Genomic DNA, 57,671 nt, shown 5'->3' on the forward strand with positions numbered 1-57,671 from the left:
GCCACAAAAACTGCCGCGGCAGATCCCAGAAAGATCAACACTATCCTTTTGTTTTTCCTAACCGATTCTATGTTCATGATCAGTAGATGTACACTTTGGATCCCGCGCTCATGGTTTTGTAAACTTCTTCCAGGTCTTCATCGCCCATCCTGACACATCCGTGTGTGACAGGTTTCCCAAGCAGCCGCTGGTAAAGAGTTCCGTGGACCATATATCCGTTTCCCAGGTCGAGTTTATATTCCCCAAGTGCATATGCGTCATAGCGGGAGGGATGGTTTACCGGCGGTATGGGCAGTCCTTCTTCTATATAAGCCCAGTCAGGTTTCGTCCAGACGGGAGAAGTTTGTTTGTTCAGTACTTTTCTGACCCCTCTTGGCGTCTTGAATATCCATTTCTGGTTTTCTCCAGCTTCCAGTTTAACGTATTTTCCCGTTGAGCAGAGACCCTGGCGGATCAGCTTTTTCTTCAGGTACAGGGCGAATTCGTTCTCATTGGTATTGATAGTAAGGTAGGCAGCCGCGGGGGTGTATTTATCCATCTGTTTTTGGAGCTTACTGATCGAATTTTCAATCGATTTGGTCGCTTTTTCCAGGTCAGTCACAGTTGAGTCAGCAACAATGATTTCTTCAGTTCCGGATTTCATGGCCCTGAGCGATGCATTCTGAACACTGGGTAACAGGTAGTAGACAAAGGCCCAGAGAAAGATAAGCAAAGCAAGAACTTCAATGGTCCCGGTCAAAAAGCTCAAAGCCACCCGCGTTGGGTTACGGTGCCAGAATCCTGATTTACCCGAACCGTAGGATGCAGATTCATTTCCGGAAGTTGGCTTATCTGGTGATATATGCTGGCTTGCCGTGTGCGGGTTCATATTAAATTATCCTGATGGGTTCAAGTACTGATTATTCAAATGCATCATCCCTTCCAACAAGGGAGCCGATAATGGTAACGGGAGTACCTTCACTGACAGCGTTGAAGATAATGTCCATGTCTTTGTTGGTCAGGGCAATGCATCCATCCGTCCAGTTAGCTCCCCTGCCTCCGCCGCCATGTATTTCGATCAGACCACCAATCTGGGCTGAACGCGATATCCTTCCTTCCCTGACATCTCTTGAGAAACGTTGTCTATCCTCCCCATTGGGATAATTTAAAAGCAAAGCCTTGTAATATTTGGTTTGATGGTTTGATTTCTTCTTGGTGACCGTATAAAAACCTTCCGGAGTGGCTTTATCCCCTTTGTAACGCTTTGTGCCGATCCAGTTCCTTCCCATTTCTGCGTTGAAGGTATATTTCAAGGCTCCATTTTTATAGACATAACATTTGCCTGAAAACTTATCCACCAGGATGGCGGCAGAATGATTTTTCCTGGACAGGTCAATGGTCTGGTCGGCCCATTTCACCCAGGCGTTATAGTTGCTGAAATAATTGGCCACCAGGTTATTCGTGTACGACATGGCTTTGTGGATCAGGTCTTTCGCCTGGGTAAGCTTTTCGAGGCTGATCAGGTAATTGGCCTGTTCGTAATTCACCTCACTTTCAGCCAGAAGCAGCTTGCCTTTTTCGTATTTCTTTGACATGTCATCCCCGATAGGAAGGCGGTCGAAGATCACTTTGAAATCACGCACCTCCTGCCGGAGTTTATCAATGTCGGTTCGCAGGGTTTTTTTCAGATTTTGGGATTTTTCCACGGCGTGGTCGCCCGCCAGCTTGGCATTGGTTTCAGCCAGGATGGCGCAAGAACGACACGGATCAAAGTTACGTTTGAGGAAGAATTCCTGGTTCTGGAACTTCCACAGGAGGAGGGCTGAATCGTACAGGCGCTCGGCGCGTTTGAACTGTTCGGGGTCATAAATATGTGCATTGACCGACCGGGCAGCGGACACGGCCTGCCTGGCTTTGCTTATTTGTTCCACAGGAGGGTCAGGCGCAAGTTGAACCAGAAGGAAGGTTACGGCTACACCCAGGGCAATGAGGGTAAGAAAGGTTGACATTATTCTTATGATCCTGCGTTTGCTCCGTTTCATGGCTGGTTAAAATGATGGGCAAAAGTAAAAAAAAAATAAGGCTGTTCAACCGGTGTTGAACAGCCTATATGAACAAAGTTTGTTTGATAACTCAGGCTTAGAATTTTATTCTGGCTTTGGTCAGGACGTCCTTGATTTCAAGGTTTTTCGCCTCAACCTGCTGCTTGATGGCATTGACCTTATTTAGTGCACCCATAAAGTCACCATTGGCAAGCATCGTGGCAACTTCCGTGATGGCGCCGTCAACCACGCCAAGTTCTGCCTTAATGGCTTCAACAGCTTCTCTTTCGTTTTTGCCCATGGGCAGTTTGGCTGCAAGGGTGTTGTTTTCGAGCTGCATGGCAGTGATCGTAGCCAGAGTAGCTTCAGCTTCAGCTTTCACTTCAGCCTTTTTCGTTTCAGTATTGGATTTAATGGTAGCGGCCATCGTCGGGATAGTCGCCAGCAGGGTCTTTACATTTTTGTAGCTCTTGAAGAGTTTACCCTTTTGAGCTTCCACTCTTTCCAATGCCACTCTCAATGAATCATTGATGGCAGTGAATTCTCCCGGCAGATAGATATCAGCCTGGGCACCTCTTACTTCTTCAATGGCAGCCTTGGCCGCATCGATCTCGGCCTGGGGCACCTTGGCACAACCAGCAAAAATCAGCATCATGCTGACAGCTGCGATAACAAATAACAGATTTTTTTTCATGATTTGTCCTCCGAAAATTGGTTTTTAATGATTGATCGTTTGTTAGTTTTTTATTAATTGAAAAATACTCCCTATAATTATGATAGAATTCGGAATAATGGATCTTTGGTTGATTCTTCCCTGACTATGTAATGGCGAAAACGGATAAATGTCTGGAAGTGTTTGAATTCATGGACGATGTCAGAAAATGATTTTCCAAGAAGAAATTGACCATGCAAAGGTAATTAAATATTTCTCTGTTCCAAATACTTTCATTAATTTTTATAAAGAATTTATAAATATATATAAGATATTGATGTGATTGTTGTAGAGGATGGTCAAAACTCTGAAATAAAGATGATTGCAAACTTGTCTGAATGTACTAAGACGGTTCTCCAGAGAAGAGAGAAAACCGGGAGTCGGGATGGTGAGATTTGAACTCACGGCCTCCACGTCCCGAACGTGGCGCGCTAACCGGACTGCGCTACATCCCGAATTGATTTGAACTCAATCAGCAGAACAATGGGTTGATCCAAATGAACGATTGAAAATTCAAACACGTTTTCAGACGGCCTCAATCCCATCCTGATCGTAACGATTTTATTGCTGGAATTGAACAAACACGTACATGAAAACGGCCACAAAAGTAGTGTTTTTTCATCAAAAACAAAATAACGACCTTGATTTAAATGCAGCACGAAATACGATTGCAAATTTTCATAGCGGTTGTCGCGAGGGTAGTTGAGAAGAGGAAGGAACACAGGAATCGGTAAGTCAATGAATGCCATTGTTAAAAATGTTCATTTTCAGGCGTTTCGGTGAAAATTCTGTGAAATTCCAATTTTTTAAAGAAAGAATGATTGAAAACGTTATTTTTGACCGCTTTAAAAAAGGATGATTTTACATGATGCAACATTTTATTCATCATCTGCTCAGATTCAGTTGTCTGTTTGCGGTGGTTAGTTCCTGCAGCTGGCTGGATCCATCGGATCCTGTGGATGATTTATTTTCAAATCCGCCTGACACGTCCAATTTACTTCCACTTCCCACTTCCACTACCGCTGCCTACAGGCAGGAACTCATTCGGAAGGAACAGTATTTGGCTGACGGGAAACAGCGCCAAACCGGGAATGTTGCTACCCCAAAAGATGGTGATGATTTTCGGTTTCAGAACCTGGATGGTATTCGTTGGGAAAATGCGCAGGTTCGCCGTGGTGATTTCCGGGGTGTCAGTTTCCGGACTGCTTTGGCAGATGGTAGTATCTTCACTGGTTCAGACTTCCGGTTAGCCGATTTGCGCTGGTCTTCTTTTGATGAGAGCCGGATGGATCATTGTGACCTGTCCCAGTCCGTGCTTTTTCGAACATCTGTCAATGATGCCTGTCTGGATTCTGCTGATTTCAGGGGGGCCAACATGTTTGGTGTCAAAGGCCACCGTTCTTCGTTCATCAATGCTGATTTTTCGAATGCGCTGATGAAAGAATCTGAGCTTATGGATTCCAATTTTTCGCATAGTAAAGCGATCAAAGTCAAATTTATCATTACCGTTTTTTCCGGTTCCCGATTCGATTCAGCCGATTACAGTTATTCTGATTTTACCGGGGCAGGTCTGGAAACCTGCAGTTTTGTCCATGCGCGCTTGCACGAGGTTTCGTTTAAAGGGGCCCACCTGCAGGAAGCGGATTTTTCAGGGGCGGATCTGCTGGGTGCTGATTTTTATGCTGCTGAACTGGCAGAAACAAATTTTGCAGGTGCTAAAAATATTCCGGCGGATCTGTTGCCTTTCATCAATGAAGAAGGCCTGGCAACAGGGATTGTATTTTCCAAAAACGGAGGGCATTGAGCCCGTCAAACAGTAAAATTGCCTTTCGGTTCAAAATCGCCCGAATGAATCACGCATCAGTGGTGTTGCAGGCATTCTTCCAGGTAAGGATGATGCCTGGGTACCAGGGGAGCTTTGGACAGCGATCTGCCAACGAGATAGGTAAACAATCCGGCAAAACCAACATACATACCCACTTCGATCCATCCAATCTCAAGTTTTCCGTAGGTTCCGACGATAACCTGCTGGTACAGGTCGATCCATTGTCCAAGGATGATGATCACACAAATAGCCAGCAGCGTATTTTTATGTGAAACCAGGTAATTGGAAAGCAGAAGTGCAAACGGGACAGCCCAGTTGATGATCAGTTCAAGGTAAAAAAATGCCTGGAATTCACCCTTTGTTCTGGGAAGATAATACACGGTCTCTTCCGGGATATTGGCATACCATATCAGCATGTACTGGCAGAACCACAGATAAGCCCAAATGGTGCTGAGGATGAAAATATACTTGGAGAAGTCACTCAAATGAGCTCGCGTCAGGAAGGGGAAATAACCGGATTTATTTAAAATGATGATGATCAGTACGATCACCGCAGTCCCATGGTAGAAAGCCATGGCGAAATTGCGGAAAGCAAAGATCGTACTGTACCAATGGACGTCGATCGACATGATCCAGTCAAATGTAGCCAGACTGAAAGTCACCGCTAATACAAAAATATATACTTTGGAGTAGAACTCACTTTTCTGGAAGCTGGCCCGTCCTCCCTCCTGATCTTCACGCAGGGATAATCGCTTCAGGAGCCGGGTGAGCAGTATCCAGACGACGAAATAAATGACAGACCGTAATACAAAGAAAGGAATGTTCAGATAGGGTGCTTTATGTGCAATGACAGGGTCGTGGCTGGCTGCCTGGTCATGCGCCCAGTGATATAAATCAGGCATGCCAACGATAAGGATCGGGAGCATTAAAACTGCGATGGCCGGGATAACGTTTCCGATGGCATGCGGAACCCGGATAAAACCGGAAGACCAACCTGTGTGGGTGATATATTGCAGTGCTGCAAAAAATGTTGCGCCGATGGCCAGTGACAGGAAATAATAATTGTTCATCAGGTAATTTGCCCATGTTTTCACCGGATTGACCAGGAATCCGGCGGCAAGGGTGATCAGTCCGATTCCCATCATGGCAAAGGTCAGATAAGTAAATCTTCTGGAAATATGCAGCTGGGTGTCTGTATAGGTCGTTTCCATAATTTATTTTCTCGTTTTATAGGTCGGTTATTCAGCCAATTTCCGCACATAGTGAATGATTTCCCAGCGATTCTTGGGTGTAATCTGTGCACCGTGCGCTCCCATGAGGCCCGATACGGATCCCGTGGTGATCACGTGATAGATTTCACCATCCTTTTTGCCCTGGACATAATCTTCCACGAGCGAGGTCGGTTGTGCAATGAATTTCCCGCTCTTGAAAAGTGTTCCGTCGCCTTTTCCCGCGGGCCCGTGACACAGGGCACAAAAGATTTCATAGTGTTCCTTACCGCTTGCAAGTGTTGCTTCATCTAGGGCAATGGGATTTTCGAGTTCCTCGCCGGCTCGTTTCTGATCATCGGCTGATTTCGCCTGGTAGGAGTAAGGCATGTGTCCCCTGGGTATAGTTCCTTCGACAGGACCCTGCATGGTAATGCTATCGGCGAAGATCGGATTGGCGGTGTAGAGATCATACGGTTCCGAATAATACATATCGGGCATGTAAGCATATCCCGGGTGGTTCCTGTCGTGTTTACAGGAGCTCATCAGCAGGCTCAGAAAGCCGATGAGGAGCAGCATATGGTTTAGACTATTCTTCTTCATAGGCATCAGGGTTAATCATGTTCTTCTGCAATATAACCTTCCGGCTCAGGTTTTTGAAAAATTTCTGATGCGCCGGTTTCCTTCAGGATATTCGTAATCCGAACCACATCCTCCGCTGAAAAATCAGAGAGCTTTTCAATTACAAGGGCGAATTTGTCGTCCGTTGTCCGCGGATCGATCATGGTCACTTTTTTACCAGGCCCTATTTTTTGTCGGATAAAGAACGTGGTAAAGGTGAAAAAAACGCCAAAAAAGATGGTTCCTACAAAAAGAATGATGACAAATGAGAGGGTGTTAAGGGGTTTCCCGCCAAACTTCAGCGGATAGCTGATCACCGATGACCAATATAAAAAAACATAAATCAAAATCAGCCCGACTGTGCTGTAAAGAAATGTCAGCAACGGCAGGCGGGTTTTCAGCCCCAGCACCCCCCAAAGTTCATGAATGGGGAAAGGCGAGAAGACATTCTTAATTTTGATCCCTTCATCCCTGATCCGTTTAGAAGCAGCCACCAGGATGTCGGGGTCATCATAAATGCCAATGATGTTAATTTTTCCCATGGTTTATAGCGTTAGTCTTGCTTGTTTCCTTCAAAATACCCTTGAGTTCGCTGACGGCCATCATCGGAATGTACCGGAAGAATATGAGCAGGCCCATAATGAAAATCCCCAGGGTTCCGACATAAAATAGTCGTTCGTAAATGGTAGCATGATATGGCATCCAGGCAGATGGCAGAAAATCCTTGGATAGGGACGTAACCACAATTACATAACGTTCAAACCACATCCCGATGTTGATGATGATTGATATGATGAAAACCAGCAGAAGTTTTTTCCTGATTTTCTTGAACCAGAAAAATTGCGGTACAATGGCATTGCAAATGAGCATTGCCCAGTAAGCAAACGTATAGTTTCCGGTGATCCTGTTTTTCATGAAGGTGAACATCTCATATTCTGTGCCGCTGTACCATGCGGTGAACAATTCGGTCAGGTAGGCCGTACCCATGATCAGGCTGATGAAGGTGAGGATCCGGGCGATGGCATCCAGATGGCTCTGGGTTACAAAGCTTTCATATTTGAATACTTTTCGGACGATGATCATGAGTGTCAGCACCATGGCAAATCCGGAAAATATGGCGCCAATCACGAAATAAGGCGGGAAGATGGTGGTATGCCAGCCTGGTACGACCGATGTGGCAAAGTCCATGGAAACGATGGAGTGAACCGAGATCACCAGGGGTGCGGTCAAGCCGCCAAGCAGGATGGCGGTTGTTTCAAAGCGCAACCAGCCGCGGGCCGAGCCGACCCATCCAAAACTCAAAAAACTGTAAATAGCCTTCTTGACTTTGGAAGTAGTCCGCTCACGGATGGAGGCAAAATCGGGTATCATTCCGATATACCAGAAAATTCCGGAAGCCATCAGATAGGTAGAAATGGCCACGACATCCCAGAACAGCGGGGAGTTGAAATTGACCCATAAGGGCCCCCGGGTGTTGGGATAAGGGAAAATAAAAAAAGCGTCCCACACCCGGCCCATGTGCAACAAGGGGAAAAGTGATGCACATATGACCGCAAAGACGGTCATGGCCTCTGCGGCACGGTTGATGGAAGTTCTCCATTTTTGCCTCAGGATCAGCAGAAAGATGGAAAAGGCCGTGCCCGCATGACCGATACCGATCCACCAGACAAAATTGATAATGTCCCACCCCCAGGCAACGTTGTTATTGAGCCCCCATATACCGATACCTTCCGAGACCAGCACATACAGGCTCCATAGGCCGGCGGCAACCATGATGGCTGAGATCACAATACCGAAGTACCACCATCCTGGAGGTTTGTCAGCCTCGAAGGGTTTCAGGATCTCCCGGGTGATCTGACCATAGTTCTTATTGCCTTCTATGAGTACACCTCTGACTTCTGTTTTATACATAACAAAATGGTATTATATCCTGCTTGAATCGGCTTAATGTGTCACCTCTCCATTAGCGTTTTGTTGTTGCTCCTCTGACCAGTACACAGGATAATCGATCGAATAATTCCGTTTTTTATCCATTGGATCCATGTTTCGCACCTTGGTAAGGTAACTTACCGAAGGCAGCGTGTGAAGTTGCTCCAGAAGCTGGTAAGCCCTGGGGTTTGTGATGACTTGGCTGATTTCACTGTTCGGATCGTTCATGTCGCCAAAAACGATGGCATCTGCCGGGCACGATTCCTGACAGGCCATCTTGATTTCCCCATCGCTGAGCGTCCTGTTTTCCAGTTTCGCCTCCAGTTTCTTTTCCTGAATCCGCTGAACACACATGGAACATTTTTCCACCACCCCTCTTGATCTCACCGTGACATCCGGATTTAATACAAGCTTTTCCTGGTCATTGCCCATATTGTAATTAAATCGTTTCCGTTTTGTGTATTCATACCAGTTAAACCTTCTGACGCGGTAAGGGCAGTTGTTCATACAGTAACGGGTGCCAATGCATCGGCTGTAGGCCATCTGGTTCAATCCTTCGTCGCTGTGGGGTGTGGCAGCCACGGGACATACATTCTCACAAGGAGCATTGTCGCAATGCTGGCACATCACCGGCATATGCGTGACTTCAGGATTATCCACCTCCTCTGAATAATACCGGTCGATCCTGATCCAATGCATGATCCTGCGGTTCCGAACTTCTTCCTTGCCAATAACGGCCACATTGTTTTCAACCTGACAGGCAATGACGCAGTTTCCGCAGCCAATGCATGCATTCAGATTGATCGCCATACCCCAGTGAAAACTGTTGAAAACCGGCAGCGAATAGAGGGTCTGGTTTTGCTGGGCAACACCCTGGTGCATTTCATTGCCTGATTTCGGGTTTTCTTTCCATTCCTCAAGGGTTGTTTCCCTGACGATGGCCCTCCCTTCCATGGTATGATGGGTCTGGGTGGTAGCCAGGGGATAGGTTTTTCCCTCCATTTTTTCGATGCTGACCGTAGCGCCAGCCAGCTGACAATATCCATCTTTAAAGGATAAGAGCGGATACGCGTTTTGTCCGACTCCATCAGCTACCCGCCCCGCACCTGTCCGGCCATATCCGATGGCTATGCCGATGGTGTCCTTGTGCTGACCGGGCTGCACCAGGACCGGAAGTTCGAGCAGCCCATTTACTTTAATGACATCTTCATTTTTTAGATGATGCCTGGCTGCGTAAGAAGTAGCCACACAGGCGTAATTGTCCCATACTGCCTTGGTGATGGGATCCGGAAGTTCCTGAAGCCAGGGATTATTGGCATGCTTGCCTGTCCCAAGGCTTATTTTCTCATAAAGCACCAGTTCCGTTCCTTCGGATGGGATGGCATTGACCGTACTGAAATCGGTGGGTGTGCAGACTGGTTGTGAGGCATCCTGCCTGGTTACTTCAAACACACCATCATGCACGCTTTGATTCCAGAAACTGATAAAATCCGCAAACCGGCTTTGTTTCGGAAATACGTTCTGTTCCCAGAAATTTTGCATGAAATGGTAGTAGTCAGTGTCAGTGCCTGCCCATCTCAGAAGACTTTCCTGTGCCTGCCGCGTGTCGAAAATTGTTTTTATCACGGGCTGGGTCAGACTGAAGGAATCCCTGATGGGTTCTGCATCATTCCAGGATTCCAGGTAATGGTTGTCCGGGCAGATGTACTGGCATAGCCGGGCTGACTCGTCGGGAGTGTCGCTGAAGGATACCGTCAGCGACACTTTTTTGAGCCCATTGATGAATTGCTGGGACAGGGGATAATCGTATACCGGATTGGCTCCAAGGAGGATCAGCCCATGAACGAGTCCTGAATTCATCGAACTGATCAATTCGGCCATCTTGTGATCGCTGCCCTGTTTGATCATGACCGGATGGGCCAGGTCAATCGTTGTACCATAGTTGCCCAGGATATCGTTCAGGCGATTGACGGCAGCCTGGATATAGAAATCATTGGTGCCCGATACGATAAGTGATTTACCCTTGTTCTCCAGCAGCTCTTTTGCCAATCCCGACAGATCCAGGGAACTTGCCGGAGATTGGATAGCAGGTAAACCCAATGCCAGGGAAACCTCCTTGAGCAGATTCAAGAGTACAGCCAGCTCTTCTGTTGGCTTGATGGGTATTCTGGTATCGGCATTGGAGCCTGTTAACGACAGGTATGATTCAAACTGGATATGTTTTGACAAAGAATTACCTTTGGTCAGCTTGCGTGTAGTGGCGTAATCCCTTGCATAGGTTACCGGGAGTATCCAGTTACCGAGAAAATCAGCGTTGAATCCAACGATCAGGTTGGCTTTGTCAAACCGGTAGGAGGGAATAGCCCGCAGGCCAAAATTGGCCTGGTTGGCATCGAGCATAGCGGCAGCTGATACCGTGTCATAGATAACCCATTCGGTGGTAGGGTAAACAGCCCTGAAATTTTCGATCACTTTTTTCGTGGAAGGGCTTATAATGGTTGTGCTGAGAATGACGATCTTTCCATTGCCGGAATGGATCTGTTGCAGGGCGGATTGAATTTCCCCGTCAACTGTCGCCCAATCTGCCGTTTGATGGTCCTTCACCGGTCCCCTCAGGCGTTGAAGGTCGTAGAGGCTAAGCACCGATGCCTGAACACGGGCGGAGGTTCCTCCCTTGGTGAGGGTGGAAAGCGAATTTCCTTCGATTTTGATAGGCCTTCCTTCACGGTTTTTTACCAGGATGCTGCAGTATTCATGTCCATCATAAAAAGTTGAAGCATAGTAGTTCGCAATGCCCGGGACAATTTCCTCGGGTTTATTGAGATACGGTATGGCCTTTCTGACCGGTGTTTCGCAGCTGCTGGCCATGGCAACGTAACTCGCCGTGAAGCCCAGCATCTTCAGAAAATCCCGCCTGCTGTGCTTGCCCGCCTTTTCCTCAGCATTTAATCCGTCGGCTGAAAATTCCGGACGACTGTGGCAAGATTTTTCCGAGCCCTGTTGCCCTGCGAGACGTTGATTTTCTTCTATACTTCTCCAGTATTTTTTCATATAGAGAGCTGTTGAATACCAGGTGATTAACTATTAATAATGACATCTTGCACAATTTGTTCCGCCCACATCATCCACACTGACAAACGTTTTGTCGTTTGTTTTGAGATCTTCATGGAGTTGCTTGTAGGCGGCATAAAATTCATTCTCCAGAAACTGCACTTGCTGGGTCCGGTGACATTCAATGCACCAACCCATACCCAGGTCATGAACCTGGCGTACCCGGTCCATTTTCTCCACCTCACCATGACACTCCGTACAGTCCATCTTCCCTGTTTTGAAATGCTGTGCATGGTTGAAGTAAACATGATCTGGCAGGTTATGCACCCGGATCCATTCGATGCTTTTCCCACTGGAAATCGACTGACTGATTTTTGCAATTTCAGCAGTGCCGCTGTAGGTTCCTTTTTGAATTACATTGTGGCAGTTCAGGCAAAGCTGTGGAGAAGGGAACCCGGCGCTTTTGCTGATCGTGGCTGTACTGTGGCAGTATTGGCAGTCGATCTGATTCTGTCCTGCATGGATGTAATGTGAAAAGGCTATGGGTTGGTCTGGCTCGTAATATTGCTGGCGGCCTAAGGCCTGTGCCTCTTTGACCGTAATTCCTGAAATGATAGTGAGGGTGATCAGTATGATTGAGATGTGAAAAAATTTTGCTTTGATGAATTTTAAAAATATCAGATCAACCAGGGAGAGAACCAGGAGAAGGAGGGAAACGAAAAAGGCAAGCCTGTAATAAGCCCACGGGTGATGAGATTCACTCATGAAAACATAAGGCTTGCCATCGATCTCAACCGGAGCGACAGGAGCTGCCGGGGCAGTGGCAACTACCGCCTGTGCAGGATCGTAATTCGCTATGTAATCTATCAACAGGTTGATTTGTTCGTCGGTGTAGGTGACCGGCGGCATGGTTACCTTGTTGTATTCCTCAAAAAGTTTGATTGCATATTCATCACCCGACTGGATCACCTCTTCTGAATTCCTGATAAAGCGGATCAGCCAGTCCCGGTCGCGCCGCTCGGTCACCTTGTATAAATCCGGACCGATTAGTTTCCCTTTTCCTATGCTGTGGCAAACCCCGCAAACCTGGAACATTTTGACCGGGTCGTCTTCCTGCGCATAGCTGTCCTTATTGAAAGGCAACGAAAAGCAAATGATCAACAGGAACGGAATCGTACACGAAAATTTATTGCTGACCTTGCGTAATAAGTGATGCATATTCATTCTTTCTTGATAATACGTTAAGCCATGTTGGGATCTAAATCTATCATATTCAGACCTTTGAATACTATAAAATGCCCTGCTTTCATCATCCTGGAAATGCCGGTTAAAAATAAAAAATATAATTAAAATGGATGGCGATATTTTTTTCAGTTTTGACCAAATGATGCAGGCCACCGCACTCAATGTGCGGATATATCTCAGAAAATCATCAGAAAAAAAATTCTACAACATGGTATTATTATCAATTAAATGTTTAATATTGTGATTTTTTTGAAGAGTTGGAATTTACCTGAAATCAATAGGTTGTTCCGGTCCTGATCAGCGTGGAATAGCCTGGATCTATTAATGTTACGTTAATTATGTTCCTCAATCAAACCACCCAGTATGCATTGCAGGTCTTAATTGCCATGTCACGGGACACTGCAAAGGTTTATACTGCCCAGGAATTGTACGGGCAGCTGCATGTTCCGTTGCGCTATTTACGAAGACTGTTGACGAATCTGACAAAAATGGGATACACAGAGAGTATGCGGGGAAGAAGTGGCGGATTCAAATTGAGCCAGGATTCAAAGAATAAAACACTTGCAGAGATCATTAACTCTTTTGAGCCGCTGGATCTGCACAATTCGTGTTTTTTTGGAATGGTAGATTGCGAACACCACCACGATGGCTACTGTATTTTGCATGACCCATGGCAGATTTACTGGAAGGAAATTATTTGGATCCTGCAAACCACTACGCTCAGACAGGTTTTCACCGCAAAAAAGTCATACAAAAAAATAGTTTTCCTGCATGAAAAAATAAAATAATACCTTTGTATAGCATATTTTAATTTTTTTTTACTTTTGTCGACAATGCTAACCTTTAAAATGAAAAATTATGAGTAATTTGTTTACAAGATTTTTTGTTTTGGCTATTGCCTGGCTACTCGTCGCCTGGTTGCCACAACCGGTGTCCGCACAGCAGACACTGCAAGAAGTCCAAAATATCCGGAGTCTGGATGACCAGGATGTGTTGGCAGCCGTTAAAACTTTCATGCCCAGAGGGGGCCGGGATGAATATTTTGCATTCCTAGGCACCGGTAATTCCGGGACAATGGTTGTTTACGGCATACCTTCCATGCGAATTTACAAGTATGTAGGGGTGTTTTCACCGGAACCCTGGCAAGGGTATGGTTTTGATGATGAAAGCTCCTTGATGCTGAAAAAAAATTCGCCTGATAATCTGATTTACTCTTACGGTGACATGCGTTATCCAGCCCTGGCTGAAACCAATGGGAAATTCAATGGGAAGTATCTGTTTTATTCCGATGGCGCCAATTCAAGAATAGCCATGCTTGGACTGGATGATTTTGAAACCAAGCAGGTTCTGGCACACCCGCTGTTCACAAGCACCTTTGGTGCGGTAGCGGTGACACAGAATACGGAATATATCATTCAGACCAGTCAATACCCTGCCCCATGGGACAATAAAGCCAACACGCTAGCCGATGCCAAATCAGGGATCACCTTCTGGAAGTTTTATGACCCGGTTGGAGAAACCGAAACGGGGCATCACATCGGAAGAATTATCAAGGAAGAGTCGTTTACCCTTGAGCTACCGCCATTTACGATGGATTATTTTGATGCCGGGCGTCTGGAAAGCCACGGACTTATTGTAGGCATTGCCAGGAAAGGGGATGCACATTACCTCTATGTGATTGATTTCACCAAGCTGACGGGCGCTGCCAAGGTTAGTGTTCACGAATCGGATGTGGTGACACTCGGCAAGGCTGTTGAGGCCAAAGCCATTGCCATGATCGATATTGGACAAAAAGTCTCCAAAGTCAAGGTTACCCCCGACGGCAAATACTTCATCACGGCTTCCGATGAGGCGTTTGTGTTCGATTTCGGGAAAGTAAAAAATGCCATGAGTGCCGGGTCATACAGTGGACAAACCGATGGGAGCATACCTTTGATCGACAAGAGTACCGTGCTGCATGGCTCTGTTCCCCTGGGGAAAGGTGCTCAGGATGTTATTTTTGAATACCGGAAGAATGTGGCTTACGCTTCATTCTATGATGATAAAAAAATTGTCAGGTGGAATTACACTTCGTTAAAGAAAGAAAGTGAATTACCCCTGACATTCAAACCATCCCATTTAATGATCCCTCAGGGTCTTTCAGCCGAACCGCATTCCAATTACCTGATAGCGGTCGATAAGGAAGGGATCTACGACAATTATCCAAGCGTAGGACCGGTGCGTCCCAGCTTCCAGCATCTCATCGATATTTCGGCGGATGATGAAATGGTGGATATTTATACGATGAGCATACCGCAGGCGAATATTTACGGATCTACTGCCGTTCTGCGTACAACCATCAAGCCGATCATACGGTATGAAACCGGAACCAATACAAGAACCGGTGAAATCAGTGAATATAAAACGGTTGCCGGGATGGAAAAAATTGAGAGAGAGGGTAACCGGGTTCATGTTTTTGGAACGTTGATCCGATCGCATATCGTACCTGAAATTGTTGAGGTCAATGAAGGGGATGTGGTTACATTCCATCTGACTAATCTCGAAAGGGCAGAGGATGAAACCCACGGTTTTACCATTGATACGTATGGAAAACACGGAAGCTTTGAGCCGGGAAAAACAGCTTCATTAACGTTTGTGGCTGACAGACCCGGTGTTTTCCCCTTTTACTGTACGGAATTCTGCTCTGCACTCCACCTTGAGATGGAAGGTATTTTCCTGGTCAGGCCCAAGAATTATAAGGGTCCTGAAGCCGGAGAAGAAGAGGTGCTTACCAAAGAGCAACTGGCAGAATTCAAGAAAAACTATGAGGATAAGATCAAAGTCATCAATGAAACCCAGGCTGTTATCAACAGTGTGGTGGATTGGCTTACGCAGAACAATTACCAGGATCACTCCTATGTCAAGGCCCTTGTTGAAGATGCTGTTGATCAGTTGAACCAGGCAGAACTGGCCAAAACAAACCATGAGCGGTATGCCAAGGAAGGTAAGTATAGGGACGCATTTTTATGGGCTGAACAATACTGGCAATATCAGGTCAAGGCAGCGGATGTTGGACTCCGTGCAAAGGAATTGCTTAGGATTACGCTCGAGGAACAACAGTAAATTGATTTAACGAATTTTAAAAATCAGGAAAAATGAAGAATATAAAAAAAGCCACATTGAATATCCCACTTTTCACCTTACTGATTGGATTCACCGCATTCCTTGTAAGCTGCGGAGGTGGGAAACAGGGAGCTGATTTGGAAATGGGGGCCCCTTTTGGTAAAGAATCGCTGAAAGATATCATTGAAAGAAGGGGACTGAACTCCGAAGACGTTCTTGCTGCTGCCAAAACTTACACGCCTGATAATATTGCTGACGAGTACGTGGCCCTGAACTCAGGCGGACAGGCCGGAAATATGCCTATGTACACGGTTCCCTCCATGCGTATGTTGAAATATGTACCCATTTGCACACGTCAGCCTGAAATTGGCTATGGGTACAGCATGGAAACAAAAAAACTGATGGAGAAAGGATTCATTGATGGCCAGGAAATTCTCTGGGGTGATACCCATCACCCCGGATATTCTGAAACCAATGGGGTGTATGATGGTAAATGGGCAACCGTCAATGATAAAGCCAATCCGAGGATTTTCATTGTAAGCCTGGAGGATTGGGAAGTGAAAGACGTACTTCAGAATCCTTTGTTCAGGAGCGACCATGGCGGAAATTTCTTTACACCAAACTCGGAATATATTCTGGAAGCCACACAGTATCCTGCTCCGTTCGACCGAAAGTACTACCCCCTGTCACAGGCCAATTTTGAAAAATACTGGCGCGGTGGACTAACGTACTGGAAATTTGACAATGAAACAGGTAAAGTCGATCTTGAGAATTCTTTCACCTTTGAATTTCCGCCATACACCCAGGATTTGTCAGATGCCGGTAAGTTAGCCAGCGATGGGTGGGGCTTTACCAATTCATTCTGTACCGAAATGTACTATGGCGGTATGGAAAGCGGCCGGCCTCCTTTTGAGGCAGGCTGCTCCAGCCGGGACGTTGACTATCTGCACGTGACCAACTGGAAAAAAGCCGAGCAGGTTTTAGCACAGGGTAAATATAAGGTCATCAATGGTCACAAAGTGATCCCGATTGAGGTATCCATTCAGGAAGGGCTGCTTTACCTTGTTCCTGAACCGAAATCCCCTCACGGAGTGGATGTGGATCCTACAGGAGATTATATCGTAGTGGCTGGTAAACTGGATTCCCATGCATGGGTCTACTCTTTTGAGAAAATAATGAAAGCCATCGATGAGAAGAACTTCGAAGGGTATGATAATTATGGCATTCCGATCATTTCTCTGGAATCAGCCCTGCATGGCAGTGTTGAAGTAGGTCTGGGCCCACTGCACAACCAGTACGATGATGAACTTGGTGTCATCTATACCTCCATTTACGTCGATTCCAGGATTACGAAATGGGACTATATCAATCTGAAGGTATTGGGATATGTACCTTCCCATTATAATATCGGTCACCTGGTATCCTCTCACGGAGATACGAGAGAGCCCACCGGTGATTACCTGATCGCATTGAACAAGCTTTCCATCGACAGGTTCAATCCGGTGGGGCCGCTTCATCCGCAAAATCACCAGCTTATCGATATCAGCGGTGATGAAATGAAGATCATTTACGATCTGCCGATACCTATGGGAGAGCCTCATTATACCATATTAATAAAGAAGGATATGTTTACTCCCATTGATACCTATCCTCCGGGTACCGATATTACGACCAATGCCAAATCTCAGTACTACACTGATATGGGAGCAGAAAAAGTGGTGGAACAGGGTGGTGAAGTCCATGTGTATGGAACCATTAGCAACAATTCGGTAACTCCATCCGATATTGAAGTGAACCAGGGACAAAAGGTCTATATCCATCTGACCAATCATGGCGCCAGTAAATTGGATCATTATGTGTATGAGATTGCTTCCTATGACCAGATGTATCGCTGGCGTCCCGGAGAAACGGCTACACTGGATTTTACGGCTGACAAAGCTGGTATGTATCCTTTGCTTTTGGACAAGATCCATCATCCGGATGAAATTCAGCTCATGGGATACCTGAAGGTCAATTTCAACGAAAAAGCTGAAAATGACAGGCTTCTGGCTTATGCTTCCCGTGTGCAGTGGGATATGAAGATGCAGTCCTTTAAGCCATCTTCCATTGAAATGAAGAATATGCTCACCGGCGAGATGGAATTCCTGAATCATGGTTGCAATGCATGTCACCGTTTTGGAGAAGAATACAACGGGCCGGATCTGCTCATGGTTGACAAGCGCAGGAACGATGAGTGGCTGAAATCATGGATCATGAATCCGGAAAAACACATGAAAGAAGTTGATATTGAAGCCATGCGGCAAAAATATAAGCTGGCCATGCCCAATCAGAATGTTTCAGCTGAAAATACGGATAAGATCATTCAGTATATGAAGCTCAAATCCGAAGCCTATATGAAAGGGATACAGACCCAATAATACAGGCTGGATAATCAGGGAATCGGAAGGGTGATGAATTCCGATTCCCTGTTTTATATGAATTTATTACTTTTACATCATTATAGGTATAACAATCATTCAATAAGAATTTTTATGAAAAAGATTTGCATTTTACTAGTGATGATCGTGGCGGGGCTTTCCCTGGTTAATTGCGGAGGTTCAGGTGGTGATAAGAAACCGAAAACGCTGACAGCAAATGTTGAAAACGGGAAACTTGTGTATGAAAAGGCTTGCATTGCCTGTCACATGACTGGTGTGGCAGGAGCAGCTGCGCTGACGGATAAACCCCGTTGGGAAGAGATGGCCGCAAAGGGTATGAGCGTGCTTCACCAAAGTGTCATCAACGGTGTTCCTAACGGTAACTACGGTGTGATGCTCCCCAGGGGTTCATGTACGGATTGTTCCGATCAGGATCTATATGACGGTATTGCGTATATGATGAAACAGGCTGGTGTAACAGCCAAATGACCGCAGACTTTTCTTTGAACTTTATCGCTATGAAAAAATATCAAATTTATGGTGGGCTGGCAATCATCTTTCTTGTTTTAACCTACTTCCTGCCCATCTGGTGGGTGGCCCTGCAAAGCCATCAATACCCAAAATCCATGTATCCGGATGGAATCCGCATTGAATTCAAGTATAATGGCGTCTACAATGGGTGTGAGGGACAGAAAGAACGGGAAGAACTGGCTTCAGGGCAAGCCGGAGCTGACTGCCTGGTGGAAATGAATGCCATTAATCATTTTATTGGTATGTACAGAATAACACAGGGAAGAAACAGGGACAAGTCGTTGACCTATCCGGTCTATTATGTGTTTGATACGAAAAAGGATGCCAGCGGAAACGAGATCATTGATCCGGCAACCGGGTCTGCCATCAAAATAAATGTCACACCAAAATTCCTCAAATTTCTTGATGGATTAATGATCTACTCGCCCTATCTTTTCGTTATCCTTGGATTATTGGGACTGGTGTTCGTTTTTACTCCCAAAAAAGTCAATTTATTCTTTGCCATTGTCCCTGCCTTATTGCCGTTTTACTTTTTAATAATGTACATCATCGGGTTGTACTGGTACGGTCACCATCTGGCTTTGCACGGTGGCGGAGCATTTGAGGGCATTAAGGAGTTCATGCCAACGGTCTTTGGGGAAGGTAAGGTGGCTCAGTTTACGACCATGTCCTATCCTTATGCCGGCTTTTTCATTGCTCTGGCGGTCTTTGTCCTGTTTATCCTGGCGATACTGGTAAAACGCAAAAGCCTGAGGACGTCCGGTTGACGCAGGGAAACTGCTCCGGGGCTGTCACCTGAAGCAGGATGGTAATTAAATATTTTTTATTGTGAAGCAAGCAAATCAGCATCATATAGGTTTATTACCAGGTAGAATCTATAAATATTTCCTCTACGGATTGGTTGTATGTTCAATGACAGCCTGGGTCCCCCTGAAATGTTTTTCACAAGGAAAAAAATTCGGATTATTATTACCGGTTGAGGAGCAGTTGCCCCAGACCAAACCCATACCTCTTCAACCGCTGCTCGATAAGGCTCTTCCCGGTGATACATTGATATTGGACAGGGCAATTTACATGGGACCTGTTCATATTACGACCGACAGGCTGGTCATTAATGGCCAGGGATTGGCCATCATAACGGGCATGGACCTGGAGTCGGTCATTCACCTTGAGTGTGATAGTACGAAAATCATGAACCTGACCATCACCAATTCTGGTGGTTCCCATGATCGAATAGACAGCGGGGTAAAAATATACGGGAATTACAATGTGATTGAAAATTGCCGTATCAAAGAATGCCTTTTTGGAGTGGATATCTTCAAATCTGATCACAACCTTGTCTTTCATTGTGAAATTTCTTCTTTGACCAGAAGGTCCAAAGCATTGAAAGGGGATGGTGTCCGTCTTTGGTGGGCAAAATACAACACGGTGATGGGCAATTACTGGCATGATGTCAGGGATATGGTCGTATGGTACTCGGAAGAAAACCTGTTCATGGATAACAAGGGGATTGGCAACCGGTACAGCATCCATTTCATGTACGCCCACAATAACCGCATACAGGGCAATGAGTTCTATGAGAACTCGGTCGGCGTATTTTTGATGTACAGTGAACGAACCATCATGATCGATAACCTGATCATGAATTCTCAGGGCGAAAGTGGAATGTGCCTTGGATTGAAGGAAACATCCTCAAACCAGATCCTTAATAATCGCTTTATCTATTCTGCCGAAGGAATTCATTTCGATGTGTCACCCTACGAAATTGACAAGATCAACACGATCTCCCAAAACGAGATCGCCTTTTGCCGTGCAGGGATGTTCTTTCATACTAATCAGGAAGGAAACCTGATCAAACAAAATTATTTCCATAACAACCTGGCCCAGGTTGTTGCTGAAGGCAAAACAGCCAGCATGAATATCTGGGAAAATAATTATTTTGATGATTATATGGGATTTGACCGTGATAAGGATAATATTGGCGATAATCCCTATGAGTTGTATACCTACGTTGAGCATTTGTGGGATTTCAATACGGATGTAAAGTTTTATTACGGAGCACCTATTCTGGCTGTTCTTGATTTTCTGGAACGCCTGGCACCGTTTTCAAAACCCAAATTTATTCTCAGAGACAAGAAACCAATGTTTAAATATCAGCCCAGCGAGGTAAGTTATTGAAAATTAAGCAGGAATGAGGCGATTAATAGGCATATTCTTACTGGTATATTATATGGTATTTTTTGTTATACCGTATCATCCGGTCATTTTTGCCTCCTTTTCCCGGCAGTTGAACGGGAATGACAGGAATTTTACTGAAAAGGAATTTATTTCAGAAGAAATGCACCTGCCATACAATGTTGATCTTTGCTATCTAAAAGCCATTGTGGAACGAACCAGGGACATGAAAGATGCTCCTTCGCCAAGATTACCTTCTCCTTCCATCGACACTTCAAACATGATCTTTCTCTCCCCGGAAACATTATTCCTGAAGTCCATGGATTATTCCTTCAGTTTAAATAATAAGCTGTACCTTCAACCCGTTTACGAGATTTTTCCTGAAATCACCGGCCCCCCTCCCAAATTCATTTCCTGATCGATAAAGAAAGTCTGTTTTTTTAACATTTCGGATAAGGAGGATAGCAGAGCCCTAAGAAGATTTTTCTGACGATCAGGCATCATGCTGATTGCCTGTCATCATAAGAACAAAACAGCGGCCTGCCATATTCTCATACCAGATTCAGTTCCGTGTTCCAAAAAACAGTTTCAATCCAATGGTAATGTGTTTAGGTTGAATTTCTAACAAATGATCGATATGAAATACAAAAATATTCTTCTTTTAGTCCTTTTTATGACCTCTGCTGTCTACTGTGTTGAAGCGCAACAGGATACCATCTACATGGATGAAATCATCATTGTAGGGAAGCAGCCGAATAATCTTTTAAGGTCGCAAATCATAGCAGAATCCTGGAAATTAAAAAACATTCATGATGTTGGCGAGATTTTCAATGCACAACCTGGATTCGGGGTCATCAAGCGAGGTAATTACGCCATGGAACCCGTTTTGAGAGGTTATAAAGAGGACCAGGTCAATACGCAGTTCAATACCGGAGCCACCAGTTCCAATGCTTGCCCTAACCGGATGGATCCAGCCATCAGCCAGATCGCTCCGGAAGAGATTGAAAAAATAGAAGTCATAAAGGGTCCTTATTCCGTAAGGTACGGTCAATCTTTTGGAGGAACTGTCAATATTATTTCCAATAAAGCAGAAAATTCCGATCAATTCAAGATAAAAGGCTCGGCGAAAGGCGGATTCATTTCCAATGGTACCAGCGGATATGGTGAGCTCAACCTGTTGATGACCGACAGGAAATATTTTGTTTTGCTGAACGCCAATTATAAAGATTTTGGGAATTATAAAAGCGGCGACGGAAAGGAGATCCCTTCTTCCTTCAGGCGGTTCGGGTATTCTGCCAGATTTTTATATAACCTCACGGAGAATCAGCATGTACAGATTACCTGGAGGCAGGGATATGCAAAGGATATCCTGCATGCCGGATTGCCAATGGATGCCGATAAGGACAACTCGAGCATGCTTTCCATCGATTATCAGGGCCTGAATCTTTCACCCACGCTGCTTTCCTTCAAAGCCAAGTTGTTTGGATCCTATGTGGACCACGAGATGTCAAACGACCTTCGCCCGAATTATAAAGCTATTCATGCCCGTACACCTGTAACTGCGACCGTTTACGGTGGAAGGGCAGAACTGGGTTTACAGCTAACCTCAAAGGATATTGCCTATATTGGTGCTGACTACAAGCATGTCAATAAGGACGGCAAACGAACCCGGGAGGTTTACGTGAATGTTTGCACAGGAGCGCACTTCGATCCGCCAAAAGTATTTCAGGATTATGTGTGGCAGGATTCAGGATTAGATGATTTAGGCATTTTCCTGGAAAATCGCAGTCAGATCTCCCCCAGACTTTTATGGATCATTGGCATACGTCTTGACCTGGTGGCCTATGCCATCCATGATCCGGCACCTGATTTTCAGGAATATTATCCCGACGGTATTGACCCGGATACCAGGCTTACGACGGCTTTGAATACATCTTTGAACTGGCAGGTCACTCAACATTCCGACCTGGAGTGGGCTGTCGGAAGAGGCGTGCATTCTCCGGAACTGCATCAGTTATTCATTGATCATATGAGCATTGGAAAGGATGCTTATGAATATGTTGGTAATCCGAACCTCAAGTCAGAAATAAACTATCAGACCGATCTTAAATTTACACAACGTTTTGGAATCGGTTCGGCCTTTGGTAATGTTTTCTACTCCTACCTGAACGATTATATTACCGCCAAAGTGGATACGACCCTGGAGAAAAAGTTTATTCCGTGCCAGCCGCCCACCCATGCAAAAAGATATGAAAACATTGATAAAGCTTTTATGGTTGGCTTTGAGGCCGGGTTTGACATCCGGTTCCTTAAAAATTTTATTTATATCCTGAACGGAAGCTATACCTATGCTCAAAATGTAAGCTGGGATGAGCCCCTTTCAGAAATTCCGCCATTCAGGATCATGACTTCACTGGGTTACCGGTTGGAAAAACTTGAGGCTTTGCTCAGCGCTCACATTGTAAGTGCCCAGAACAGGGTTGCTGAATCTTTCAATGAAAGCACAACACCAGGCTACGCCACATTCGATGTATCTGTTGATTACAAACCGCTAAAGTTTCTGGAAATCTTTGGTTCGGTGACCAATATTTTTGATAAAAATTATGCTGATCACCTCAGCAGAGCTTATGTCAATATGGATGAGGAAAGTTTGTATTATGAACCGGGAAGAAGCTTTAATGTGGGAATTAAGGTCAGTTTTTAGTGTTAATTCGACAAAATGGTATTAATTTTAGTCCGACTTTAATTCTTGATCTATGAGTCCAAAAAAACTTGATCTTAACAGGCGTGATTTTTTAAAAGCCGGTGCTACGGCAGTTGTGTCGCTGGCAGCGATCACGGCAGGAGTCACCTATGTAAAAAAGGTTGTCGGAAAGGATATCCGCTCCCAGGAATTTCTCAGGCCACCAGGAGCTGTTGCGGAGAGTGATTTTATCTATGGGTGCATTAAATGCGGACTTTGCGTTCAGATATGTCCGGTTCAAGCCATAACCCTGGCCGGGATAAGCAGGGGATTATCCTACGGCACACCCTACCTGGATGTCAGGCAGCAGGCCTGTGATTTTTCCTGCGATTCGTTGCAGTGTGTTGAGACCTGTCCTACAGGAGTTTTGGATTTTAAGCAATTTAAGGCGGCAGGGGAAAAGGCCATCATTGCGTTTGAAGAAGAACAGGGGGCTCATCACGGGAGAAATCCTTTCAGGGTTCAGATCAGTGCGATGAAGGAGTCGGTAAAGATGGGCAAAGCCAGGTTAAATCCTCAGACCTGCCTCGCAGCGCTTGGACAGGGATTTACAGGAACCCCGCGGGGTGAAGATTTCAGGGGAGTCAACCGCACCCCCGCGCGCGGGGGGCAGGGTAGAGGTTACCCCCTGAGCCACGACGAAGAATATGACAGCATCCAGGGTGAAGGCGATGAAGGCCATCTTCATGAAGGTCACCTTGATGAAGGCCACGGCAGAGGAGAGGGAAGGGGTTCTGGTGAAGGCTATGGCAGGGGTCAGGGCAGAGGTGAGGGGCGCGGCCAGGGCAGAGGCTATGGCGAAGGTCAGGGCAGAGGCGAGGGCAGAGGCTACGGCGAAGGTCAGGGCAGAGGCGAGGGCAGAAGCTATGGCGAAGGTCAGGGCAGAGGCGAGGGTAGAGGCTACGGCGAAGGTCAGGGCAGAGGCCGGGATGAAAATGCTGACAGTCTTACTGAAGATAACCCCGGCAGACACCTGGATACGGAGCACACAGATCAGGGAGAAGGACCCGGCAGGGGATATAATGATGACCGTTACGGTCAGGAGTCGGAAGAATCATACCAAACAAAGGCTTCTCCTGTGCGGGAAAAATATTATGAAAGGCAACTTTGTGATTTGTGTGTGACAGAATGCCCGATCGGGTGTAAAGCCATCGTTATGAACAAGCTAAAGGATGGCTCCGGAAACTCGGTCATCATGCCGGAGGTACTTGACGGATGCACCGGCTGCGGAGTATGTGTTATGGTTTGCCCAACGGCGGAACCCAGTATCATTGTTGAACCGATAAAAGAGCAAGCATATGTTTAATCCCCAATCAACCAAAGAACCATTACCGCCCAAACCGGTCGAAGCGATGCCTCATACCTTGGCGGGGATGACCTTCAATGAATGGCGACAGAAAAAACAAAAAAGTCATAAATGGCGAAACATCCGTTGGTCAGTGGTCATCGGATTGAGTGTGCTCTTTATCCTTTCATTTGCCCTCGACTTGTCGATACTGGAAGGTTCTCTCAGCGGCTCCAGGCTTTTGGGTTTTTATCTGATCGATCCATATAACTCCCTTCAAATGCTGGCAATCTCATCCACAACCGGTTACATAGTCCATCTGACGATGAATTTTTGGATTGGACTGGGCACCATCGTTCTTTTTTATGCGATCATGGGAGGCCGGACGTATTGTTCATGGGTTTGTCCATATCATCTTTTAGCCGAGTGGACTGATAAGATGCGTGATCTTCTGGTTCGGAAATATAAATGGAAAGACCATACTTTTCACAGGTCGATCAGGTATGTCTTCTGGATTGGTTTTATCCTGGTGGCTTTCTTTACCAAGAATCTTGTGTTTGAAGATGTAAATATGGTGGGGATCCTTTCCAGAACGATGATCTACGGCCCCGGATTGATCCTGTTGTGGGTACTGGGGGTCATTTTGTTCGAAGTGCTTTACAGCAAAAGATTCTGGTGCAGGTATGTCTGCCCGCTGGGAACGACCATGGGCATGATTGGTTCGGTTGCTCCGCTGTCCATCAAATTTGAGCACGATAAATGCGGATATTGCCGTGATTGCCAAACAGTTTGTCTCGTACCGCATGTTCTGTGGTTTGTACAGAGAGGCAAGGCCACACAGGCCGTCCACTATACCGGACAGGATTGCACCCGATGTGGATTGTGTGTGGACAGTTGCCCGGGAGGAGCACTGAGTTATTCATTTAAAGGAATTGATAAACTGACATGACAAATCAACAAGGAGCCCCCCTCATCTATGCAGAGGGACTGTCGAAAACTTTTAAGAACCAGGAAGTCATTCATAACCTTTCCATTTGCTTCCGGGAAGGGGAAAGAGTGAGCCTGAGCGGACCAAACGGAGCAGGAAAGACAACCCTGGTCCGCTGCATCCTGGGCCATTACATTTTTAGCGGCATACTGAAAGTACTGGACCAGGATCCCAGGAAAAACCACGAAATTCTGATGCGACAAATTGGATTCGTCCCTCAGATCCCCCCTCCACTCAAAATGACGATCAAGGAGATGCTGGATTTTTTCCCACGCCTCACGGGTGTTCCTGCGGAAAATTTTATGGAGATCAGTGAAAAAATGGGATTAAGCATCAGGGATAATCTTTCAAAATCATTTCTGAAACTATCCGGGGGGATGAAACAAAAACTATTAATTGCCTTTGCATTGGGGCGAATGCCCAAAATAATCCTCATGGATGAACCTGCCGCCAACCTGGACCCCCTGGCCAGGGAAGTGTTGTTTGATTATTTGAACAATTATAAAAGGGATTCCCTGATGATCATTATCAGTCATCGCATGAGTGACATATCAAAAATTGTGAACCGTGAGATTGAAATGGATTTGGGTAAAATATCGATGGATAAATTTTTGTAAACATTATAAAACCAATTATCATGAAACTAAACAAAATAAACGTGATCGCATGTATGATCCTGGCTTTGTCTGCATGTACTTCCGGACCTGACTATAGTCCAAGGGAAATCAACTGGGACAGAGATATTTGCATCAACTGCCTGATGGGACTGGCCGATCAGAAATATTCCGTCCAGGCGATAAACAGTGATGAAAAGGTTCTTTGGTTCGATGATCTTGGATGCTTGATCGAATACATGCGAAGTGAAGATTGGCCACGCTGGAAAGGTGAAGGCGACGTGAAGGTATGGATCGGCGATTGTGAAACGGGCGAGTGGATTGATGCCTTTGAGGCTTATTATCGTTTTGGCGATAAAACGCCCATGGGTTACGGCTATGGAGCACTGAAAGAACCAGGTGACAGCACCTATGATTACAAAACAACCGTGGAAAGAATAGACCAGGGCATCACCCGACGCGAAGAATTCCTGATGGGCAAACAAATGCTTCAGAAGAAATGATCCGCATCTCCGTACCGGTTGATTTACTCACTTAACATTATTTCTGATTCTATGCGTAAAACGATATGGATACTGACGATCCAGGAACTGAAACAAAGCATGAGGTCAAAATGGTTCTGGATCTATAGCCTGCTGTTCGGTGGTTTCGTGGCAGTTATGTTTGCATTGGGCATTACCGAATCACAGATCATTGGCTTTGTCGGCCTCAGCCGGCTCATTGTCACCTTTATGCAGGTTTGCATCGTCATCCTGCCAATCTATGTATTGATCACCACTGCCCGGTCGGTGGTGGGTGACAGGGAAACCCATGTGATGGAATATATTCTTTCACTGCCTATGTCATTCAGCAGTTATTTCTGGGCAAAATTGATCAGCCGATTCATCGAAGTATTTACACCCGTCTTCATCGCTCTTTTAGGCGCTACATTGTGGGGCCTCATCATAAAAATTGATGTCCCGTGGGATCTTTTTGCACTCTACAGCGGGTTACTGGCCGTAATGGTTTTCAGTTTCCTCGGAATAGCCATGTATGTTTCAACTTTTTCCAGCACACAGAACATGGCTGTCACTACCGCTTTTATTCTATGGCTGGTCTTGGTTGCTTTCTTAGACCTGATCCTGATGGGTGTGTTACTGAAGATGAAAGTTGAACCTGCCGTTGTGATCGGTTTAGGAATGCTGAATCCTCTACAGGTTTTCAGAACTGCGGCACTGGCTTTGTTTGATCCCCAACTGACCGTTATGGGGCCTGCTTCCTACTATATTCTTGATACGGTGAGCCGTTATGGTTTTATCCTTTTTGCGTTGTTGTATCCTCTGGCATTGGGCTTGATCTTTGCCTTCCTGGGCAATCGTTATTTTAAAAGGAAAGATCTGGTATAAGAGGAAAGAGCTGGTTTAAAGAATGACCAAGCAGTACACTGTGATGAATATCTATTTGATAATGAGTTTTTTGCTGTTATTTCTGAACCCTCCGGCTAATACGCTGGCGGAGGAACTACCCTTACCTACGGCAGAATCCATCAAGACCTATTCCGTTGAAACCGAATCAAGCAGATTATACTGGTATAGCGGATCCCACAAGGGTTATGTGCTGTTGAAAGATGGAATTATCAAAGTAAAAGATAATGAAATCCTCACCGGAAGATTTCGTATATTAATGGATAGTATTGTCGATACGGATATTGATTATGAATTGATGCGATTGACCCTCGAGAACATCCTCAGGTCAGAAGAATTTTTCAATACGCAGCATTATCCCTATGCCTTGTTCACGATCATCAATTCATTTAATTTTCAACCCGGAAAGCCCTACATAACCGGCTGTTTAAAAATAACCGACACCACTCACCTGGTTAGCTTTCATTGTGAACTTTTCTTGGAGGACGATCTGTTGCGCGCTGAATCTGAAATGTTTTCCATTGATCGGATAAAATGGGGGATAACCAGTATGTCAAAGGATTATGTCGCCAGTGAGAACAGCTACATCGTTCCTGAGGAGATAAAATTCAAGATCGTCCTGCAGGCACGCCAGTCATGACCTGCGGGGAATCCTGGGACCGCTCTTCCGGAAGACGTTGAATAACTTCCGTTCATTTTATTCAGATTATGGGCCTTTTATCTTTCGGTTGAGGGATTCAGACTTGAAACTGGAAATGAAGGTTCTGACTCATTCATTGCACTGCGTTCAACCCCGGATCGGGTGTGGGTGTGATTTTTTATGGACACAGAGATATAAAAAGTTATAGGATGAATCCCATGCTTTTTATATATTCACGCAAAATTTCCCATGGTCAAGACACTTATGGTTTCCGGCGACCGGGAAGCCGTTGCTGTGGTGACCCGGACTGTTGCGGATTATTGTCCCGATGTGACCTTTTTGGGTGTAGTGGATAGCATCCAGGCAGCCGTGCCGATGATCAACTCCGTCCAGCCAGATCTCCTGATCCTGGATACCAGGCTGATTGACGGCAGCGGTTTCGAATTGCTGAGGCGCTTTGAATCCCCGATGTTCAAGATCATTTTTCTTTCCCTCCATATCGAATACGCACTGAAGGCTTTCAAGGTCAGTGCAGTGGATTTTCTGCTGAAACCTCCCGACCCGGATGAGCTTGCCCAGGCGGTGAACAAAGCCTGCGACATGATCCGGCAGGAAGACAAGTTTCAACTCAATGTACTCGCTGAAAATCTCAGGGATCTGAACAAAAAGGAAAAGATTGTGCTGAAGACCTTCGATCACATTCATATTGTCAATCAGAACGAGATCATCCGGGTGGAGGCCGATCGGAACTTCTCCAATTTCCACATTGTTGACGGAAGGAAGATTGTCGTTACAACAGAGTAAAAGAGCTGATCAAAAAACTGGAAGAGATATCCGAGTCGTTTGATAACAGCCATGCCAAAGCCCAGTTGTTCCGGTTATCTACCTGGGCGTATTATAGGTTCAGGAAGGTGGATCTGACACTGGAGAATGCCAACGAGGGCGTCATGTATACTGGTAAAACCGGGCATTTTTCCATGCTGCTGGTGATCTGGTGCGCAAAATCACTGGCCCATTCAGTGAAAAATGAGATGCAAGAAGCGAAAAAAGCGCTTTCAGAGGCAGAAAAGCTCATCGCGGACCGGAAGATCATGACCGTTTACCATGTGCCCTATGTAATGGCTATGACGCAAATCGAACTGGCTGAGCTGAGATCCTGCATTGCATTGCATAAGCCAACCAGAGAAAAGTTCAGGGCAGCGCTTGGAGCAATCAATGATCTGATCCGGTTATCAAAGAAAATGAGAAGTGAATATGTGGAGGCCTATCGCCTGAAAGCACTGGTTTACAGGATGATGAAAAAACACCATAACGCCTTTAGGTATCTCACTCTTTCCATCGAAGCCGGACAGAAATACAATGCTGTCCTGGAACTTTCCCGGTCGTACTTTGAAGCCGGCAAATGCCTGCGCGAGTCCGGCACCACCAGGAGCAGTCTTCTGGGCCTGAGCAGCAGCGAGTATCTTTTAAAGGCCAGAACCCTTTTCGAGGAGCTGGACCTGCAGTGGGATATGCAGGAGTATGAGCGGTATATGGAAGGTTAGGTAGTCGGCAATCAGCAGTCAACAGTCAGCAGTCAGCGGTCACCCGGCAAAATAGTAAAGATAAGGAAGCAAGGCAGCTTCCCGCGCTTCAAAATCGGCTTTCGGCTATCGATCGGTTTGGGAAGGGCGACGGCGGGTAGTTCGTTCTTACCAATGAATTTAAAGTACGCGTGGCTTCGCAGAAACGGAATAAATTGCTGAGGATGTTTGAGAAACTGAGTGAATAACGATTCTTAACTCGAATCCCATCCTTGCCCGCAGGGGCATAAAGAATTATAGGCATTAAAAATATTTGTTTTTGTTTCTATAATGCACTATATTTGGTGCATAATAGAAATAAAATGAATTTCATTGAATTCAGAAACAGGTTTCTATCCCTGGCATGTTTTAACACGAACCAGCTGTATGCATCCTATCCTGAGTTTAACAGGAACAATCTGGTACACTGGGTAAAGCAGGGTTACATCATCCGGCTTCGGCAGGGTTATTATGCTTTCCCTGAATACCGGGAATCAACAGAATTTGCACTCTATTTTGCCAACTTAATATACAAACCCTCTTACATATCATTGCATTTCGCTTTGTCATTCTACGGAATTATTCCCGAGACCGTACCTGGGATAACAAGCGTGACAACGTTAAAGACAATAACATTCAGCAATGATTTCGGTGAATATTCATATAAAACCATCAAACCTGATATGATGTTCGGATATGATCTGAGGGAGATTGAAGGTGGCAGACGGATTATGTTCGCCACACCGGAAAAGGCATTAATAGACCTGCTCTACCTGTATTCATTTTATAATTCAGAACGTGACCTTGAAGAGCTCCGTCTCGATGAATCATATATGGAGGATGATCTTCATAGAGAAAGATTGGCCGAATTCTCTGACCGTATAGGAAGCAAAGCACTCAGCAATCGCGTTGATATGCTAAGAAAAGTATATAACCTTTAATAAGAACGATATGGTAGATCTGTACCTGATAAAGAATTATTTCCCGGAGCAGATAAGGAATAACGCACTCCTTGGCAAAAGTATGATGAAGGAATATATTCAATTGTCAATTCTCGACTACCTGTCCACAACACCATACATCCGAAAGCTTGTATTCATCGGTGGTACAAGCCTTCGCCTGGTAAAGGGAAGTGAACGGTTCTCAGAAGATCTGGATTTTGACTGTAAGGAGATAAGTAAAGAGGAGTTCATGCAGATGAGTGATGATGTCATGCATTTCCTCCAAAGAAACGGATATAAAGTAGAATCCAGGGATAAGAATGGTCCGAAACTGAAGGCCGTCAGAAGAAATATTTATTTTCCTTGTTTCCTTTTTGACATGGGGCTTTCAGGGCACAGAGATGAAAGGTTCCTTATAAAAATTGAAGCTCAGGATCAGGGAGTGAACTATACCCACGAAATAAAGAATATCAAAGGTTGTGGCTTTTACTTTCCATTTCCTGTACCTCCTGCTGCTGTACTTTGTGCAATGAAAGCGACAGCCCTTTTAGAAAGAGGAAAGGGGCGTGATTTCTACGACCTGATGTTTCTTCTGGGTCAAACAAAGCCTGATTATGAATTTCTTTCAAAGAGGATCGGTATTAAAAATGCAGCTGAGTTAAAGACTGAGGTTAAAAAGCGCCTTCAGATGACAGACCTGAAAGCCAAAACCAAAGATTTTGACCATCTGCTGTTCAATAAGGACAACAGCAAGCGTATCCTCAGATTTAAAGAATTTTTTGAAGAGAGTATTTTATAAGTAAGGCTGCTAACCGCCTCCCGCCTCCTGCCGATCCCGACTTTCGTCGGGACGTCGCTTCGCTCCGCTGCCGACTGGCTACCGGCTACTGGCTACCGGCTACTGGCTACCGGCTAATGCTTTCCGCATTCGTACACCCAACCCCGGCGTTCCTTCATCCAACCCCGGCGTTCGTACATTGGATTCATACCTGGCTTTGCAGGATTGTAACTTTAATCGGCAACCGGCAATCTATGAACTGCAACTTGTAGTTTGCAGCTTGTAGCTTGAAATCAATACTATCAAACCTAATACAAAGCACCATGAAAAAGACCGACAGAATCTGGCTTCTTTCATTGATTCTTATGATGGGAGCCGCCATGATGTTTACCATCTCCTGCAAAGAAGAAGAAGAAGAAGAATTGAACCCTCCCAAGGGCCTGAAAACCTCCGCGGTGACCGGGATCACCATTGAAACGGCATCCTGCGGAGGTGAAGTTACGGATGAAGGTGGCTCTGCAGTGACAGCCCGTGGCGTGTGCTGGAGTACCGTTCATCTCCCGTGTATTGGATGCAATACAACCGTCGACGGCGCCGGTACCGGCACCTTTAAAAGCAGCCTTACCGGGCTTGCGTCCAATACTAACTACTATGTCAGAACCTATGCCACCAACCTTGACGGTACCAGTTATGGCAACGAGGTGACGTTTAGGACAGAGGGGAAAACTCCCACAGGACTGACCACCTCTGCGGTGACCAGGATCACCGATGAAACGGCATCCTGTGGAGGTGCTGTTTCGGATGAAGGTGGCTTCGCGGTGACTGCACGTGGCGTGTGCTGGTGCACCGCCACCTCACCCTCCATCATGAACAGCAAGACCAGCGACGGCGCCGACACTGGCATCTTTGTAAGTAGTATTACAGGGCTGGCGGCAAACACCACCTATTACGTACGGACCTATGCCACCAACAGTGAGGGGACAAGTTATGGCAATGAGGTGACGTTTACGACACCACCCACTGTGACTGACATTGATGGCAATGTGTATCATACCGTCATCATCGGCGACCAGGTGTGGATGGCGGAAAATCTCAGGGTGACACATTACAGGGACGGGTCGTCAATCCACTACATTTCCAACGACGCTTACAGCAACCAGGAATGGATGCAATGCACCATCGGTGCTTACTGCATAGCAAAGACTGGAAAATACGGAGTGATCTATAATGCTTATGCCGCAATGGACGAGCGCAACCTTGCACCCGCGGGGTGGCATATCCCCAGTGATGCGGAATGGAAAATCCTGGAAGGTACAGTTGATAGCCAGTATCCTGTTGACGATCCTCAATGGGATAATTACGCTTATCGCGGTTTTGATGCAGGGGGTAACCTGAAGTCAACAACAAGTGACTGGAACCAACCTAATTCAGGCGCTACCGATAAATTCGGATTCTCAGCCCTTCCAGGAGGTTGGCGCTCATCCTGGGATAACGGGAAATTTATGGAAGAGTCCATAAGTGCCGTCTTTGCGACTTCGACACCATATGGTGCATCTGATGTGTGGGGCCGATCCATAAGATACGAGGAGAGTGGAATCTACCGTCCTTATGCCGCATTAGTAAGTGGAGTCTACGTCCGCTGCGTAAAGGATTGAGGTGCTCCTCGGTGGTTAGAAAAATTTGTATGCTATTTTTTTCGTAATTTGCGTGTCGTTTGAGTGATCATAAATCCATCGAATGAACGTAAAAACGAAACTCCTATCCGGTATATTACTGATAATCATTTTATTATCCTGTCAGCCAATGAAAGAGAAATCTGCCTCCCCCTCCATCCGGCTGGCTACCTACAATGCTGCCCTATTCAGGAATGAAGAAGGTGAACTTCAGCGGGCTCTGGCCGATACCACCGATCAGCAGGCGCGCTGCGTAGCCGAGATCATCCAGATCACCCGCCCGCAGATACTGGCCCTGCTGGAGTTTGACTACGATCCGCATGGAGTGGCACTTGGCCTGTTTCAAAAAAATTACCTTGGCATCAGCCAGCACGGCCGTGAACCCATTTCCTATCCCTATTTTTATGTAGCCCCGTCCAACACGGGAATCCCGACCCTGCTGGACCTGGACGGTGATACGCTGATCACCGGTCCCGGGGATGCTTTTGGCTATGGAAGGTTCCCCGGTCAGTATGCTTTTGCCATCCTTTCTGCTTTTCCGCTGGATACTGACGGTATCCGAACCTTCCAGCATTTTCTCTGGAAAGACATGCCCGGAGCTAACATACCCGTTGACCCGTCCACCGGGAAGAATTATTATTCACCGGATGCCTGGGAGATCTTCCGTCTTTCATCCAAAAACCACGTGGATGTGCCGGTGATCCTTCCGCAGGGAACCCTGCATCTGCTGGTGGCCCATCCCACCCCGCCTGCCTTTGACGGGAAGGAGGACCGGAACGGGAAACGCAACCACGATGAGATCCGGTTCTTTGCCGATTATGTCACACCCGGCCAGAGACAGGAATACATCTATGATGACAGGCGCATATTCGGAGGATTGCCCGGGCATACACCTTTTGTGATCATGGGCGACATGAATGCCGACCCTGCCGATGGCGACAGCTATAACCACGCGATCCGGCAATTACTGATGCACCCTTCCCTCCATCATCTGGCAGCCATGGAACAATTTGTTCCTTCCAGTAAGGGTAGCTATGAGAATGCACAGAAAAATCCACGCAAAAACCCGGATAATCTTGGAAACCCCTGGCATGATACCTCCGTATGGGGATTGCGTATCGATTATATCCTGCCCTCCTCCGGGATGAAGGTGCGGCAGAGTGGAGTTTTCTGGCCGGAGACAACGGACTCGCTGTATTACCTGGTGAAGGACCGGGTTTCGTCGGATCATTTTTTGGTGTGGATAGACGTTTCTTTATAAGAGGAGAAAGGAGAGAGGAGAGAGGAGAGAGAAGAGAGGAAGTGTGAAGTACGATTTTAGGAGAGATTGACTATATTTGTGGGAACTTTAAATCTTGATATATGAGGAAAAAGTTACCCGTTCTTTTATTCTTACTCTTAACAGGTTTATTTTCAACGGTTTCATGGGCGCAGTGTACTCCCGGTGATGCCACCACCTGCCCCGACCCTGAACAAAACGGACAGGTCTGTCCCGACAACCTGCCGGAAGCCGTTGCAGGACAGCTTTACAGCCAGGCTTTCACCATTCTTGCCCCTCCGGGTTATCCTTACAACGGTGATACGATCGTTCTGGATCACATTACCCTGGTGGAAGTAACAGGACTGCCGGAGGGTTTTACCTGGCTATCCAATGTGGAAACCAATGAATTCACGGTGGGAACCTATTATTGTGTCCTGCTCGAGGGAACCCCTGCGGTTGCTGGCGATCATCCCCTTCGCATCACGGTGGATGTTTATGCAAAGCTATTTCCGGCGTTTCCACCTATACGGGTGGCAACGGTCACCGATTCTACTTCCCTTCTGATCAGCGTGAAGTGGGACCCGAATTCCATTGATGAAACTGCCACAAAGGCCATGATCCTTCTTCCTCCTGAGCCCAATCCCTTTTCCGGCAGTACAAGGATCGGCGTCGGGATAAATGATCCGGGCGTGGTGAAACTGGAGGTCTATGACCTGGTAGGCCAGATCCGCTATTCGGAAAACCTGACCGCCATTCACGGGGCTAACTATTTCGATTTTGATGGCCGCCGGCTGGACCGTGGAATCTATATCCTGAAGGTATCCAATGGCGTTACTTCAATTGCATCGCGACTGATCAAAACAGATTAGGCGCCCTGTATGATCCGACATCTGTCACACCTCTTCCTGCTGCCGGTTTTTCTGGTGATCAACGGGCCGGGCTTCAGCCAGCAGGCCTTCATTAAAGGAAGGATAACCGATGCTGCCACAGGTGAATCCCTGGTCGGGGTGAATGTTGTTGCTGACAGTACCATGGGCGTATCCACCGGCATTGATGGTGAGTACCGTTTAGCCCTTGAAAGCGGGTTCCATCAATTGACCTTCAGTTATATCGGGTATCTTTCCGTGACCAGGGAAGTCCGCCTCCTAAAGGATGAAACTCTCACACTGGACATTCAGCTGGAGCCCCGTATCATTGAGCTGGGTACGGCAGTGGTTTCTGCCGGGAAATTCAAGCAGAGGCTTTCCGATGTCACAGTGTCCATGCAGGTCATCAAGCCGGATTACATTCAGCAGACCAATACGGTCAATATGGAGTCGGTCATCAGCCAGATGCCTGGTGTGGATGTCCTCGACGGACAGGCCAACATCCGGGGAGGAAGCGGTTACAGCTACGGTGCAGGCAGCAGGGTGATGGTGCTGCTGGATGACCTGCCCATGCTCACGGCGGATGTGAATGAGGTGAAATGGAGTTTTTTGCCTGTGGAGAACATTGGCAATGTTGAGATCTTAAAGGGAGCTTCTTCCTCGCTTTACGGATCCTCGGCCCTCAACGGGGTCATCAACCTTCATACGGCCCAGCCCGGAGAAGCACCATCCACAAGGCTTTCGGTTTTCAGCGGGCTCTATTGCAGGCCGTCGAACAAGGATATGGCGTGGTGGTGGGATTCCAATCCCATGTTTTCCGGTGCCAGTTTTGTCCATCTGCAGAGATTTGGTAATGTTGATTTCGTGGCGGGCGCCAATGCCTATGGTGACCAGGGGTACCGGCAGGAGGATTACGAAGAAAGGTTCCGGATCAATTTTGGGATCCGTCACCGCCCTGTACAGGTTGAGGGATTTTCATACGGGGTGAATGTCAATATGCAGGAATCACACTCCTCTGATTTCCTGATCTGGATGGATGCCGACTCGGGGGCATTCCTCCAGATGCCCGAGGCTGTTTCGCCTACCAGGGGATTCCGCGTCAATGTGGATCCCTATGCCAGCTACTTCGACACCAAAGGCAACAAGCACAGCCTGAGGACGAGGTTTTACAGGACCTACAACCGGTTCGACGGGGAGGATCAGGATAAGAACAATGGTTCTGATCTGTATTACGGGGAGTATCAGTTTCACCGGGAATTTATCAGGAAATGGTACTGGACCATTGGAACAGCAGGTTCGTATGCCAAAACTGACGCCGAATTATACGGAGATCACCACAGCTCAAATTTTGCGCTATTTTCGCAGTTGGATAAGAAATTCCTGGAACGGTTATCGGCCTCACTGGGAATACGGTGGGAACATTACACCCTTGACCGGACAGATGATGAATCCCAGCCGGTCATCCGCGCAGGCCTGAATTACCAGGCAGGAGCCTTTACCTATGTCCGGGCCTCATTCGGGCAGGGTTTCCGTTACCCGTCCATTGCTGAAAAATACACAGCCACCAGCCTGGGCTCGCTGAATATTTTCCCGAACCCTGACCTTCAGCCTGAAACCGGCTGGAGCACAGAGCTGGGCATCAGGCAGGGGCTTCAGGCTGGCAGCTGGCTGGGTTATCTGGATGCGGCCGCCTTCTGGATGGAGTACAGGGATATGATGGAGTTCACCTTTGGGGTTTATGTGCCGGATAGTGCGACCATTCCCACACTGGATGACCTTGGGTTCAAATCACTGAACATCGGGCAGGCACGCATTGCAGGGTTCGACGTGATGATCAGCGGATCAGGGAAGTTCTTGAAACAGCCCGTCCGTTTTTTTGCCGGTTATACGTACATGGATCCGGTTGACAAATCAGCCGATACCCTTGAAAACAATATCCTTAAGTACCGGTTTCGCCACGAAGTGAAAGGGGATGTGCAATGGGACTACAAGGCATTCTCTGCCGGTTTCAGCATGATTTACACCAGTCACATGGAACGGATTGATGAGGCTTTTGAGGAAAAAATCCTGGGCCGTGAAATTTTTAAGGGTTTGAAACAATACAGGCAGGAACATGACAAAGGATCTGTCATCTTCGATGCACGCTTTGCCTATCAGATCAATACCCATATTCGTGCGGCACTGCATCTCAAGAACCTGTTCAACCGGGAATCTATGGGCCGTCCCGGAGACATACAGCCCCCAAGAAACATAACACTGGAAGTTGCGGTCAGCCTGTAAGGGATGATCATCGCCCTGACAATCTCACGATCTTTTTTGTCACTACCTTATTCTCAAAAGATAAACGGATGGAATATACTCCTGGTTCAACCCCGCAAGACAACTGATCCAACCCATCCCAGGCAAAGGCTTGATAACCAGCCTGAAGTTTGGCGTTCACAAGCGTCTTCACGTTTTTTCCCTCCAGGTTCATGACATCGATCCGGACCTGTGAAGCTTTCTCCATGGTAAATCCAATGGTGACTACCTGACTGGAAGGATTCGGAAAAATGTGAAGATCCGGGAGATTCTCTGTTACCTCATTCATTCCGACTCCCCAGATATCGATCTGAAGATCGTCAATGTAGATGCCATCCCTTGGAATGGTGATGTCAGTTTGAATACGGAAGCGGAAGGTAACGCCAGGGTTGTCCAGGAATGGATCAACTGAAAATTCCTGGTATTGCCAGGCAGGCTGTTCACCTGTGAACTGAGCGAGTTCAGTCCAATCGGTACCGTTGGTGGTCACTTCAAGGAAAACAAAGTCACGGTTTGCCTCCAGGGAATGTTTTGCCCAGAAACCGATCGTGCCACCTGTGACGCCAGTCATGTTTATGCTCTGAAGGATCACTGATGTATTGATGTTGTTTGAATATAATCCTGCCGGGCTGTCGGTCAGCGAATGGGTGGCTGAGTGGAATTCACCCTCTTTCAGGCCCCAGGTACCTCCCAGGGTCCAGTAAGGTGCACTGGTTTCAAAATCATCCAGGAAAGGGGCGGTGATGGGAGGCATCGGAATCACGGTCACGGTGTTTGACGGCTCGGATTCTTCTCCGGTCTCTGAGTAGATAGCCGTGATGAAATAGGTATAGGCTGTGCCGTTTTCGACAGCCGTATCCGTAAAGGTCGTGCCGGTGATATTGACAAAAGGTGTTTGGGAATCGTTTTTATAGATATTATAGGAGGAAGCCTCCACGACTTCTGTCCAGGTAAGTGATACCGCTTGGTCGGAGGGTATGGCAATCAGGTCATTCGGGACTTTCTGCATATCGGCCATTGTCATCACCGATGCCAGGATCGATTGCGTAAACACTACCGACTGCTCCATATTGTTTACGCTGGGTCCGATCAGGTCGCTGGATGAATGGATGTAAGGGCTGTAATCCTGGCTGTCCTCAAACGGGAAGATTCCCATGATTCCGTGGTCGTTGAACGATGAATGGTCACTGTCGCCACCTAACAGCGAGCCATTGTAAACGTGAAAATCGGGCAGGTATAATTCACAGACATTGAAGTAAAACGTTTTCAGTTCCTGTGCCGATTCAGGGGCCATGACATCAGTATGCATCTCGTCACCGGGCTCCAGGTATCCGTTCATATCTTGGTTAAAGTATCCCAGGATATTCATTTCCTCCTCTTCAGCCATGGCGGCATAGGCCTCGCTGCCATACAATCCGTATTCTTCACCTGACCATGCACAGAAGATGATGGTGCGTTTAAAATCGTACTGGCTTAGCAGGCGTGCGATTTCGAGTACAGCTGCCGTTCCGGAGGCATTGTCATCGGCACCGGGTGCCTGACCTGACCACACACGAGAGTCGTAATGTCCACCCAGCATGACATATTCGGCGGGATAAGCCGTCCCGGTCAATGTGGCAATGACATTATCGCTTGCGGATCCTCCCGGCATGTAAAAATCCATCAGTTCGGTCTGAAGGTCGTAACTTTCAAATTTTGATCTGATCCAGTTCTGGGCCTGAACAGCCTGGGATGAAAACGCATTCCTGGTCCCGTAATCCTGTAAGTGCTGAATCGTGGCGAGAAGTGAATCCTGGTTCACCTGGCTGAGCAAATCGTTTATGAGAGGATCTGATTCCAGTCTTGATTGTTGAAAAGTGAACCTGGACTGAGGAAGTCTGACGGGGCGGTTGTTAATTCTGACCAGGCCGTTATGGATTGCAGGGAATAAATATTTTACATTTTGAGGCTGAACCTTTAAGATAAGGTGATCGGTGTCTTTATGCAAGACATCAGCAAAGGGCGATATTCCAGCCAAATAATTTTCTGCGTCCTCCTGCTTGAACCATGCCAGAAAGTATTCAGACGGATCTGACCAGGCACCCGGAGAAAGGGTCTCATAACTACAGGCAGGTGTCAGGTTTGCCGTGGCGATAATGAAGTGATCCGAGACATAATGGACCGTCAGGTTGGCATCCTTCAGATGTTGTTTCATTTCCGCCGCATCCTTGATCCGGATTTTGACAAGATCACCCGCAAGGAGTTGAAGCGTAAAGAAAAGGCATATAAGAAAAGGAATGGATTTTTTCATTTCCTGAAAAATTTTAGGTCACAAAAGTACGGTGATTTTATTTACGGGCGAGGAATTCCCTGAATCATTTACCTTAAGAACGTCCCCTCTTCGTATTCCCTGAATGCCTGCTGTACCTCTTCGCGGGTGTTCATCACGATGGGTCCACCCCAGGCGACCGGTTCGCGGATAGTCTTGCCCGGGACGAAAAGCAGATTCATAATTCGGGAACCGATTCAACGATAGGTACGGTAAACGTTCCGCTGATGATCTGATTACGTCGTTCGTCGATTTTCAGCAGAATCTCAGCGGAGAGACCTTTGAATGAGCCGTTGACCCTGTCGATCGAGGCCCCTCCCCGGGCCATGGTTGACCAGGGTCTGTAGTCTTCTGAGGTATACGTACCCCTCCGTATCTTGCCCAGGAGGTGGCCGACAGCGGGTGTCAGGTTCCATCTCAGGTTGGTGACGAAGACGAGCCGGAACTGTCCCTGTGGATCATCCATATTGCCAATGACGGGGATGTCATGTCGCGAGCAGGCTATCTCTGCCCCTTTCCGTTCGGCAAAGATTACGTCGGCGCCCTGCTGAATGAGTTGTTCCGCCGCCGAATCCGCCCCGGGAGGGTAATAGAACTCATCCGTGTAGGTGATCTCAAATTTCACTTGCCGGTTCATTTCCCTTGCTCCGGAAATGAATGCATTGTTCAGCCGGTTGACCTCCGGAATAGATTTTGCCGCTACGATCCCGATCCTGTTTTTTTGAGTGATGCTGCCGGCTGCCATCCCGGCAAGCCAGGCAGGCTCGTGGATGAGGTTGTCGAAGATGGACAGGTTTTTACCGTTAGGCCCCATGCCTGACCCAAAAAAGAACGGGGTATCCGGAAAATCATCCGCCACTTCCCTGACCACCTGTTCCGATCCGAAGGCATCACCCACGATCAGGTCATAACCTCCAGCACAATGCCTTCGGAGAATGGATTCAAAGTCGTCGTAACCCACATTTTGTGCAAAATCATAGCGGATACCTGATCTTTTCTGCGCATCCAGAAGGGCACGGTGAACAACGCCGGTCCATGGTTCTTCAACCGACAAGGGGAAAATGGCGAACACCTTCAGGATTGTGTCGTTTCTATCACTGGTTTCCTGCCGGTCGTTTTTTGGCGCCTGGTTGCAGCCAGACAGTAAGAGGATTGCTGTGAGCAGCTGAATGATGAGCTGAAAGAAGTGTTTCATAAGACAATATTAAAAAATCCAAATTCCAGGATCCCCTCCCGCCTCCTGCCGACCGCTGATCCTGATCTTGCTGCGCTCATCAGGACAGGCCGCCTACTGCCTTGCAATTTCGCAAATAAACTTCAAAAATCAAAAATCAGCACTCCTTTGTTCGTAAATCCTTTTAAGAGCTGGTTCAGGGGTCAAGGTTAAGAAGCCAGTTTGGTTGAAAGGTCAGGTTTAGTGTACATAACCCTCATCTTAACCTCTGGACCAAACCGGCCTCTTCACCCTAACCCCTGAACAAAAAACAATTTGCTTTTCCCTCCACAATTCACTATATTTGTTTCGTTTTCAGTAACTTCAATTATTAACCTAAATCAAACAATCCCATGAAAACGCTGCTTAAGCTGTTACTGTTGGCCATGATGGCCATCATTACGACGTCGGTCTTCGCCCAGGAATGGACGAAGGAACAAAAGGAAGTCTGGCAGGTGGTGGAGAACAGTTGGATGAAATGGAAAGCCGGTGATCCTGAAGGTATGGTTGCAGCACTGCATCCAAAGTTCCAGGGGTGGGATTCCGAATCTCCCTTGCCCATGAACAAGGATGCCGTAGTGCAATGGTTCAGGTCGATGAAAGAAAAATCAACACAAGACGGATACTGGATCAATCCTGCGCGGATCGCCGTCACGGAAAACGCAGCCGTTGTCCATTATTATTATCAGTATTCTGTGACTTACACGACGGGGGATCAGAAGAAGCAGCATAAGGGGCAGGGAAAGTATACAGAATTTTATGTGAAGGAAGGAGGCAAGTGGCTTTGCCTGGGAGATGTGTCGGTGGAGGATGAGGAGGATGATGAATAGCCATCAACGATTAGCGAAGTAGAAGTAGAGGTGGAAGGAGAGGGAGATTGGCGAGAGGAAGGATGAGATAAGAAATACGGTGTAGCCGTTAAAGTATGGTAGTGCCATAGGCACGACAGTAAGAGCGTATTATTGATCCTTGATCAGTGAATCCATTTCCGTAATGCGTTGCTGGATTCGTGCAGCATCTGTCGAACGTATATCAAGGAATTTCCTGTAGTAATCCCGGGCCGTCTTATAATCTCCCAGTCCCCGGCAGGTTTCGCCAAGCCGAAAAAGGGCATTCAGTGATTTTGGATACAGGCTTAGCTGATACGTAAAAACATCCATAGCTTCCTGCGTTTTGCCCCTCTGAATTAATTCATCCCCTTCAAATGTAAGCATGTGTTCAGGGGGATCAACCGCAAAGCCATAGGCTGCCGAGCGCTCGTGGTAGTAATCAAGAATATCCTGAAGCGAGTCCGCCTGGAATTCATCAGGCAGGTTATACCCCGGGAAAAGGTCTCTCAGGGCAGTCCTGAAGGGTAAAGGAGGGATGAAATAACCGGAGGGCTCCTGGATATCCAGAACAAATCGAAAACCTTCCGTTGTTTTCACCCCGGGCAGTTGTGTAAATCGTTCCATATATTCCAGTTCCTCAGGCCGATCATCCTTTTCACATGCCACATAGAGAAGATGCTTTAATGTGCCTGCGGTTCTGAAAAATTCCTCTGCCAGGGGATATAGTTTTTCTGCGTTCTCCGGGTTCATGAACGGATTCTGCGCTATTGTGGCATCGAAAAGGTGTGGTCTGTTTATCAGCGAATACAGACTGAAGACCGCTGATGCCTGGGGTGCGGCCAGGATCCTGAATTCTTTGGTCCTGTAATTACTATCTGTAAAGGGAATCAACTCCTCCTCAAGAAACCGCAGGAAATCACCGGCTTTGCCTCCCTCAGGAGCCCACCGGGTTGGATACGGAAGAAGATCACGATACCTGTTCGTATTGGCTACCCCAACGATGATGACAGGAGGGATCTCACCAGTTTCTCCCAGTTTCTCAGTAATACTGACAGCATCTGTAAAGTAGTTATAAAGATCCACATACAGAAGAATCAAAAACGGGTAGGCCAGCCCGGTATCTTCATACTCTTTGGGAAGATGGACCCATAACAGGCGATCTTCGTTGAGGATATTAGAATGGATGGTCCTGTAGGTTCCCAGGGTAATTGACTCGCCATTTATTTGGGCTGGTTCCAGATCGCTTCGGAGTTTGTTCCGGTCGATGTCCGTCACCCAGATGTCAAAGCTGCCCGACCGGGTACTGGTGAAGGCCATTTTCGTTCCGTCGGGCGACCAGGTGGCAAAACCCTCCTGAGCAGGATCGGAGGTCAACTGGCGGATGGGGAACCGGTCCTGTCCGGCTAAACCTGCAGAACAGAAGAGAATGACGATGATGAGGAGGATGATGTTTTTCATGATAGTATGTGATAATCGGTTAAACCCGCTTAAATATAATCAATATTTCGCTATATTTGTTTCGTTATCAATATCTTCTATTATTAATCAATAAAAACAGGACCATGAAGAAACTCGTTAAACCAACACTGGTGGCCGTTATGACCCTTATGGCAACTCACATTTTTGTCCAGGAATGGATAAAAAACACAGCTGGAAGTCTGGCAGGTGGTGGAAGACGGATGGAAGAAATGGAAGGCCGGGGACATTGAGGGTGAAATCGCCATTTTTCATCCCAGATACCACGGATTGACTTCAAAATTCAAAACTCAACACTCCTCTGTTCGTCATTCATCACTTCCATTCTGCATTCTATCATAATACCACTGGACAACCTCTTCCGCCGCTTCACGGTCCGACTCCAGGATCATCACCTTGACCCCGCCGGCCATGATGGGATCAAGCAGATAATTACCCAGTACATCATTTTTTAAAAACGACGGGATCCTTGCATCCGACAAAAGACTCTTCACCACCTCAGCCTCCCAGGAGGTGCCGGAAAAGATCTCAATAACCGGATCGCTGTTCATCTTACCCTCCCTCTCCTTACCTTGAACAACGGCGTAAGCCCCTTTTCGGCAACGAACTTCGTCTCGATATTCTTTTCAAATGCTACGTTCAGCGCAAGGGATGCATCCGCAATATCGAGCCGGGCAGCACCAACGTTGGCCGTGGCCTTGAGCTCCACCCTGCTGCTTGTGGCACCTGAGATCAGGATCGTGGCACTGTCGGCCCTCACCAGCTCAGTGATCACCACCCATTTCTTGCTCCACTTGCCTTCCTCGTACTTTTTCTTGATCTCCCGTCCCAGCTTGATCTGATCCTTGATGCTGGAAGACACCACTCCCTTTGCGCGGAATACGATCGCATGCTTCCGCGAGAAATCCACCGTGAAACCGGCATCCGCCTCGCTTAGCACGCTGCCTGCCACCGGGGCCTTGCCCGAAACCTTGGGACTGATGGTCACCGCACCTTCCGAACTGTAGTCCAGATCGGTCAGGTTGGTGTCTTCCTGGATCTCGAAGTCAATGCCTTCGTTGCGCAGATGCGACAACCGCTCGAATTCCCAGCCAGTGAACGTACCGATCGAACCGACCTCTACCTTTGATGTCGGCAGCCATGCGGCGTAATAGTGGAACTGGCTGTAAAGGTCACTGATGTACCGTTTGACCATTGGTTTCATGGTTACAGAGATTTAAAATGGATATAGACTTTTTGCAGAAAATCAGACTAAACAACAATCTGACTTTTCGAAAGGAAGTTGACGTATTCCTCCGGATCCGATCCGCTGCCCCTGAAAAAGCCGGCAGTGAAGCCCTCTGACGATGGGTGAGGTGGCTGCTTTGGGTTGGTCAAATATAAGGAGGAAAATCAAAAACAAGCGTATATTGTGACTTTTTTATATTTCGGGATCTTAAGATCGGAGAGCGTGTTGAAAAATCGTGAATGTTACCGGCTTTTCATTCCAGAATGAACTATATTTAGAGTCCTCAATCTGAAAATATATTTCCCATGAAACGCACAACAGCCTCTCTTTTAGTAATGCTTATTTTCACAGCCGGCTCCTACGGACAAACGTCTTTTCCCTTTACCGTACACTACAATAAAACGATCCTGCCTGTGGATGTTGGCCTGTCACGGCCGCTGCGGATCATCCTCGACAGTGGTATGGGATGGGACGGGCTGCTGATCTATAATCCGGATATCCGCGATTCGATCGATCTGGTCAATCCGGTCGGGGCCAACGTCGGAGGGGCAGGACAGGGCAGCGCTCCCTCGGCGATCTTTTCCGACTCGATGAGTTTCTCGATCGGGGGTGTTGAATTCAATGACCAGCGTTTCGTGGTGCTTCAGACCGATGCATTCAGGGGATTCCCCTCAGACGGGGTTACCGGCAATTCACTGCTTGGACATTTTGCTGTAGAGATCAATTACGACGACTCTACTATAACACTGCACGATCCGGATTCGTTCCGGCCGGAGGAGGGCTTCTGGACCGCCATCCCACTTGTTTTCAACGAGAACAACATCCCCTGTGTTAAGGTTGGGATATCCGTTATGGATGAGGAACCGGTCTTGTTAGACTGCTACATAGACTATGCATCTTCTGAAACCCTGGAGCTGCTGACAAGGCCGGAGCAAAAGTTCACCCTTCCTGAAGAAATACGGGAAGTTTACCTGGGCCGCGGACTCAGCGGAGATATCTATGGGAAGAAGGGAAACGTCAGCCGTGTGATCATCGGTCCTTATGAGAGCTATGACCTGGAAGCGGCCTTCGTCCCAGCCGAGGCTCGTTCCAAACAAACAGGCGCCGACGCGGTTTTGGCAGCCGGTCTGCTGAAACAGTTCAACCTGATCTTTGATTATGCCAAAATGACGCTGTACATTCGTCCCAATAAAAGTTACAAAAAGTAACTCCCAGACAACCCTTTCCAGGCTGCCGACCTGATACTGTGCTATCGTGTCACAGTCTGGACGATCTGAAGAAATTAAACGATGAAAATCCTTTGATTATGGTTTAGGGGTTAAGTTTAGGATGCCGGTTTGGTTCAGGGGTTAAGTAGGGTGTGGTTTACTAAGAAACACCTTACCTTTACCCCTAGACAAAACCGGCCTCTTGACCCTAACCCCTAAACCAGAATGAGCGGCCAATAAAGGTTTTATTACAATCCTCACAACACCAGTATCTTTTTTACAATTTTTCCTTCAGATGGAAGCAGACAAAGATGGTAAAGGCCAGCGGGGACTTCATTCAAATCCACCGGGATCGTATGTGTTCCCGGAGAGATGCGGTCACGGAAGAGGACAACCATCAGTTTTCCCCCGGAATTATAAAGATGGATCTCAAGTGCTTGCGAAGTTTCACAGGATATCTCTACCTGGGCTGTTCCATGTGCCGGATTTGGGAAGATCCTGACCAGTGTCAGCGATGATTTCAGGATTGGTACACCGATGCCGGCAGTGGGCTCAAAATGCTTGCTGTACACTCCGTTGCCGTGCGTTCCAACGGCCATGAATCCGTCGCTGGAGCGGGAGTCGATCATGTCGACGATCACGTTTCCAATGGAGGATGCTCCTTCCTTCACCCAGATCGTCGAATCCCCTTTCAGCTCATTGGTGGAGTACAGTCCGACCGACGTGCCGACGAAGACGGCATCCTGGCCGTCGCGCACCACTTTCTTCGAGCAGCGCACGGATGGCCCCGAGCCGGAACCGTCCGGATGTTCTTCCAGGTTGCCTCCCACAGCGGTCCAGGTGGCTCCCCCGTCGGTTGTATGAAACAGGCTTTGAACTCCATAGTTGGAAAACACTACCATCGCGTGGTCGGCATCTTCGGGATCAATATCGATGAAAGCCAAAAAGGCGTTGGGCGGAAAATCATCACCGGTGATATCCACAGGCACGGGATTGCCCGTGTGGGCATCATCCAAGCGGAACAATTTTCCCAGGCTGGTACCGTAGTACAATCGGTTGGGCGGGCTGGTGGAGACAGCAATATAGCTGATGTCGCTTGCCTGACCGATGTCTACGTTGCTCAGATGGGTCCAGCCGACGTTCCGCAGACTGGTGTCATAAGAGGCCGCTTTCATGTCGTCCTTTCGCCAGATGCTGGTGACCGTCGGCAGGTAGAATATTTCGTTGGTATTGGGATCCAGCGCGAAATTCTGGTAGAACGGGAAGAGGGAGTTCGAGCCCATCACCGGATCATAATAGGCCAGCAGCGTATCGGGGAGCTGGTAGAAGATATTTTTCGTATGCATGTCATCATCGAACTGTGATGTCCAGATATTTCCGCTATAGGCCGAGATCACGCAGTATTCCCAGTCATCCGCCACACAGGTGGCGAAGCCGTCGTAGCAGATATCGATATCGAACCAGAGTTCCGAAGGATCCTCCGTGACGGAATAGTACCAGTTATTGTCTTGCAGCCCTCCAAGGATCCAGTCGTCATTGGCCGCTCCGTGATCGATCGCAACGGAGTAGAACTGGGTGGTCGTCAGCTTGTAATTAAGCCTGGTCCAGCTGTTGTCCATACTGTCGGCCATGCAGTCCTGTGTGACATAGATGCCCCCATCGTTGGCCAGGAACATCACGCTGGGATCCGAGTGCAGGAAGGCAATGCCATGCTCGTCGGGGTGTAGGCCGTGCAGTGAATCCATATCGAAAGGATACCCGCCGATGTAGGTGGTTTGAAGGCTGTCGGCGAAACCATTCTCAGAGCGGTAGACATTCAGCCCCCCGATGAATACGACATTCTCATTGTCAGGCTTTACGCCCATGGTGAACGTATATCCGCCATAGACCACGAACGAATTCGGGAAGCTGTTGATGTCGCCGTTGCCTGCACCTTTCATGCCGGGGGTGCGGTCTTCCCAGATGGCCGTATCGGCTTCCGCATCCCAGGTCATCTTCCAGAACGTGTTGACCGTATTGGCGTAGCCGTTAAAGGGCGCCATGTCCGTAGACTGTGATTCGGTAAAGACGTACATCACGTTGTTGTTGGAAGGGGCCAGGGCCAGCCGTGAAACACGGTTATCCGCCGGGAACCCGGTGGGAGTGATGTTTGTCCAGGATATGCCGTTGGCGGATCGCCAGATGCCGGCTTTGTCGGGCGGTTCGACTCCCCAGCCGTAGCCGCTCAGCAGGGCGTAGAGGATCCCGTCAGAGGTGATGGCGATGTCGGTACAGAACGATTTGTTGGGAAGGTCGCCCAGGACCACCTGCCAGGTGGCGCCTCCGTTTTCCGACCGCATGATGGCCCCGTAGCAGGCTGCATAGACAATGTCTTTATCGGTGCTGACCGGGTCCGTGGCGATCCTCCAGACACCCTGGAAGATCTCGTTAAGGACTTCCGGGGAGCCACCCTGTGTTGAAGCCAGTGGCACCCAGGACGCACCGTTATCGGTTGATTTGAAGATACCGTTACCGATACCGACCGTCCGCACGTTGGTGCTGATGTTGCGGTTGGTGGTGCTAAGCAGTTCGCCGGTGCCGTAGTACCAGATATGGTGCTTTCCTGCCCTGCGGTCCTGTACGATGCACGTGGCGCTCTGCTCCGCGTCGGGGGAGGTTGTTTTTTTCCAGGACTGTCCCGCGTCGGTGGAATGCCACATGCCACCGGAGGCGCTGCCTGCCAGCAGGTGGCTCTCATCATCTACGTCGAGGGCAATGCACAGCATCCTGCCGCCGATGTTGTTGGGTCCCCGCCAGATCCAGTCCTGTTCCCGGCTCGTTGCGGCCACAGGCAGCCGGGAGGCAAAGGAAAGCTCACGTGACCGGATGTTGGGAGGGATACGGTCCGTTGCAGGATCTCTCAGCTTTTGGAACTGGTACTCTGCCATCAAAGGCATTAAGGCGCTTTTGGACATTTTCCTGGTGTGCACGATCGAAGGCGACTGCACGGAAGAGGTCAACGGCTCAGGGGACCGGAAGATCATCAGAAGACCTGCTGTAATGATGATGGATCCTGTTGCCAGGAATAAGGTCAATCGTTTTGTCATGGTGATAGGAATTTAAGCAAGGCGGTAAATATAGGAAATCTATAAAGGAAAAGCAAGAAAGATCGTTAAAAAATGACTGCCGGTTACCATTGCGACATACACACATATACGATAAGGATTGAAATATCGTATTTCCTTTCCTCCCTCTCCCTCTCCTTCTCCTTTCACCTCACCTTCTATCTGGGTAACCGGCAATGGTCATTCCTTCCCGCCCCCTCCCATCTCCCGGCGTTCGCCGGGAAAAGCTTCCCCGACTCGGGAAAGAAGGTATCCGGCATCCTTACCTTAACCACTTAACAGAATTAATGCTGCTTCAAGATATTCAACGAGGAAGCAGAATAATCGACGGATTTTTTACCTTTGGCTGGTAATCAGATCAGCACATTATGCACCGGAAATCATCCAACAGACCTGACACTCCTGAAAATATTTTTGAAATTTGCACTTTGCTCTTTGCTTTTTGATCTTCCATGCGCTACATCATCGGTGACATACACGGATGCCTGAGGACCTTAAGGGCCATGGTGGAAGAGGAGATTGCCCCCGGCCGCGGGGATGATCTTTACCTGCTGGGCAACCTGGTTGCAATGAATCTGGATTCCAAACAAATATACAGGAGGAAAATGAAGAATAACGCGTTTTTTCTGATGCTGACGGTTGCGCTGTTTCTGCTTTTACCCTTTGGGTGCAGGGAAAAAGCTTGGTACCCGTTCCTGGACCCTTCTCTTTCTGCAGAAGAACGGGCCGGGGACATTGTTTCCAGGCTGACCCTGGAGGAGAAGGCCGCTCAGATGCAAAACAATGCTCCCGCCATTGAACGGCTGGGGATTCCCGCCTATAACTGGTGGAACGAATGCCTTCACGGCGTGGGCCGCGATGATATCGCCACCGTGTTCCCGCAGGCCATCGGTATGGCCGCCACCTGGAATCCCGACCTGATCCTGAAGGAGGCTGAGGTCATTTCCACCGAGGCAAGGGCCAAGCACCACGAGCACGTCAGGAACAACGAACGGAGCATTTACCAGGGACTGACCTTCTGGTCGCCGAACATCAACATTTTCCGCGATCCGCGGTGGGGAAGGGGACAGGAAACCTACGGAGAAGACCCGTTCCTGACCTCGCGCATCGCCGTCGCCTTTGTCAAAGGGCTGCAGGGAGATGATCCCCGCTATTTCAAGACCATCTCCACTCCAAAGCACTTCGCGGTGCACAGCGGACCGGAGTCGTCACGGCACCGTTTCAACGCCGTCGTTGACGACCGCGACCTGTATGAGACCTACCTTCCGGCGTTCGAAGCATGTATCCGGGAAGCAGGAGCCTGGTCGGTGATGTGCGCCTATAACCGGACCCAGGACGAAGCGTGCTGCGCCAGCCCCCGCCTGCTGAACGACATCCTCAGGGATGCCTGGGGATTCAAGGGATATATCGTTTCGGACTGCGGTGCGATATGGGATATCTACACGGGCCACCGGATCGTGGATTCGGCCTACCAGGCGTCGGCCATGGCGGTGAAGGCCGGCTGCGACCTGACCTGTGGCAACGAATACCTGTCGCTTAAGAAGGCTGTGGAAGAAGGACTTATTGCCGAAGAGACCATCGACCAGGCCGTCAGGCGGCTCATGCTGGCAAGGATCCGGCTGGGCATGTTCGATCCAGGAGAGATGGTACCTTACGCACAGATTCCCATCACAGAAAACGACCAACCAGAACATGGTGACCTGGCCGCCGAAGTCGCACGCCAGAGCATGGTACTGCTGAAGAACCAGGATGGCATCCTGCCCCTGAAAGAATCCATCAACAAGATCGTGGTGGTTGGCCCCTATGCTGATCAGAGTGAGATCCTGCTGGGTAATTATAACGGAACACCTTCCCGTCCGGTCACTTTCCTGGAGGGCATCCGAAAAAGAGCAGGCGACGGGGTAAGAGTTTCTTATTGCAAAGGATTCCTCTCCCTGCCCGAGCTGGTCACTCCCACCGACATACCTTGCCGCTTCCTGCATCCTGCCTCCCAATCGGATGAGCTTGGCCTGAAGGCCGAATATTTCAGCAATCCGGATTTAGAGGGAGAACCGGTCGTCACCACCGTTGACACCATGATCAGCCCCCGCTGGCGTCTGAAGGCTCCCATCGGCAATATACCCGCTGACCATTTCTCGGTGCGTTGGACGGGATACATCGTACCTCCTTTCGATGGAACATACGAGATTGGTTTTTCATCCGACTACCGCGGGCGGATGTACCTGAACGACGAACTGGTCATCGACGACTGGCAGGTCGACGATTGGTGGGAGTTTAACAAGGTCACCCTTGTTCTTACGAAAGACCAACCGGTCACCATCCGGCTGGAATATGCCGATGATACTGACTATGCAGGGATCTGGCTGAAGTGGAGGATGGTCAGGGAATCGGGATTTGAGCAGACTTTATATGATGAGATGATGGCTGAACTGAAAAATGCGGATGTCTGCATTTTTGTGGGAGGGATATCGCCCAGCCTTGAAGGAGAGGAGATGCAGGTGGAGGTGGATGGGTTTTCCGGTGGCGACCGCACTCACCTTAACCTGCCCGCTATCGATGAAGAAATGCTCAAAGCGGTACATGGATCGGGTGTGCCAACGGTTCTGGCGCTTACAGGCGGAAGCGCCCTTTCGGTTAACTGGGCACACGGGAACATCCCGGCCATCATCCAGACGTGGTATCCCGGCCAGGCAGGTGGCTCGGCATTGGCAGACGTGCTGTTCGGAGATTATAATCCATCGGGTAAGCTTCCGGTCACGTTTTATAAGTCCGTTGAAGACCTGCCTGATTTTGAAGATTATTCAATGAACAAGCGGACATACAAGAATTTCAAAGGGGATGTACTGTATCCATTTGGCCACGGACTGAGCTATGCTACCTTTGATTACCTGAAGGCCTCCGTACAGGATTCCGTCTTTTCACAGGGCGGTGTTTGTCAGTTGACGGTCGATATAACCAATACATCGGGCAGTGCAGGGGAAGAGGTGATCCAGGTCTATGCCCGGAAAGAGAATGCTGAATCCTTCAGACCCTTGATGACGCTGGTGGGATTTAAAAAAGTCATGCTGAAGCCGGGTGAAATGAACCATATCCAGGTTCCTGTTCAGATAGGGCAACTGAGGTATTACGATGAGCAGCATGGAACCTATCAAGTTGAGCCTGGGAAATACACCCTGATGGTGGGCTCCAGCTCGCAGGATATCCGGTTGCAGGTCGAGATAGCTGTTCAGTGAGCTACAAGCTACAAGTTATTAGCTGCAAGGTGTTTTGATTTTTGCTCTCTGCTTTTTGAAATTTGATCTTATGGAAAAATACATAGCGTCGAAAGACAGGTACTCCCGGATGGAGTATCGCCGCTGTGGCCGCAGCGGCATCTTGCTGCCGGTCATTTCCCTGGGGATGTGGCATAACTTCGGGGGAGTGGATGATTATGAAATTTCACGCCGGATCGTATTGGAAGCCTTTGACCGGGGCATCACCCATTTTGACCTGGCCAACAACTACGGTCCTCCTCCCGGTTCGGCGGAAGAGACGTTTGGCAGGATTCTCAGGCAGGATCTTCATCCCTGGCGCGATGAGCTGATCATCTCCACCAAGGCGGGGTATTCTATGTGGCCGGGGCCCTATGGGGAATGGGGTTCACGAAAGTACCTCATCGCCAGTCTCAACCAGAGCCTTCAACGGATGGGACTTGATTATGTGGATATCTTTTACCATCATCGTCCGGATACGAATACTCCCCTGGATGAGACTCTTGGCGCACTGGACCATATCGTACGAAGCGGGAAAGCCCTTTACGCAGGTATTTCGAACTATCCGAACGAGGGTACCATCCGTGCTGAGGAGTTACTGCGGAAACTGGGCACTCCCTGCCTGATCCATCAGCCGGTCTATAACATGTTCAAGCGAGGCATTGAAAAGGAGCTGTTGGACACCCTCCACAAGTTGGGCATAGGCTGCATCGCCTTTTCCCCACTGGCGCAGGGATTGCTCACCGACCGGTACCTTAACGGCATTCCGAAGGGTTCGCGTGCATCCAAACCGCACGGGTTTCTGCGGCCGCACCAGATCACCCCGGAGGTCATTGAAAAGGTGAAAAAATTGAATACCATCGCTGGATTGCGAGGCCAAAGCCTGGCACAGATGGCACTCGCCTGGATTTTGCGGCACGATGCCATGACGTCGGTACTGGTAGGCGCCAGCACTGTTGAACAACTGAAAGAAAACCTGAATGCGTTAAATAATCTGGAGTTTACAGAAGAGGAGCTCTCAGATATTATAACGATCGTCGGTTAAGCTATACTTTGTTGTACACTATTTAGATGTTTTGGACTAAAGTCCGATGATGCAGGATTATCAATTGGAGGTTGTGTCAAAAGTCATTTTACACCGCAAAGTCGCAAAGCCGCTAAGAAAAAGAATATTGAATATGAGGACTTTGCGTCTTTGCTTCTTTGCGGTTTTCATTATAATAATCCCTTTTGACACACCCTTAAAGTCAGGCAGTAGGCAACACAGGGCTTTAGCCCACAATTAATATATATGAGAAAGATTACTATATTATTGTTTTTTAGTATTATTTGTATCGAAAGCTGGTCACAGGAGAGTCAGATTTACGTTCCCGAAACCGATCCGCTGGTCCTCAGCAAACTCGGACAATGGCAGGACCTGAAGTTCGGGCTTTTAATGCACTGGGGACCTTACAGCCAGTGGGGCATCGTGGAATCCTGGTCCATCTGCCCGGAGGATTACGGCTGGTGTGAACGGAAAAAAGGAAATCATCCTGAAAGTTATGCCGAGTATAAAAGGGAATACGAGAATCTGAAAACGACCTTCAACCCGGTTCTCTTTGATCCTGACCGGTGGGCGAATGCGGCAGCGGATGCGGGGATGCGTTATCTGATCTTCACCACCAAGCATCACGACGGGTTTTGCATGTTCGACACAAAGCTCACCGATTATAAAGTCACGGATGCGGACTGCCCGTTTCATGCCCATCCCAGGCCGGATATCACCCGTGAGATATTCGATGCCTTCCGGAAACAGGGGATGTGGGTCGGGCCCTATTTCTCAAAACCCGACTGGCACTGCTTATATTACTGGGATCCTTATTTCCCTCCGCTGGACAGGAATGTGAATTATGATCCTCAGGAATATCCGGAGAAATGGGAGAAGTTCATCCGTTTCACCCATGATCAGGTACTGGAGTTGATGACCGGCTATGGTCCCATTGATATCCTGTGGCTGGACGGGGGCTGGGTGGCAAAGCAACCTGCTGAAGAGATCGCGCGTTATTATGCGGACCATGCCTCGACAGGGGGATCCGGATTTTTAAAAAGTTCGGTTGTCAACCAGGATATCCGGATGGACGAGCTGGTGGGGAAGGCCAGAGAGAAGCAACCCGGACTGATCGTTGTCGACCGCGCTGTTTGTGGCAAGAACCAGAACTACCTGACTCCCGAGAACCAGGTACCGGAAGAGGCGCTGTCCTTTCCCTGGGAATCCTGCATCATTTCAGGCGGCGGATGGTCGTGGGTGCCCGATGCGCACTATATGAGCGGTCATAAGGCTGTACAACTGCTGGTCGACATTGTGGCAAAAGGAGGGAACCTCTTGCTCAATATTGCTCCCGGCCCGGATGGGGCCTGGGATGAGGGAGCGTACCGGCTGCTGGAAGAAATTGGCGGGTGGATGAAGGTCAACGGTGAGGCCATTTATGACACACGGGCCATTGAACCGTATAAAGAGGGTAAAGTCTGCCTTACCTCGAAAAAAGACGGAACACTCTACCTCATTTACCTTGCTGACGAAGATGAAAAAGAAATGCCATCGACGGTCAGTTTATCTGAATTATGCCCTGATAAAGATGCCAGGATTACGTTAATGGGATCAAATCAGAAACTGAATTGGAAAAGGCAAAGCGATGGATTTTCTATCAGTATACCAAAAAGTATTCAAATAAATCCACCCTGTCGTTATGCCTGGGTGATAAAGGTTGATAAAGTGAAAAATACAAATTTCATTAACCACTGAGGAATACCTTTACAGTGTAGGGGCATTTTTATAAAAACACATGAGATCTTTAATCACCATATTTCTAGTGTTGTTGACAGAGTTGCTTTTATGCCAGAATTACTTGAGCGGATATGCTAAAAGCACAAAAGGAGAAGAGCTGCTATACCATTCGCCGCAACCGGATGCTGACCGATCGCTGCTGGTCAGGTCAGAGAACAGCAGCAACTATATCGAATGGGAAACGGAGCCCATCTCCTGTTCACCCGGTCAGCAACAACTGACTTTCATTATGTTGGCAGGCATTGATGTCAATCTTGGGGATGTTCACTCCTGGAACATACATCTGAACGACAGGTTGTTCTTTACCATTGAGTCTCCTCCGGATACAGTTCAAAAAAATTTCACATGGCCGGGCCCCGAACGTACAACGTTACGATTTACGGCCACCCAGGTCGATAAGTACAGCGATTTTATGGGGTACCTCTTCCTGGATGTTCCGGCCCATCTGTTTCCGGAAGGAAGGCCACTCAGGATCAGGGTGCAGGGTGAATCAGCCGGAAGCAGGACGTGGTTCATGGTCTTTAAGTACGAAGCCAGGAACAAAGTAAGCCTTGTTGCCGAAAATGCGATAACAACTGACCACGAACAGGTGTTACGGGTCGACCTCGTCTATTACGGCGATACTCAGCAGGGCGTGATCGAATTGAACGGTAAAAGACATGAGCAAATGATCTCATTCGGGTATAACGTTTTCTGTCAGGATGTACCCGTTGTAACATCGGCGACCTCATTTCATATCAAAGTGATTGTTGGTACAGAAGTGCTTGCTGACCAGGACTTTCAGGTTGATCCGGTCGTCCCTGTAACCATCTATCTGTTGCATCATTCCCATAACGATATCGGGTACACGCATGTTCAGGATGAAGTGGAACGGATGCAATGGAAAAATCTGGAGGATGCGATTGCCCTGGGCAGAATGTCTGCTGATTTTCCTGAGGGAGAGCGGTTCAGATGGAATACGGAAGTCATGTGGGCAGTGGATTCATGGATTGCTCAGGCTTCACCGCAGAAGCAGGAACTTTTTTGGCAGGCTGTTCAAAACGGCTGGATGGATCTGAACGCACTCTATGCAAACACCCTTACGGGTCTATGCTCTTCACGGGAATTGATCCAGTTACTGGAATCAGCCCAGCGGATAGCCCAGCAATGCGGTGTCAAACTCAGATCGGCCATGGTCAGCGATATACCCGGACTGACCTGGGGGCTGGTGCCTGTACTTGTGCAAAGCGGCGTGAACTATCTTTCGCTGGGCAATAACAGCGGGCACAGGGTTGGGAACCTGAACGAGGTATGGGGTGACAGGCCCTTCTGGTGGGTGTCACAATCGGGAGAAGACAGCGTGCTTTGCTGGATTCATGGGAAAGGTTATTCGTATTTTCATACGGGACTGGGTTATGAAAAGCTGAAAAGGGTGCTGACTGAGGAGAAAATTCATTCGTACATCCATCAGCTTGCAGCGGAGCACTATCCTTACGACATGGCCATCCTCAGGTACAATATTGGTTCAGACAATGGCCCTGTGGATCCCTCCCTGATCCAGACTGTCAAGTCATGGAACCAAAGATACAGTACACCAAAGCTTGTCATATCAACCGTTTCTGAGGCATTTAAAATCTTTGAAAGGAAGTACGGTCAGGAATTGCCTTCTTTTAAAGGTGATCTGACCGGTTACTGGGAAGATGGTGCCTATTCATCTGCCAAAGAAACCGCCCTGAACCGGCAAAATGCCAGCCGGCTGGAACAGGCCGAGGTACTCTGGATGTTAAAAGATCCTCAGTCGTATCCCGAAAAATTGTTCAGGGAAGCCTGGAAAAAGGTGTTGCTCTATGATGAACACACTTGGGGCTCCTGGAATTCCATCAGTGAGCCTCTTTCCCCGTTTACACTTCGTCAGTGGGAGATCAAACGTTCCTTTGCCCTCAGGGGGGATACGTTATCAAGGGCGCTGCTGGTTGATGCTCTTCCGGAAGGAGTAACCAGCAAGCAAAGGGCCGGGGCAATGAGTGTATATAATACCACTTCCTGGCAAAGAACTGACCTGGTGACACTTCCACCGGGAATCCTTCCTTCCGGAGCTCACGTGAAAGATAAGAATGGCAACATGGCCCCTGTTCAGGTCCTGAAGTCAGGAGAAGCGGTTTTCCTGGCAGTGAATGTCCCTCCCCTTGGATCTAAGATATATTACTGGGAATTAGATCCGTCCAGGGCTGTTCTACAGGATGAATCCGGTAAGGACCGCCTTGAAAATCAGTTTTTTATTGTTGATGTCGATCCGGTAACGGGTGCAATTAACCGTATCTATGACAAATCCCTTAAAAAAGAATTGGTTGACCGATCCGT

At 47.9% G+C, this 57,671-nt stretch carries 47 protein-coding genes and 1 tRNA gene (1 of these 48 running past the window's edge); 31 read left to right on the forward strand and 17 right to left on the reverse strand.

Translation table 11 applies throughout. The annotated features are described in order from the left end of the window. Positions 1 to 79: 79 nt before the first annotated feature. From PKI34_02945 to PKI34_02960, 4 genes are all read right to left on the reverse strand, one after another. Entirely contained in the window at positions 80 to 868 is a 789-nt protein-coding gene (locus PKI34_02945) for a L,D-transpeptidase (protein HNS16759.1), read from the reverse strand. Between the two features lie 31 nt (positions 869 to 899). Continuing rightward, entirely contained in the window at positions 900 to 2,021 is a 1,122-nt protein-coding gene (locus tag PKI34_02950) for a L,D-transpeptidase (GenBank protein ID HNS16760.1), read from the reverse strand. 97 nt (positions 2,022 to 2,118) lie between these two features. Then, the gene (locus tag PKI34_02955) at positions 2,119 to 2,715 is read right to left on the reverse strand and encodes a hypothetical protein (GenBank protein ID HNS16761.1); all 597 of its coding nucleotides are present in this window, start codon (positions 2,713 to 2,715) and stop codon (positions 2,119 to 2,121) included. A 398-nt stretch (positions 2,716 to 3,113) separates the two neighbouring features. Continuing rightward, positions 3,114 to 3,188, reverse strand: a tRNA-Pro gene (locus tag PKI34_02960). Positions 3,189 to 3,598: 410 nt separating this feature from the next. On the opposite strand from PKI34_02960, the gene PKI34_02965 reads away from it, so the two are divergent. Continuing rightward, positions 3,599 to 4,537 carry a pentapeptide repeat-containing protein gene (locus tag PKI34_02965; protein HNS16762.1) on the forward strand — a complete coding sequence of 313 codons (939 nt, stop codon included), beginning with the start codon at positions 3,599 to 3,601 and terminating at the stop codon, positions 4,535 to 4,537. A 56-nt stretch (positions 4,538 to 4,593) separates the two neighbouring features. On the opposite strand, the gene PKI34_02970 is transcribed toward PKI34_02965, so the two are convergent. From PKI34_02970 to PKI34_02995, 6 genes are read right to left on the reverse strand one after another with little or no spacing between them, the layout of a single operon-like run. Continuing rightward, complete coding sequence (locus PKI34_02970; GenBank protein HNS16763.1) at positions 4,594 to 5,769, reverse strand: hypothetical protein; 1,176 nt, start codon at positions 5,767 to 5,769, stop codon at positions 4,594 to 4,596. Positions 5,770 to 5,796: 27 nt separating this feature from the next. Then, complete coding sequence (locus PKI34_02975) at positions 5,797 to 6,369, reverse strand: cytochrome c (GenBank protein HNS16764.1); 573 nt, start codon at positions 6,367 to 6,369, stop codon at positions 5,797 to 5,799. 11 nt (positions 6,370 to 6,380) lie between these two features. After that, positions 6,381 to 6,929, reverse strand: a complete 549-nt coding sequence (locus PKI34_02980) for a DUF3341 domain-containing protein (protein HNS16765.1) — start codon at positions 6,927 to 6,929, stop codon at positions 6,381 to 6,383. Further along, positions 6,916 to 8,298 (reverse strand): polysulfide reductase NrfD, encoded by a 1,383-nt coding sequence (nrfD, locus tag PKI34_02985; GenBank protein ID HNS16766.1) that lies wholly within the window; start codon positions 8,296 to 8,298, stop codon positions 6,916 to 6,918. The genes PKI34_02980 and nrfD overlap by 14 nt, the downstream gene beginning before the upstream one ends. Before the next feature lie 33 nt (positions 8,299 to 8,331). After that, the gene (locus PKI34_02990; protein HNS16767.1) at positions 8,332 to 11,367 is read right to left on the reverse strand and encodes a Fe-S-cluster-containing hydrogenase; all 3,036 of its coding nucleotides are present in this window, start codon (positions 11,365 to 11,367) and stop codon (positions 8,332 to 8,334) included. A 33-nt stretch (positions 11,368 to 11,400) separates the two neighbouring features. Further along, positions 11,401 to 12,591, reverse strand: coding sequence for a c-type cytochrome (locus tag PKI34_02995; protein HNS16768.1), 1,191 nt, complete (start codon positions 12,589 to 12,591; stop codon positions 11,401 to 11,403). Between the two features lie 359 nt (positions 12,592 to 12,950). Here PKI34_02995 and PKI34_03000 point away from each other — a divergent pair, with 359 nt between their 5' ends. The 22 genes from PKI34_03000 to PKI34_03105 all read left to right on the forward strand — a co-directional run bounded on the left by PKI34_03000 (position 12,951) and on the right by PKI34_03105 (position 37,871). Further along, the gene (locus PKI34_03000; GenBank protein HNS16769.1) at positions 12,951 to 13,400 is read left to right on the forward strand and encodes an Rrf2 family transcriptional regulator; all 450 of its coding nucleotides are present in this window, start codon (positions 12,951 to 12,953) and stop codon (positions 13,398 to 13,400) included. A gap of 70 nt (positions 13,401 to 13,470) precedes the next feature. Further along, positions 13,471 to 15,714 carry a cupredoxin domain-containing protein gene (locus tag PKI34_03005; protein HNS16770.1) on the forward strand — a complete coding sequence of 748 codons (2,244 nt, stop codon included), beginning with the start codon at positions 13,471 to 13,473 and terminating at the stop codon, positions 15,712 to 15,714. Between the two features lie 32 nt (positions 15,715 to 15,746). After that, complete coding sequence (gene nosZ, locus PKI34_03010; protein ID HNS16771.1) at positions 15,747 to 18,131, forward strand: Sec-dependent nitrous-oxide reductase; 2,385 nt, start codon at positions 15,747 to 15,749, stop codon at positions 18,129 to 18,131. Between the two features lie 114 nt (positions 18,132 to 18,245). Then, positions 18,246 to 18,620: a c-type cytochrome gene (locus tag PKI34_03015; protein ID HNS16772.1), complete on the forward strand. Its 375-nt coding sequence runs from the start codon at positions 18,246 to 18,248 to the stop codon at positions 18,618 to 18,620. Between the two features lie 29 nt (positions 18,621 to 18,649). After that, positions 18,650 to 19,429, forward strand: a complete 780-nt coding sequence (locus PKI34_03020; protein ID HNS16773.1) for a hypothetical protein — start codon at positions 18,650 to 18,652, stop codon at positions 19,427 to 19,429. A gap of 145 nt (positions 19,430 to 19,574) precedes the next feature. Further along, the gene (gene nosD, locus PKI34_03025) at positions 19,575 to 20,840 is read left to right on the forward strand and encodes a nitrous oxide reductase family maturation protein NosD (protein HNS16774.1); all 1,266 of its coding nucleotides are present in this window, start codon (positions 19,575 to 19,577) and stop codon (positions 20,838 to 20,840) included. Positions 20,841 to 20,853: 13 nt separating this feature from the next. Next, positions 20,854 to 21,255 (forward strand): hypothetical protein, encoded by a 402-nt coding sequence (locus PKI34_03030; protein HNS16775.1) that lies wholly within the window; start codon positions 20,854 to 20,856, stop codon positions 21,253 to 21,255. Between the two features lie 210 nt (positions 21,256 to 21,465). Next, positions 21,466 to 23,541 (forward strand): TonB-dependent receptor, encoded by a 2,076-nt coding sequence (locus tag PKI34_03035; protein ID HNS16776.1) that lies wholly within the window; start codon positions 21,466 to 21,468, stop codon positions 23,539 to 23,541. A gap of 52 nt (positions 23,542 to 23,593) precedes the next feature. Then, positions 23,594 to 24,886 (forward strand): 4Fe-4S dicluster domain-containing protein, encoded by a 1,293-nt coding sequence (locus PKI34_03040; GenBank protein ID HNS16777.1) that lies wholly within the window; start codon positions 23,594 to 23,596, stop codon positions 24,884 to 24,886. Next, the gene (locus PKI34_03045; GenBank protein HNS16778.1) at positions 24,879 to 25,814 is read left to right on the forward strand and encodes a NapH/MauN family ferredoxin-type protein; all 936 of its coding nucleotides are present in this window, start codon (positions 24,879 to 24,881) and stop codon (positions 25,812 to 25,814) included. The genes PKI34_03040 and PKI34_03045 overlap by 8 nt, the downstream gene beginning before the upstream one ends. Further along, on the forward strand, positions 25,811 to 26,470 hold the full coding sequence (locus PKI34_03050) for an ATP-binding cassette domain-containing protein (protein ID HNS16779.1): 660 nt from the start codon (positions 25,811 to 25,813) through the stop codon (positions 26,468 to 26,470). Before PKI34_03045 ends, PKI34_03050 begins: the two co-directional genes overlap by 4 nt. Before the next feature lie 20 nt (positions 26,471 to 26,490). Beyond that, positions 26,491 to 26,970, forward strand: coding sequence for a hypothetical protein (locus PKI34_03055; GenBank protein HNS16780.1), 480 nt, complete (start codon positions 26,491 to 26,493; stop codon positions 26,968 to 26,970). Positions 26,971 to 27,021: 51 nt separating this feature from the next. Next, entirely contained in the window at positions 27,022 to 27,852 is an 831-nt protein-coding gene (locus PKI34_03060; GenBank protein ID HNS16781.1) for an ABC transporter permease subunit, read from the forward strand. A gap of 61 nt (positions 27,853 to 27,913) precedes the next feature. Further along, entirely contained in the window at positions 27,914 to 28,510 is a 597-nt protein-coding gene (locus PKI34_03065) for a YceI family protein (protein ID HNS16782.1), read from the forward strand. Positions 28,511 to 28,759: 249 nt separating this feature from the next. Next, positions 28,760 to 29,314: a LytTR family DNA-binding domain-containing protein gene (locus PKI34_03070; protein HNS16783.1), complete on the forward strand. Its 555-nt coding sequence runs from the start codon at positions 28,760 to 28,762 to the stop codon at positions 29,312 to 29,314. A 65-nt stretch (positions 29,315 to 29,379) separates the two neighbouring features. After that, complete coding sequence (locus PKI34_03075) at positions 29,380 to 30,054, forward strand: hypothetical protein (protein HNS16784.1); 675 nt, start codon at positions 29,380 to 29,382, stop codon at positions 30,052 to 30,054. A gap of 341 nt (positions 30,055 to 30,395) precedes the next feature. Further along, entirely contained in the window at positions 30,396 to 31,013 is a 618-nt protein-coding gene (locus tag PKI34_03080) for a hypothetical protein (GenBank protein ID HNS16785.1), read from the forward strand. Positions 31,014 to 31,098: 85 nt separating this feature from the next. Beyond that, on the forward strand, positions 31,099 to 31,812 hold the full coding sequence (locus PKI34_03085) for a nucleotidyl transferase AbiEii/AbiGii toxin family protein (GenBank protein ID HNS16786.1): 714 nt from the start codon (positions 31,099 to 31,101) through the stop codon (positions 31,810 to 31,812). A 302-nt stretch (positions 31,813 to 32,114) separates the two neighbouring features. Beyond that, positions 32,115 to 33,446: a fibrobacter succinogenes major paralogous domain-containing protein gene (locus tag PKI34_03090; GenBank protein HNS16787.1), complete on the forward strand. Its 1,332-nt coding sequence runs from the start codon at positions 32,115 to 32,117 to the stop codon at positions 33,444 to 33,446. 148 nt (positions 33,447 to 33,594) lie between these two features. Continuing rightward, positions 33,595 to 34,725, forward strand: coding sequence for an endonuclease/exonuclease/phosphatase family protein (locus PKI34_03095; protein HNS16788.1), 1,131 nt, complete (start codon positions 33,595 to 33,597; stop codon positions 34,723 to 34,725). A 101-nt stretch (positions 34,726 to 34,826) separates the two neighbouring features. Continuing rightward, a complete protein-coding gene (locus PKI34_03100) occupies positions 34,827 to 35,594 on the forward strand; it encodes a T9SS type A sorting domain-containing protein (GenBank protein HNS16789.1) in 768 nt (255 codons plus the stop codon). A gap of 9 nt (positions 35,595 to 35,603) precedes the next feature. Beyond that, positions 35,604 to 37,871: a TonB-dependent receptor gene (locus PKI34_03105; protein HNS16790.1), complete on the forward strand. Its 2,268-nt coding sequence runs from the start codon at positions 35,604 to 35,606 to the stop codon at positions 37,869 to 37,871. A 7-nt stretch (positions 37,872 to 37,878) separates the two neighbouring features. Here PKI34_03105 and PKI34_03110 read toward each other — a convergent pair whose 3' ends face one another. The 3 genes from PKI34_03110 to PKI34_03120 form a co-directional block, all read right to left on the reverse strand. Further along, positions 37,879 to 40,179, reverse strand: coding sequence for a M20/M25/M40 family metallo-hydrolase (locus PKI34_03110; GenBank protein ID HNS16791.1), 2,301 nt, complete (start codon positions 40,177 to 40,179; stop codon positions 37,879 to 37,881). Between the two features lie 68 nt (positions 40,180 to 40,247). Further along, a complete protein-coding gene (locus PKI34_03115; protein HNS16792.1) occupies positions 40,248 to 40,379 on the reverse strand; it encodes a pirin-like C-terminal cupin domain-containing protein in 132 nt (43 codons plus the stop codon). Then, positions 40,376 to 41,392 (reverse strand): BMP family protein, encoded by a 1,017-nt coding sequence (locus tag PKI34_03120; protein ID HNS16793.1) that lies wholly within the window; start codon positions 41,390 to 41,392, stop codon positions 40,376 to 40,378. Before PKI34_03120 ends, PKI34_03115 begins: the two co-directional genes overlap by 4 nt. Before the next feature lie 371 nt (positions 41,393 to 41,763). Between PKI34_03120 and PKI34_03125 the strand changes: the two genes are divergently transcribed. Next, positions 41,764 to 42,240: a nuclear transport factor 2 family protein gene (locus tag PKI34_03125; protein HNS16794.1), complete on the forward strand. Its 477-nt coding sequence runs from the start codon at positions 41,764 to 41,766 to the stop codon at positions 42,238 to 42,240. Positions 42,241 to 42,369: 129 nt separating this feature from the next. Here the strand turns inward: PKI34_03125 and PKI34_03130 are convergent, their stop codons facing one another. Continuing rightward, positions 42,370 to 43,698 (reverse strand): alpha/beta hydrolase-fold protein, encoded by a 1,329-nt coding sequence (locus PKI34_03130; GenBank protein HNS16795.1) that lies wholly within the window; start codon positions 43,696 to 43,698, stop codon positions 42,370 to 42,372. Between the two features lie 104 nt (positions 43,699 to 43,802). Here PKI34_03130 and PKI34_03135 point away from each other — a divergent pair, with 104 nt between their 5' ends. Beyond that, entirely contained in the window at positions 43,803 to 43,949 is a 147-nt protein-coding gene (locus tag PKI34_03135) for a hypothetical protein (GenBank protein ID HNS16796.1), read from the forward strand. 75 nt (positions 43,950 to 44,024) lie between these two features. On the opposite strand, the gene PKI34_03140 is transcribed toward PKI34_03135, so the two are convergent. Continuing rightward, positions 44,025 to 44,267, reverse strand: a complete 243-nt coding sequence (locus PKI34_03140; protein HNS16797.1) for a DUF2007 domain-containing protein — start codon at positions 44,265 to 44,267, stop codon at positions 44,025 to 44,027. Further along, positions 44,264 to 44,920, reverse strand: coding sequence for a hypothetical protein (locus PKI34_03145; GenBank protein ID HNS16798.1), 657 nt, complete (start codon positions 44,918 to 44,920; stop codon positions 44,264 to 44,266). The genes PKI34_03140 and PKI34_03145 overlap by 4 nt, the downstream gene beginning before the upstream one ends. 329 nt (positions 44,921 to 45,249) lie before the next feature. Here PKI34_03145 and PKI34_03150 point away from each other — a divergent pair, with 329 nt between their 5' ends. Then, positions 45,250 to 46,152 carry a hypothetical protein gene (locus PKI34_03150; GenBank protein ID HNS16799.1) on the forward strand — a complete coding sequence of 301 codons (903 nt, stop codon included), beginning with the start codon at positions 45,250 to 45,252 and terminating at the stop codon, positions 46,150 to 46,152. 257 nt (positions 46,153 to 46,409) lie between these two features. On the opposite strand, the gene PKI34_03155 is transcribed toward PKI34_03150, so the two are convergent. Beyond that, positions 46,410 to 49,238: a T9SS type A sorting domain-containing protein gene (locus tag PKI34_03155; protein HNS16800.1), complete on the reverse strand. Its 2,829-nt coding sequence runs from the start codon at positions 49,236 to 49,238 to the stop codon at positions 46,410 to 46,412. A gap of 72 nt (positions 49,239 to 49,310) precedes the next feature. On the opposite strand from PKI34_03155, the gene PKI34_03160 reads away from it, so the two are divergent. The 5 genes from PKI34_03160 to PKI34_03180 form a co-directional block, all read left to right on the forward strand. Then, complete coding sequence (locus PKI34_03160) at positions 49,311 to 49,535, forward strand: hypothetical protein (protein ID HNS16801.1); 225 nt, start codon at positions 49,311 to 49,313, stop codon at positions 49,533 to 49,535. A gap of 173 nt (positions 49,536 to 49,708) precedes the next feature. Next, a complete protein-coding gene (locus PKI34_03165) occupies positions 49,709 to 52,489 on the forward strand; it encodes a glycoside hydrolase family 3 C-terminal domain-containing protein (protein ID HNS16802.1) in 2,781 nt (926 codons plus the stop codon). Positions 52,490 to 52,559: 70 nt separating this feature from the next. Next, entirely contained in the window at positions 52,560 to 53,552 is a 993-nt protein-coding gene (mgrA, locus tag PKI34_03170) for an L-glyceraldehyde 3-phosphate reductase (protein HNS16803.1), read from the forward strand. Positions 53,553 to 53,798: 246 nt separating this feature from the next. Beyond that, positions 53,799 to 55,289 (forward strand): alpha-L-fucosidase, encoded by a 1,491-nt coding sequence (locus tag PKI34_03175; protein ID HNS16804.1) that lies wholly within the window; start codon positions 53,799 to 53,801, stop codon positions 55,287 to 55,289. A 40-nt stretch (positions 55,290 to 55,329) separates the two neighbouring features. Continuing rightward, positions 55,330 to 57,671 carry the 5' portion of a glycoside hydrolase family 38 C-terminal domain-containing protein gene (locus PKI34_03180; protein ID HNS16805.1) on the forward strand. It continues 919 nt past the right edge of the window, so 2,342 of the gene's 3,261 nt are visible here — the first part of the coding sequence; the start codon lies at positions 55,330 to 55,332; its stop codon lies beyond the right edge, outside the window.

The sequence above is a fragment of the Bacteroidales bacterium genome (assembly GCA_035342335.1).
Classification (GTDB): Bacteria; Bacteroidota; Bacteroidia; order Bacteroidales; family JAGONC01; genus JAGONC01.

Excerpts from the sequence above, each read along its gene's own strand:
- PKI34_02945 (HNS16759.1), bottom strand. The coding sequence starts at position 868 with ATGAACCCGCACACGGCAAGCCAGCATATATCACCAGATAAGCCAACT.
- PKI34_02950 (HNS16760.1), bottom strand. The coding sequence starts at position 2,021 with ATGAAACGGAGCAAACGCAGGATCATAAGAATAATGTCAACCTTTCTT.
- PKI34_02955 (HNS16761.1), bottom strand. The coding sequence starts at position 2,715 with ATGAAAAAAAATCTGTTATTTGTTATCGCAGCTGTCAGCATGATGCTG.
- PKI34_02965 (HNS16762.1), top strand. The coding sequence starts at position 3,599 with ATGATGCAACATTTTATTCATCATCTGCTCAGATTCAGTTGTCTGTTT.
- PKI34_02970 (HNS16763.1), bottom strand. The coding sequence starts at position 5,769 with ATGGAAACGACCTATACAGACACCCAGCTGCATATTTCCAGAAGATTT.
- PKI34_02975 (HNS16764.1), bottom strand. The coding sequence starts at position 6,369 with ATGAAGAAGAATAGTCTAAACCATATGCTGCTCCTCATCGGCTTTCTG.
- PKI34_02980 (HNS16765.1), bottom strand. The coding sequence starts at position 6,929 with ATGGGAAAAATTAACATCATTGGCATTTATGATGACCCCGACATCCTG.
- nrfD (HNS16766.1), bottom strand. The coding sequence starts at position 8,298 with ATGTATAAAACAGAAGTCAGAGGTGTACTCATAGAAGGCAATAAGAAC.
- PKI34_02990 (HNS16767.1), bottom strand. The coding sequence starts at position 11,367 with ATGAAAAAATACTGGAGAAGTATAGAAGAAAATCAACGTCTCGCAGGG.
- PKI34_02995 (HNS16768.1), bottom strand. The coding sequence starts at position 12,591 with ATGAATATGCATCACTTATTACGCAAGGTCAGCAATAAATTTTCGTGT.
- PKI34_03000 (HNS16769.1), top strand. The coding sequence starts at position 12,951 with ATGTTCCTCAATCAAACCACCCAGTATGCATTGCAGGTCTTAATTGCC.
- PKI34_03005 (HNS16770.1), top strand. The coding sequence starts at position 13,471 with ATGAGTAATTTGTTTACAAGATTTTTTGTTTTGGCTATTGCCTGGCTA.
- nosZ (HNS16771.1), top strand. The coding sequence starts at position 15,747 with ATGAAGAATATAAAAAAAGCCACATTGAATATCCCACTTTTCACCTTA.
- PKI34_03015 (HNS16772.1), top strand. The coding sequence starts at position 18,246 with ATGAAAAAGATTTGCATTTTACTAGTGATGATCGTGGCGGGGCTTTCC.
- PKI34_03020 (HNS16773.1), top strand. The coding sequence starts at position 18,650 with ATGAAAAAATATCAAATTTATGGTGGGCTGGCAATCATCTTTCTTGTT.
- nosD (HNS16774.1), top strand. The coding sequence starts at position 19,575 with ATGACAGCCTGGGTCCCCCTGAAATGTTTTTCACAAGGAAAAAAATTC.
- PKI34_03030 (HNS16775.1), top strand. The coding sequence starts at position 20,854 with ATGAGGCGATTAATAGGCATATTCTTACTGGTATATTATATGGTATTT.
- PKI34_03035 (HNS16776.1), top strand. The coding sequence starts at position 21,466 with ATGATCGATATGAAATACAAAAATATTCTTCTTTTAGTCCTTTTTATG.
- PKI34_03040 (HNS16777.1), top strand. The coding sequence starts at position 23,594 with ATGAGTCCAAAAAAACTTGATCTTAACAGGCGTGATTTTTTAAAAGCC.
- PKI34_03045 (HNS16778.1), top strand. The coding sequence starts at position 24,879 with ATGTTTAATCCCCAATCAACCAAAGAACCATTACCGCCCAAACCGGTC.
- PKI34_03050 (HNS16779.1), top strand. The coding sequence starts at position 25,811 with ATGACAAATCAACAAGGAGCCCCCCTCATCTATGCAGAGGGACTGTCG.
- PKI34_03055 (HNS16780.1), top strand. The coding sequence starts at position 26,491 with ATGAAACTAAACAAAATAAACGTGATCGCATGTATGATCCTGGCTTTG.
- PKI34_03060 (HNS16781.1), top strand. The coding sequence starts at position 27,022 with ATGCGTAAAACGATATGGATACTGACGATCCAGGAACTGAAACAAAGC.
- PKI34_03065 (HNS16782.1), top strand. The coding sequence starts at position 27,914 with ATGAGTTTTTTGCTGTTATTTCTGAACCCTCCGGCTAATACGCTGGCG.
- PKI34_03070 (HNS16783.1), top strand. The coding sequence starts at position 28,760 with ATGGTCAAGACACTTATGGTTTCCGGCGACCGGGAAGCCGTTGCTGTG.
- PKI34_03080 (HNS16785.1), top strand. The coding sequence starts at position 30,396 with ATGAATTTCATTGAATTCAGAAACAGGTTTCTATCCCTGGCATGTTTT.
- PKI34_03085 (HNS16786.1), top strand. The coding sequence starts at position 31,099 with ATGAAGGAATATATTCAATTGTCAATTCTCGACTACCTGTCCACAACA.
- PKI34_03090 (HNS16787.1), top strand. The coding sequence starts at position 32,115 with ATGAAAAAGACCGACAGAATCTGGCTTCTTTCATTGATTCTTATGATG.
- PKI34_03095 (HNS16788.1), top strand. The coding sequence starts at position 33,595 with ATGAAAGAGAAATCTGCCTCCCCCTCCATCCGGCTGGCTACCTACAAT.
- PKI34_03100 (HNS16789.1), top strand. The coding sequence starts at position 34,827 with ATGAGGAAAAAGTTACCCGTTCTTTTATTCTTACTCTTAACAGGTTTA.
- PKI34_03105 (HNS16790.1), top strand. The coding sequence starts at position 35,604 with ATGATCCGACATCTGTCACACCTCTTCCTGCTGCCGGTTTTTCTGGTG.
- PKI34_03110 (HNS16791.1), bottom strand. The coding sequence starts at position 40,179 with ATGAAAAAATCCATTCCTTTTCTTATATGCCTTTTCTTTACGCTTCAA.
- PKI34_03115 (HNS16792.1), bottom strand. The coding sequence starts at position 40,379 with ATGAATCTGCTTTTCGTCCCGGGCAAGACTATCCGCGAACCGGTCGCC.
- PKI34_03120 (HNS16793.1), bottom strand. The coding sequence starts at position 41,392 with ATGAAACACTTCTTTCAGCTCATCATTCAGCTGCTCACAGCAATCCTC.
- PKI34_03125 (HNS16794.1), top strand. The coding sequence starts at position 41,764 with ATGAAAACGCTGCTTAAGCTGTTACTGTTGGCCATGATGGCCATCATT.
- PKI34_03130 (HNS16795.1), bottom strand. The coding sequence starts at position 43,698 with ATGAAAAACATCATCCTCCTCATCATCGTCATTCTCTTCTGTTCTGCA.
- PKI34_03135 (HNS16796.1), top strand. The coding sequence starts at position 43,803 with ATGAAGAAACTCGTTAAACCAACACTGGTGGCCGTTATGACCCTTATG.
- PKI34_03140 (HNS16797.1), bottom strand. The coding sequence starts at position 44,267 with ATGAACAGCGATCCGGTTATTGAGATCTTTTCCGGCACCTCCTGGGAG.
- PKI34_03145 (HNS16798.1), bottom strand. The coding sequence starts at position 44,920 with ATGAAACCAATGGTCAAACGGTACATCAGTGACCTTTACAGCCAGTTC.
- PKI34_03150 (HNS16799.1), top strand. The coding sequence starts at position 45,250 with ATGAAACGCACAACAGCCTCTCTTTTAGTAATGCTTATTTTCACAGCC.
- PKI34_03155 (HNS16800.1), bottom strand. The coding sequence starts at position 49,238 with ATGACAAAACGATTGACCTTATTCCTGGCAACAGGATCCATCATCATT.
- PKI34_03160 (HNS16801.1), top strand. The coding sequence starts at position 49,311 with ATGACTGCCGGTTACCATTGCGACATACACACATATACGATAAGGATT.
- PKI34_03165 (HNS16802.1), top strand. The coding sequence starts at position 49,709 with ATGCGCTACATCATCGGTGACATACACGGATGCCTGAGGACCTTAAGG.
- mgrA (HNS16803.1), top strand. The coding sequence starts at position 52,560 with ATGGAAAAATACATAGCGTCGAAAGACAGGTACTCCCGGATGGAGTAT.
- PKI34_03175 (HNS16804.1), top strand. The coding sequence starts at position 53,799 with ATGAGAAAGATTACTATATTATTGTTTTTTAGTATTATTTGTATCGAA.